This is a genomic window from Sphingobium sp. D43FB, assembly GCF_002312805.1.
Lineage (GTDB): Bacteria > Pseudomonadota > Alphaproteobacteria > Sphingomonadales > Sphingomonadaceae > Sphingobium.
This window is the reverse complement of record NZ_NMUA01000012.1, coordinates 112,190-154,641: the sequence shown is the minus strand read 5'-3', so window position 1 is coordinate 154,641 and position 42,452 is coordinate 112,190. Positions and strand designations below refer to the sequence as shown.

Annotated in this window: 32 protein-coding genes and 1 pseudogene (1 of these 33 cut by a window edge); 27 read left to right on the top strand and 6 right to left on the bottom strand. The window is 63.2% G+C overall.

The window, feature by feature from the left end:
- The 15 genes and pseudogenes from istB to SxD43FB_RS12425 form a co-directional block, all read left to right on the top strand.
- Window positions 1-645: IS21-like element helper ATPase IstB (istB, locus tag SxD43FB_RS12495; protein ID WP_096062456.1), on the top strand; the 645-nt coding region annotated here is incomplete at its 5' end.
- Between the two features lie 371 nt (window positions 646-1,016).
- Window positions 1,017-1,276, top strand: a pseudogene (locus tag SxD43FB_RS25905) (hypothetical protein); the annotation flags it as partial.
- Window positions 1,269-2,165 carry a LysR family transcriptional regulator gene (locus tag SxD43FB_RS12485; protein WP_096062455.1) on the top strand — a complete coding sequence of 299 codons (897 nt, stop codon included), beginning with the start codon at window positions 1,269-1,271 and terminating at the stop codon, window positions 2,163-2,165. The pseudogene SxD43FB_RS25905 and the gene SxD43FB_RS12485, both read left to right, overlap by 8 nt.
- Window positions 2,166-2,247: 82 nt before the next feature.
- Entirely contained in the window at window positions 2,248-3,483 is a 1,236-nt protein-coding gene (locus SxD43FB_RS12480; protein WP_096062454.1) for an amidohydrolase family protein, read from the top strand.
- A gap of 22 nt (window positions 3,484-3,505) precedes the next feature.
- Complete coding sequence (locus SxD43FB_RS12475) at window positions 3,506-5,008, top strand: bifunctional 3-(3-hydroxy-phenyl)propionate/3-hydroxycinnamic acid hydroxylase (protein ID WP_096062453.1); 1,503 nt, start codon at window positions 3,506-3,508, stop codon at window positions 5,006-5,008.
- Window positions 5,005-5,436: a heme-binding protein gene (locus SxD43FB_RS12470; protein ID WP_096062452.1), complete on the top strand. Its 432-nt coding sequence runs from the start codon at window positions 5,005-5,007 to the stop codon at window positions 5,434-5,436. The genes SxD43FB_RS12475 and SxD43FB_RS12470 overlap by 4 nt, the downstream gene beginning before the upstream one ends.
- Complete coding sequence (locus SxD43FB_RS12465) at window positions 5,433-6,341, top strand: VOC family protein (protein ID WP_096062451.1); 909 nt, start codon at window positions 5,433-5,435, stop codon at window positions 6,339-6,341. Before SxD43FB_RS12470 ends, SxD43FB_RS12465 begins: the two co-directional genes overlap by 4 nt.
- Window positions 6,341-7,171, top strand: a complete 831-nt coding sequence (locus SxD43FB_RS12460) for a fumarylacetoacetate hydrolase family protein (protein ID WP_096062450.1) — start codon at window positions 6,341-6,343, stop codon at window positions 7,169-7,171. Before SxD43FB_RS12465 ends, SxD43FB_RS12460 begins: the two co-directional genes overlap by 1 nt.
- A 43-nt stretch (window positions 7,172-7,214) precedes the next feature.
- On the top strand, window positions 7,215-9,311 hold the full coding sequence (locus SxD43FB_RS12455) for a TonB-dependent receptor (RefSeq protein ID WP_096062449.1): 2,097 nt from the start codon (window positions 7,215-7,217) through the stop codon (window positions 9,309-9,311).
- 77 nt (window positions 9,312-9,388) lie between these two features.
- A complete protein-coding gene (locus tag SxD43FB_RS12450; protein ID WP_096062448.1) occupies window positions 9,389-10,258 on the top strand; it encodes an alpha/beta hydrolase in 870 nt (289 codons plus the stop codon).
- Complete coding sequence (locus SxD43FB_RS12445) at window positions 10,258-11,574, top strand: family 1 glycosylhydrolase (RefSeq protein WP_096062447.1); 1,317 nt, start codon at window positions 10,258-10,260, stop codon at window positions 11,572-11,574. The genes SxD43FB_RS12450 and SxD43FB_RS12445 overlap by 1 nt, the downstream gene beginning before the upstream one ends.
- 6 nt (window positions 11,575-11,580) lie before the next feature.
- Window positions 11,581-12,012, top strand: a complete 432-nt coding sequence (locus tag SxD43FB_RS12440; protein WP_255245710.1) for a hypothetical protein — start codon at window positions 11,581-11,583, stop codon at window positions 12,010-12,012.
- Window positions 12,009-12,938 carry an alpha/beta hydrolase gene (locus SxD43FB_RS12435; protein ID WP_096062446.1) on the top strand — a complete coding sequence of 310 codons (930 nt, stop codon included), beginning with the start codon at window positions 12,009-12,011 and terminating at the stop codon, window positions 12,936-12,938. The genes SxD43FB_RS12440 and SxD43FB_RS12435 overlap by 4 nt, the downstream gene beginning before the upstream one ends.
- A gap of 17 nt (window positions 12,939-12,955) precedes the next feature.
- Window positions 12,956-16,303 carry a glycosyl hydrolase gene (locus SxD43FB_RS12430; RefSeq protein WP_096062445.1) on the top strand — a complete coding sequence of 1,116 codons (3,348 nt, stop codon included), beginning with the start codon at window positions 12,956-12,958 and terminating at the stop codon, window positions 16,301-16,303.
- A gap of 126 nt (window positions 16,304-16,429) precedes the next feature.
- The gene (locus SxD43FB_RS12425; protein ID WP_096062444.1) at window positions 16,430-17,233 is read left to right on the top strand and encodes a TetR/AcrR family transcriptional regulator; all 804 of its coding nucleotides are present in this window, start codon (window positions 16,430-16,432) and stop codon (window positions 17,231-17,233) included.
- Here the strand turns inward: SxD43FB_RS12425 and SxD43FB_RS12420 are convergent.
- Both SxD43FB_RS12420 and SxD43FB_RS12415 read right to left on the bottom strand, forming a co-directional pair.
- On the bottom strand, window positions 17,212-19,173 hold the full coding sequence (locus SxD43FB_RS12420) for a pyrroloquinoline quinone-dependent dehydrogenase (RefSeq protein ID WP_255245709.1): 1,962 nt from the start codon (window positions 19,171-19,173) through the stop codon (window positions 17,212-17,214). The genes SxD43FB_RS12425 and SxD43FB_RS12420 overlap by 22 nt on opposite strands.
- 49 nt (window positions 19,174-19,222) lie before the next feature.
- On the bottom strand, window positions 19,223-19,420 hold the full coding sequence (locus SxD43FB_RS12415) for a biotin/lipoyl-containing protein (RefSeq protein ID WP_255245708.1): 198 nt from the start codon (window positions 19,418-19,420) through the stop codon (window positions 19,223-19,225).
- A gap of 10 nt (window positions 19,421-19,430) precedes the next feature.
- On the opposite strand from SxD43FB_RS12415, the gene SxD43FB_RS12410 reads away from it, so the two are divergent.
- Window positions 19,431-20,579, top strand: coding sequence for a fatty acid--CoA ligase family protein (locus SxD43FB_RS12410; RefSeq protein ID WP_096062441.1), 1,149 nt, complete (start codon window positions 19,431-19,433; stop codon window positions 20,577-20,579).
- 7 nt (window positions 20,580-20,586) lie between these two features.
- Here SxD43FB_RS12410 and SxD43FB_RS12405 read toward each other — a convergent pair whose 3' ends face one another.
- On the bottom strand, window positions 20,587-21,234 hold the full coding sequence (locus SxD43FB_RS12405; RefSeq protein ID WP_096062440.1) for a response regulator transcription factor: 648 nt from the start codon (window positions 21,232-21,234) through the stop codon (window positions 20,587-20,589).
- A gap of 16 nt (window positions 21,235-21,250) precedes the next feature.
- Complete coding sequence (locus SxD43FB_RS12400; RefSeq protein ID WP_096062439.1) at window positions 21,251-24,196, bottom strand: sensor histidine kinase; 2,946 nt, start codon at window positions 24,194-24,196, stop codon at window positions 21,251-21,253.
- Between the two features lie 253 nt (window positions 24,197-24,449).
- On the opposite strand from SxD43FB_RS12400, the gene SxD43FB_RS12395 reads away from it, so the two are divergent.
- The 8 genes from SxD43FB_RS12395 to SxD43FB_RS12360 all read left to right on the top strand — a co-directional run bounded on the left by SxD43FB_RS12395 (window position 24,450) and on the right by SxD43FB_RS12360 (window position 34,838).
- Window positions 24,450-25,106: a hydrolase gene (locus SxD43FB_RS12395; protein ID WP_069064380.1), complete on the top strand. Its 657-nt coding sequence runs from the start codon at window positions 24,450-24,452 to the stop codon at window positions 25,104-25,106.
- A gap of 74 nt (window positions 25,107-25,180) precedes the next feature.
- Window positions 25,181-26,020: an alpha/beta hydrolase gene (locus SxD43FB_RS12390; protein WP_096062438.1), complete on the top strand. Its 840-nt coding sequence runs from the start codon at window positions 25,181-25,183 to the stop codon at window positions 26,018-26,020.
- A 23-nt stretch (window positions 26,021-26,043) separates the two neighbouring features.
- Window positions 26,044-26,292 (top strand): DUF1427 family protein, encoded by a 249-nt coding sequence (locus tag SxD43FB_RS12385; protein ID WP_096062437.1) that lies wholly within the window; start codon window positions 26,044-26,046, stop codon window positions 26,290-26,292.
- Window positions 26,289-28,214, top strand: a complete 1,926-nt coding sequence (locus SxD43FB_RS12380) for an amidohydrolase (RefSeq protein WP_096062436.1) — start codon at window positions 26,289-26,291, stop codon at window positions 28,212-28,214. The genes SxD43FB_RS12385 and SxD43FB_RS12380 overlap by 4 nt, the downstream gene beginning before the upstream one ends.
- Window positions 28,215-28,217: 3 nt before the next feature.
- Window positions 28,218-28,625: a DoxX family protein gene (locus SxD43FB_RS12375; RefSeq protein ID WP_096062435.1), complete on the top strand. Its 408-nt coding sequence runs from the start codon at window positions 28,218-28,220 to the stop codon at window positions 28,623-28,625.
- Window positions 28,622-30,193 carry an MFS transporter gene (locus tag SxD43FB_RS12370; RefSeq protein WP_096062434.1) on the top strand — a complete coding sequence of 524 codons (1,572 nt, stop codon included), beginning with the start codon at window positions 28,622-28,624 and terminating at the stop codon, window positions 30,191-30,193. Before SxD43FB_RS12375 ends, SxD43FB_RS12370 begins: the two co-directional genes overlap by 4 nt.
- Window positions 30,190-31,560 (top strand): alginate export family protein, encoded by a 1,371-nt coding sequence (locus tag SxD43FB_RS12365; protein WP_096062433.1) that lies wholly within the window; start codon window positions 30,190-30,192, stop codon window positions 31,558-31,560. Before SxD43FB_RS12370 ends, SxD43FB_RS12365 begins: the two co-directional genes overlap by 4 nt.
- A 359-nt stretch (window positions 31,561-31,919) precedes the next feature.
- A complete protein-coding gene (locus SxD43FB_RS12360; protein ID WP_096062472.1) occupies window positions 31,920-34,838 on the top strand; it encodes a TonB-dependent receptor in 2,919 nt (972 codons plus the stop codon).
- Between the two features lie 66 nt (window positions 34,839-34,904).
- Here SxD43FB_RS12360 and SxD43FB_RS12355 read toward each other — a convergent pair whose 3' ends face one another.
- Window positions 34,905-35,930 (bottom strand): LacI family DNA-binding transcriptional regulator, encoded by a 1,026-nt coding sequence (locus tag SxD43FB_RS12355; protein ID WP_255245707.1) that lies wholly within the window; start codon window positions 35,928-35,930, stop codon window positions 34,905-34,907.
- Between the two features lie 170 nt (window positions 35,931-36,100).
- Between SxD43FB_RS12355 and SxD43FB_RS12350 the strand changes: the two genes are divergently transcribed.
- Window positions 36,101-37,342, top strand: coding sequence for an MFS transporter (locus SxD43FB_RS12350; RefSeq protein WP_255245706.1), 1,242 nt, complete (start codon window positions 36,101-36,103; stop codon window positions 37,340-37,342).
- Complete coding sequence (locus SxD43FB_RS12345; protein WP_096062432.1) at window positions 37,339-38,949, top strand: glycoside hydrolase family 43 protein; 1,611 nt, start codon at window positions 37,339-37,341, stop codon at window positions 38,947-38,949. The genes SxD43FB_RS12350 and SxD43FB_RS12345 overlap by 4 nt, the downstream gene beginning before the upstream one ends.
- Window positions 38,950-39,000: 51 nt before the next feature.
- Here the strand turns inward: SxD43FB_RS12345 and SxD43FB_RS12340 are convergent, their stop codons facing one another.
- Complete coding sequence (locus tag SxD43FB_RS12340; protein ID WP_096062431.1) at window positions 39,001-42,231, bottom strand: glycoside hydrolase family 2 TIM barrel-domain containing protein; 3,231 nt, start codon at window positions 42,229-42,231, stop codon at window positions 39,001-39,003.
- Between the two features lie 213 nt (window positions 42,232-42,444).
- Here SxD43FB_RS12340 and SxD43FB_RS12335 point away from each other — a divergent pair, with 213 nt between their 5' ends.
- Window positions 42,445-42,452, top strand: partial view of a TonB-dependent siderophore receptor gene (locus tag SxD43FB_RS12335; protein WP_096062430.1) — the 5' end (the start) only. Its footprint extends 2,101 nt past the window's final position; only the first 8 of its 2,109 coding nucleotides appear in the window; its start codon is at window positions 42,445-42,447; its stop codon lies beyond the right edge, outside the window.

Here is a 42,452-nt window from a genome sequence, read left to right as displayed (position 1 = left end):
GATCGCTCCTCCCGGCGCATCCAGCGCCATCGCGACCAGTCCGGCTTGCCCGCAGGCAAGACCTTCGCCACCTTCGATTTCGACGCCGCCCCCGGCATCCGCAAACCGCACCTCTTGTCCCTCGCCGCCGGTGACGACTGGATCGAGAACGGCGGCAACCTGCTGCTGTTCGGCCAGAGCGGGACCGGCAAGACGCACGCAGTTGCCGCCATTGGCCATGCCCTCATCGACACGGGGCGGCGCGTCCTGTTCTGCTCCACCACCGACATGGTCCAGAAGCTCCAGTCCGCGCGCCGCGACCTCAGCCTGCCCGCCATGCTCGACAAGCTCGACAAGTTCGATCTCATCGTGCTCGACGATCTGTCCTACGTCCGCAAGGACCAGGTCGAGACCAGCGCCTTGTTCGAGCTCATCGCCCACCGCTACGAACGCCACTCGCTCGCCATTACCGCCAACCAGCCATTTTCGGCATGGGACAACGTCTTCCCTGATCCCGCCATGACTGTCGCCGCGATCGACCGCCTCGTGCACCACTCGACCATCATCGAGATGAACGGCGAAAGCTACCGCAAGCGTTCCGCCGTCGCCCGCATCAACGCCGACGATTACGACCCGCCCAATGGCGCCCCCGACCGGCCATCATAATTGTCGCTGGCTTCGCGCTCGGGAGCACCCTTGCTGGGGCAACGGGTAATTGTCGCCAGCGGCAATTACATGCCAACCATCCCATGCGCTTCAAACCCTCGCTTCCGGCCAGCGCCAGCGACAATTACCCAGCGTCGTAATTGTCGCTCGACGGTTGCTCCTCGCAACAGCAAATGGTAGCCAGAATTCACCAACCGGCGCGGCCACCTATCGGCCATCATAATTGACGCCGACCGGACTCCGTAATCGTCGCGCTACAGATTGTCGATCACTGCACCTACGCCTGGAATCAGCTCGTCGATCGGCCGTGGAAGATCATGTCCATCGGTCTCCGAGACTGGGCACACGGGTTCTGATCAATGAATCTTGGTATAATCTACCGGCGAGGACCTTGGCGCAGCTTCAAAGCAGTTGAATATGCCACACTTGAATGGTCGATTTGTCCAACCATCGCTCACTGCTGGAGCCCATCGGCAACATCCCGCCTGCCAAAGGCGAAGATAAATATTATGTTGCCGCGGACAACATCGATATGTCCAGCGTGACTCACAACCTTATGCCTCCGGCAGACCCTGCGCAATCAGGCTGGCCGACGAGGCGATGTTTGCAGGCATATTCAAAATATGATTGATCCTCGCGCTATCCGAACTTTCCTTGCGGTTGTCCGCAGCAATTCGATCAGCGGTGGGGCGCGATCGCTCAATATCTCGCAGCCGTCGGTTTCCAACGCGATCGCGCAGCTGGAACAGGCGCTGGGGGTGTCGCTCTTCGAGCGGTCGCGTAGCGGCATTCTGCTGACGGCGGAGGGGGAGGCGTTGCTACGCCGGGCAGAGTCAATCGACAGCCTATTGCGAGACGCTGAGGCAGAGGTGAAGCTGGCGAGCACGGGTGTGTTGGGGCCGTTGCGCGTCGGCGGCACGCCTGGCGCGCTGGTCAGTCTGCTGCCCGATGCAGTGCGATCGTTGGAGGCGCGGATCGGTCGATTTACCCTGCATGTAGTGGAACGGCCGGATCATGATCTGGCGGCAATGCTGCACCGGGGCGAGATCGAACTCGCCTTTGTCACCACCGGCATCGAGCAGCCACCAGAGGGTATAGAGGAACGCACATTTTCGCGCGATCCCTTTGCCCTTATCGTCGGGCGGCAGAACGATCATCTTCCGGCCAGGATATCGCTCAAGACAATGATGGCAACGCGCTGGGTTCTGCCCGAAGCGCGCGGCGCTTTCCGACGTCAGATCGATGCGCTGTTCATGGCGGCTGACATTCCAGTGCCGCAGGACATTATCCGGTGCGACTCCCTGCTTACGACCAAGGCGATCGTCCGTGGCAGCCAGCGCGTCACAATATTGCCGATGCAGGTCGCCTCGGCGGAACTGTCGATCGGCGTGCTGCGCGCGATCACGATTGAGGAAGCGGAATTTTCTCGCAGTATCGGCGTGCGCCGATTGGCGGCTGGCAGACTTTCACGCCTGGCGGCCGAGATGTTGGAAACGCTGATCCATAGCTCCAGCCTATGATGTAGGAAAAAATCATTATTTTTGTTCCTGATCAAAGTTGCCCATAGAGAGCGCAACAAGATTGGAATGCAGGAGAGACGGCATGCGACGGTTTATTCGCAATGTTCGCATATTTGACGGGCAAGGCACCGCGCCATTTGCCGGAGCCGTCCTGATCGAGCAGGATCGCATCGCCGCCGTGTTGCGTGATGAAGCGATGATCGCCGCCACGCCAGAAGATCAGGTGATCGACGGGCAAGGCGGCACGCTGATGCCGGGTATGGTGGATTCCCACACGCATTTGACCTGGGGCAGCTCGGTCGAGAAAATCTATCACCAGTTCATCCTGCCCGCCGACGAGTTGAAGGTTGCGGCATGGCGCAACGCGCGTGTATTGCTGGACCATGGGTTCACGAGCGCCTATTCGGCCGGCGCGCTGGGCGATAATATCGAACCGGAACTGGCCCGCGCCATCGCGGCGGGCGAAACGCCCGGCCCGCGCCTTGTCCCCTCCACGCTGGAACGCAGTCCGGAAGGCGAAGAGGGTGTCGAGACTGGCGATGTATTCAATGGCCGTGGTGCGCAGTCGATGCGGGATTTCGTCGCCTATTGCGCGGACCAGGGTGTCCAGTCGCTTAAGCTGGTAATTTCGGGTGAAGATGCGTTGAAACCCGGTTCGTCGGGGGACATCCTCTACACCGACGAAGAAATGAAGGCAGCGGGCGACGCCGCGAGAGACGCAGGCCTGTGGATTGCCACCCATGCTTATTCACCCCGCGCCATCCAACTTGCGCTCGAAGCAGGTGCGCGCATCCTCTATCATTGCTCTTTTGCCGACGACGCGGCGATCGACGCGATGGTCGCGCACAAGGACCAGATTTTCTACGCGCCCGGTCCCGGTGTTTCCGTCGCCGCGCTGGAAGCGACCCCGCCGCCGCACATCAATATGGCGTCGATGAAGGCGAGTGCGGCTGAGCGGTTGGAACTGGAAGCCAGGCTGGTGCCCGAACTTAAGCGGCGTGGTGTGCGCGTGCTGATCGGCGGTGATTATGGTTTTCCGTTCAACCCCAATGGCCGCAACGCCCGCGATCTGGAGCATTTCGTGACCCGCTTCGGCTTCACCCCGGCCGAGGCGCTGAGCGCCGCGACGATGCTGGGCGGTCAGTTGATGGGACTGGATGTTGGGCAAGTGAAGGCCGGCTATCTCGCCGACCTGCTGCTGATCGATGGCGATCCGACGCAGGATGTGGCGATCGTGCAGGATGCCAGCCGTATCAAAATGATCATGCAGGGCGGTAAAATGCACAAAGCGCCCGCGACCAAGCCGGTAACGGCCTGATACCGCTACAAGAAAGACAATCATGTTTGATGTTGCGATTATCGGCTGCGGGCCGGTAGGGGCCTTTGCGGCCAATTTACTGGGCAAGAGCGGCCTGTCGGTCCTGGTGATCGAGAAGGAAGCCAACCCCTATCCGCTGCCCCGTGCGGTGCATCTGGACCATGAGATGATGCGCCTGTTTCAGTCGGCGGGCGTGATAGACGCTGTGGCAGGCGACATGTGCGATACCGAAGGGCATCTCCACGTTGGCGCAGACCATGGCGTCATCAAATATATGGGCACGGTCGGCCGGGCGCGGCCGTTCAGCTGGTCCAACGACTATTTCTTCTACCAGCCCGAACTGGAGCAGCATCTGCGTGATGCGCTGGCGGCCCACGCCACGGTCGAACTGCGGCTAGGCGTAGGGTTCGAGGGACTCGAGCAGGACGCTGATGGCGTGACGCTGCAACTGTCGGGTGGCGATACAGCAAAGGCGCGCTATGTCATCGCCTGCGATGGATCGCGCAGCGCGGTGCGCAAGGCTCTGGATGTTCGCCTCGACGATCTGGATTTCGAAGAGCCCTGGCTGGTAGTGGACGCCGAAGTCGACGGCCCGGTCCGCTTCCCCGACCTGTGGGGCGTGCCCGAAGCGGCCGATCTGCAAAAGCTGTCAGTGATGATGTGCGACCCCAAGCGGCCGGCGACCATCGTGCCGGGGCGCGGCAATCATCGCCGCTGGGAATTCATGCTGCTGCCCGGCGAAAATGACCAGGCGATGATGGAACCGCATAATGTCGCTGCCCTTGTGGCACCCTACCTCTCCGGGGTGCCGCACCGGATCGTGCGCGCGGCGACCTATCGCTTTCATGGCCTGATCGCCGAGCGGTGGCGGCAGGGCGGCGTCTTTCTGGCGGGTGATGCCGCGCACCAGACGCCGCCCTTTTTTGGGCAGGGCATGTGTCATGGCCTGCGTGACGTGGCTAATCTGGCGTGGAAGCTGGCGGCGGTGGTGAAGGGCGATGCGCCCGATGCGCTGCTCGACACCTATCAGCCCGAACGCGACCCGCATGTACGCGCGGTGATCTCCGCCGCCGTCGGTGCCGGGCGTTATATCTGCGTGCTGGACCCACAGGCCGCCGCCGCCCGTGACGCGGAGATGCGCGAAGCGGCCAAAGTGACGCAGCAAGGCACCGCCGCCGACCTGATACCCCCCATTTCGACCGGCATCTTGGCGCTAGACACGGCAGGATCGGGCGAACGTTTCATTCAGCCGCGTGTGGGTAACCTGTTGCTGGACGATGTTACGGGCGGAGGCTGGCGGCTGTTCGCGCGGCACGCCGAGGCAGCACCTGAAGATGTGACTGTTGTGGCGCTCGATACGCTGGACGATGGCGGTGCGATCGCTGCCTGGCTCGATGCGCGCGGGGCCGATGCGCTGCTGCTGCGTCCCGACCATTATGTTTTCGGCACGGGTGAACCCGCGGACCTGATCGCGCTGCGCGACGCGCTGATCGCCGGAGCCGTTTCTCAGGAGATTGCAGCATGACCCTTACCCTTGCTCAGGCACAGACGATTATCGACACCGCCCTTGCGCAATCGCGCGGTGACAATGCGCCTGCGCTGGCCGTCGTCGTGCTGGATGCGGGCGCGCACCCGGTCGCCTTCGCGCGGCAGGATGGCGCGAGCCTGTTCCGCTTCGACATTGCCAGGGCCAAGGCGACGGGCGCGTTAGGCATGGGCGCTGACACGCGCGTCATTGCCGGGCGCGCTGCGAATAACCCGGCTTTCTTTCAGAGCGTGGTGGCCGTTACCGGCGGTCAACTGGCTCTGTCACCCGGCGGCGTCCTGATCCGTGAGTTGGAAGGCGCGGTGATTGGCGCCGTCGGGATCAGCGGCGACACCGGCGATTGCGACGAAGCCTGCGCCATTGCGGGCATATTGGCAGCCGGTCTGACCCATGGAGACGCCAAATGAAGTTGCGCAGCATCGAATTGTCGCTGCCCGGCGCGGCAGAGGCGGCGACGTTCCTGACCGACATCTGGGGCATGGCTCCAGCGTCAGTCGAAGGGGCCACGCATTATCTGCGCGGATCAGGCAGTTTCCCCTATCTGATCGCGCTGGCGGAATCGGTGGACTGCTATGTTCGCTCGACCACCTTCGTCTGCACCGCCGACCGGCTGGAGCAACTCAAGGCGTCGGTCAGCGCTGCGGGTCTGAACGCAGCGTCCGTCGTCTCGCACGATCCGGGCGGCGGTTATGGCATCATCGTCGAACTGGCCGAGGGCGAATTGCTGCGCTTTCTGGTCGATGCGCAGGAAGTCGCGCCGATCGAAGGCGCTGACCTGCCGGTCAAGCTGACGCATGTGGTGTTCAACAGCATCGACGCGGAAAGGACCGGCCATCTGGTCGAGGATGCGCTGGGCTTCCGCGTGTCGGACCGGACAAAGGGTATGGTGTTCGTGCGCTGCAATGACTCGCATCATTCGACAGCCTTCGCCCGTGCGGGTATTTCGAGCCTCAACCATATCGCGTTCGAGATGGAAGATCTGGACGCGGTGATGCGCGGCATCGGCCGCCTGCGCGATCAGGATATGGCCCCGGCATGGGGGCCGGGTCGCCATGGTCCGGGGGCAAATGTGTTTGCCTATTTCATCGCCCCCTTCGGTCCGGTGATCGAATTTTCGACGGCCGTGAACAAGGTGCCCGACGATTATCCGGTGGGCGCGCCCGAAGACTGGACCTGGCCTGCCAGGCGGATCGACCAGTGGGGCATTTCGACCAAGGATTTCGACGGCCTGCGCGCCGCCGAGGAGAAGTTCCGCCATCGCCGCGACTGGGAACCGCAGTCGCTGGACGTTCTGACTGAGGAAAATATCTAATGCGTTATGTCAGCTTCCGCCGTCCCGACGGCACCGCCAGCTTCGGCCGCATCGACGGCGAAACCATCGTCGAACTGGCAGGCGAGGCCGTGCCGAGCCTGAAGGCCGCACTGACCGATGGCAGCCTTGCGACGCTGGCCGATGGCGCGACCTTCGCCGTTGCCGATGTCGTGCCTCTGCCGGTCATTCCCGATCCTGCGAAGATATTGTGCGTCGGCCTCAACTATGCCGAGCATGTCAAGGAAACCGGTCGCGAGCAGAAGGCCCATCCCGCCATCTTCGTGCGCTATGCCGACAGTCTGGTTGCTGACGGCCAGCCGATGGTGAAGCCGACCGTGACCGAGCGTTTCGATTATGAAGGCGAACTCGCCGTCGTGATCGGCAAGCCTTGCCACAAGATCACCGCTGCCGACGCCATGGCCTACGTTGCGGGCTACAGCGCATTCAACGACGGTTCCGCGCGCGATTGGCAGCGCCACAATATCCAGTTCACGCCGGGCAAGACCTTCCCCGGTACCGGAGGATTTGGTCCTGCGCTGGTGACGGCGGATGAGATTGACGACCTGGGCGCGCTCCGCGTGCAGACGCGGCTCAATGGCGAACTGGTGCAGGATCAGGCGATTGCCGACATGATCTGGGATATTCCCACGGTTATCGAATATATCAGCGCTTTCACGCCGCTCGCCCCCGGCGATGTAATCGCCACCGGCACGCCCGGAGGCGTCGGCGATAAGCGCACCCCGCCATTGTACATGAACGCCGGCGACAAGGTGGAAGTGTCGATCGGCACCATCGGCACGCTGACGAACCGGATCATCGACGAAGCATAATCAACCAATAAACGACCCAATGATAAGAAGGGGAGGAGTTACCATGCGTAAGTTCAACATCACCATCGCGGCACTCGCCAGCGCGAGCGCCATCGCGCTGACCGCGCCGGCCATAGCGCAGGATGCCGCGCCGCAGGCGGCGGCAGAAGATGCCAATTCCGACATCATCGTCACCGCTCAGCGGCGGCAGGAAAAGGTAACGGAAGTGCCCATTTCCATCACCGTCGCCAGCCAGGCGCAGTTGGAACGGCAGCAGGTCAACAACCTCAACGACCTGAACCGTATTGCCCCCGCATTGGAAATTCAGTCTGCTCCGGCCCAGAATACTGGCGGTGGCGGTTCCATTCGTGGCATCGGCACGCAAAGCTTTTCACCCGGTGCGGTCGCGTCGGTCGGCGTCGTGGTCGATCAGGTGAGCCAGGGCAACGCCAACATCTCCGATCTGTTCGATGTGTCGCGCATCGAAGTGTTGAAGGGGCCGCAAGGCACGTTGTTTGGCCTGACCACCTCGGCCGGCGTCATCAACGTGCCGGTCAGCACCACCAGCGCGCTGCGCGTGTCGGGTATGGCCAACTTGCGTCAGGGCGTGAACCGCAATGCGACAACGGGCGACTGGAACGACGTTAACCGCTACGCCGTGCGTGGCCGCTATCTGTGGAACGTCACCGATGATTTGACTTTCAACCTGCTGGGTGACTGGTCGAAGGGTTCTGCCGAAAATGGCGGCGACTTCTTCACCTTCCTGTCGAACACCCCGGCCAACACTGCATTGCTCAATAGCTGCGGGATTACGCCTGGCGAGGGGAATCAGGATTTCTGCATCGGCAATGGACTTCGCAGCCGGAACGAGAGCTGGGGTGGATCCGCGCAGCTGGAATATGATGCTGGACCGCTGACACTGACGTCCATTACCGCGTATCGCAAGTCGGAGACCAGCACAGCCACTGGGGGCAGCATCTACCGTGCCGACCCCTTGGCATCGACACTGCGCAGCGGGCCTACGGCAAGCAATATCCGCTTGTTTACGCAGGAATTCCGCGCGTCATCCCCCAGTAATTCGATGTTTGAATATACCGTGGGCGCTTTTTATTCGAACCAGAAGACGGTGCAGCAGCCTGAGCGCTTCACCATTTCGGTCCGTTTGCCCAATGGTGTCGTGATCCGTCCGGTGGATTCGCCTGGCGCGCTCAACGAAATCACCGATGAATCGCTGGCTGTGTTCGGCCAGGGGACGTTGCACGCGACGGACAGCCTGCGGGTGATCTTGGGCGGTCGCTATACGGGCGGTCGCCTGTCGCTGGATCGCACCGATGCGGGCAACGGGGCCAAGAGCTTCCAAATCCTGAATGTCGATCGCGTATCGTGGCGCACAGGCCTGCAATATGACGTCGCCCCGTCGTTGATGGCTTATGCAACCGCGTCGCGCGGATTCAAGGGCGGTCAGATCGCGGTGCCGACCGCGCCGTTGCTGCCCTACGTCGTGCAGCCCGAAGTGCCGATGTCCTATGAAGGCGGCGTAAAGGCGACCCTGTTTGGCGGCGCGGTGCTGGACTTCAGCCTGTTCTACAGCAAGATCAAGAACTTCCAGGCGCAGGAATGTATCGTCAATCCCATCACGGCTCAGCTGGTTTGCGCACAAACCAACATTGACGGGGTCAAGACGCGGGGTGCGGAAATCAATCTGTTCGGTCGCATTTCGGACCGTCTGTCGTTGAACACCGGCTTCATTTATACCAAGGCGACCTATCCGGGCGGTTTCATCGGTAATGATGGCTCGAATATCGGCGGCAAGCAGCTTGCCTATTCGCCGCGCTACAAATTCACCCTGTCGGGCGAATATGAGCAGCCACTGACGTCCGGCCTTAACGGCTTCCTGGCAGCGGACACGATCTGGAAATCACGCATCCGCTACCAGAATACGTCGCGCACCGAAGAAACCTTCCGCCCGCACTGGACGGTCGGCGGACGTGTGGGCGTGCGTAGCGAAGATGAACGCTATTCGGCGGGCCTGTTCGTGCGCAATCTGTTCAACGTCAACGAACCTTCTCTGCTGCAAAGCAATTTCGGTTCGGGCCTCGGCGTGATCTACGGACCGCAGTCCTTCCGTCAGGTTGGCCTGCAACTCGACGCAAAGTTCTGATGCAAAGGGGGGCATGGCGACGCATTGGACGTCGGCATGCCCTGTTCGTTTGAACCGGTGCGGCTAGGATAGAGCGTATGAGCGACATCAGACATGCAATAGCAGCCATGCGGACAGGCCTTGGCCCTGAAGTCTTGGTGCAATGCCGCGCGCTGTTCGACGCTGAACAGTCCGCCCTTCAGGCGGCTGTTCCGGTCACGCAGGGCGACATCGCCTATGGTCCGCACGAGCGGCACCGGCTGGATATCTACGCGCCGGTGGACATCATCGGCCCCGCGCCGGTATTGGTCTTTGTTCACGGTGGAGGGTTCCTGAAAGGCAATAAGGGCGGAGCCGATGCCTGGCCCAACGCCAATGTCGGGCGGATGGCGGCGCAGGCGGGGTTTGCCGGCGTGGTCATCAACTACCGCCTAGCCCCCGACCATATGTGGCCCGCAGGCGCACAGGATGTTGCGGCAGTGGTAGCCTGGCTGAAAGCCAATGCTGCGCAGCATGGCGGCGATCCGGACCGGATCGTGCTGGCGGGAACATCCGCCGGGGCGGTGCATGTCGCGGGCTATCTGAAGCTGATGGGGGACGCGGACATTTGCGGCGCGGTGCTGCTGTCGGGCCTCTATGGCTATACCCCGCTGGATCAGCGCGATCTGGCTTATTATGGCGACGCGGCGCTCTATGCCGACCGGATGCCAATGGACGCAGTAGCCGCGACGACGCTGCCGCTGCTGATCGCCTGCGCGCAATATGACCCGCCACGCTTTCAGGCGGAGTTCGTCGGGCTGATGCAGGATCGTCTGGCGCGGCACGGCGCGTTGCCGCGCGCGGTGATCATGACCGGGCATAATCATTACACGATGCCGATGCACCTTGGCACCGCCGACCGGCGGCTGGCCGACGAGATATGCGCCTTCGTGCGCGACATAAGCAATGGAATAGGGGAGATGATGTGATGCTTGATCGCAGGACGATGCTGGCGGCCGGAATGGCCGCGGCAGGCACATTGGCCGCGCCAGCGATTGCCGCGCGCAAGGCAGCGGCCAATCCGGCCTTCCCCAAGGATTTTCTATGGGGCGTAGCCACCGCGCCGCATCAGATTGAGGGCAATAATGTCGCCAGCGACCTCTGGTTTCTGGAAAATCAGCAGCCCACCATTTTCGCTGAACCCTCGCGCGACGCCTGCAACAGCTTCGCGCTGTGGGAAACTGACCTCGACATCGTCAAGAGTCTGAGCCTTACCTGCTATCGCTTTGGCATCGAATGGGCGCGGATCGAGCCGGAAAAGGGCTTGTTCAGCCAGGCGATGCTGGACCATTACAAGGCACTGATCGAGGGTTGCCGCGCGCGCGGGCTGGCCCCAGTGGTGACGATGAGCCACTTCACCGCGCCACGCTGGTTCAGTGCGCAGGGTGGCTGGACCAACCCGGAAAGCGCGGAATTGTTTGCGCGCTATTGCGACCGGGCGATGCGGGTGCTGGGCGCGGGCATCCATAGCGTCATCACCTTCAATGAACCCAATATCCTCTTGCTGCTGAAACCCATGTTGCCGCCGCAGGTGTGGGACATCCAGAAATTGACGCTGGAAACGGCGGCCAAGCGGTTGGGTGTGCCGAAATTCGTATCCGCCAATGTCGCCGGGGTGGAGGATCTGCCCGCGTTGCAAAAGGGGATGCTCGTCGCGCACAAGGCTGGCAAGGCCGCGATCAAGGCGGTGCGCCCGGACCTACCCGTCGGTTTTTCGCTGGCAATGATGGACGATCAGGCCGTGGGCAAGAACAGCATCCGCGACGCGATGCGGCAGGAACTCTATGGCGCATGGCTCGAAGTCGCCAAGACCGACGATTTCCTGGGCGTGCAAAATTATGAGCGCGCGCTGTGGACGGACAAGGATCGGCTGCCCGCCCCCAAGGGGTCGGTGGTCAACTGGGGCGGCACCGAAGTCTGGGCGCCGTCACTGGCGGGTGCCGTGCGCTATGCCCATCAGGCGACCGGGGCGCCGATCCTGGTATCCGAACATGGCGTCGGCACGACCGACGACAGCGTGCGTCAGGCCTTCATTCCAGCCGCACTCGCCGACCTGAAAAAAGTGATGGACGATGGCGTCCCGGTGCAGGGCTATTGCCACTGGTCGCTGCTCGACAATTTCGAATGGATTTTCGGTTATAAACCCAAATTCGGCCTGCACAGCGTCGATCCGGTGACGTTCGCACGGACGGCCAAGCCGAGCGCGGCGGTCTATGGCGCGATCGCGCGTCGCAACGCCCTGTAAGCGCGCATGATGGCAACTGCCAAGCTCTCGATCCGGCGCGAGGCAGGCGTTAGTTTCGCGATCAATGCGGCGCTGAGCCTTGCTTTCTTTCTGGCTGTGTTCGGCATAGCGGTTCGTCCGCTAGGATGGGCCGCGCCCGACGCACTGGGGCTGGACTTCATACCGCAAAGCATCGCGGTGTCGCTCATGAGCGCGCTGGTCCCCGCATTGATCGCGCGCAGGCGATTGTCGCTGGCGGTGCCGGTCCGGGCGATCGTGTTGCGGGCGTTCGGTTGTGCGCTGGCTGGCGGTGCCTTGGGCGCCGGGCTTGCCCTCGCGACGACGCAGGCGGACCTTCCCGCCATAGAATGGGGTGCGGCGCTGGGCCTGAAGCTACTATATGGCGGATCGCTCGGCGCGTCGATAACAAGCATGATATTACAGAGGATGACCCGATGAAATCGCTTTCCCTGGCTGTGGTGCTGGCCATCGCAACCCCTGCCGTGGCGCAGCCCGACATCAAGATGACCAGCGTGCCAGCGCCCGACCAGAGCGCGGCGATCCCGCTCTATCCTGACCAGCCGACGGTCAAGGCGGGACAGGATGAGCAATGGTCGCGGATGCAGGTGACGATCGGCACCAATGCCATGGACAATGTCATGGTCCGCAACGTCGTGCGCCCGACCATCACCCCCTATCTGCCCGATCCGGCCAAGGCGACCGGCGCAGCGGTCATCGTTGCGCCGGGCGGTGCATTCCTGTCGCTGTCGATGACAGGCGAAGGAAGCGACGTTGCACGCTGGCTGGCCGATCATGGGGTCGCTGCTTTCGTCCTCAAATATCGGCTCAATGAAACGCCCCGCGATGACCGGGCGTTTCTGGCCATGATGGGCGCGCGTTTCGCTGACGCGGCCAAGCCCGGCGCGGTCCGCACGATCGAAGAACCGCGCGCGACGCAGGATGCGCTTAAGGCGCTGATGATCGTGCGCAGCCGCGCAACGACCTATGGCATTGATCCGGCCCGCACCGGGATGATCGGCTTTTCGGCGGGGGCGATGACGACGCTGAACGCCACGTTGGAGGGTAAGGGCGATCAGCGGCCCGCCTTCATCGGCTATATCTACGGCCCGATGACAGATGTCGCCGTGCCCGCCGACGCGCCACCGATGTTCAGCGCCATCGCCATGGACGATGGCCTGTTCAAACGGCAGGGCTTTGCCATCGTCGAAGCATGGCGCGAGGCGGGCAGCTCGGTCGAACTCCATGCCTATGAGCGGGGCGATCATGGCTTTGGCGCGGGCAAGCCCGGCACCACCACCATGGGCCTGATGCCGCAATTTTATGCCTGGATGGAGGCACGCGGCCTCCTGTTCAAGCGCCCCTGACTGCAAGGATTGTGCCCATGCCCAAAACCGTTCGCCTTGCGGCCCTGCTGGCTTGCGTCGCCTTTGCCTCGCCATCGCTGGCCGACGATCTGGCCGATGGCTTCGTCAACCCGCCCCAGTCGGCGCGCCCGCGCGTCTGGTGGCACTGGATGAACGGCAACGTGACGAAGGACGGGATCGACAAGGATCTCGACTGGATGGCGCGCATGGGCATTGGCGGGGTCCAGAATTTCGACGCCAATCTGATGACCCCGCAAATCGTACCCGACCGGCTGACCTATATGACGGACGGATGGAAGGATGCGTTCCGCCATGCGGTAAAGACCGCTGACGCCAAGGGACTGGAATTCGCCATCGCTGCATCGCCTGGCTGGAGCGAGACGGGCGGACCATGGGTGGAGCCGCAAGACGGTATGAAGAAGCTGGTCTGGGCGGAGGCCGATTTGCGCGGTGGTGCGCGGTTTGCGGGCCCGTTGCCCTTGCCGCCTTCGGTCATCGGCACGTTTCAAAGTGCCCGGTCCCATGAAGCCCAGGATGGCTTCCTCGCAAAAGGCAAGCCGATCGAGCCGCTCTATCGCGATGCGAAACTGCTGGCCTATCCCATGGCAGCGGCATCGCTACCGCGCCCAGCCGCGATGCAGGGCGATGGCAGGGCAGTTGCGCTCGACGCGCTGACTGACGCGGATATGGAAAGCACGGTTGCGCTGTCGGTCGGCTCCGATGCACAAGCGGGCACGCTGATATTGGATTATGGCAGACCCGTCACGGTGCGCGCTGCGACCCTCTACATTCCCAACGCGAAGCCACCCTTTCGTGATCCGCTGTATCAACCGGTGCTGGAAGTTGAGCAGGACGGCCGATGGCATCGACTGGGCGATTTCCCGTTGGGGGAAGCCAGCACGACGATCGGCTTCGACGCCGTCACCGCGCGCCGTTTCCGCTTGATCCTCAGCCTCAACACCGGCCCCAAAACGCCTGCCCTGGATGAAGGCGCGCCCGGCGCGATTAAGATCGATATCTTCGCTCAGGAGAAGACGCCGACCTTGGCGATCGGCGATTTCCGCCTGCATGGGGAAGCGAAACTGGACCGGTTCGAGGCGAAGGCGGGCTACACCATCCTGCCCGATTATGGCGTGTTGAAGCCAGTGGGCAATGGCGACGCGATCGATCCAACCAAGTTGGTCGACTTGACCGACAAGCTGCGCGCCGATGGCACGCTCGACTGGACCGCGCCAAAGGGAGAGGATTGGCGGATCGTGCGGATGGGTTGGTCGCTGACCGGCAAGACCAATCACCCTGCCACGCCCGAAGCCACGGGGCTGGAGGTCGACAAATATGATGCCGACGCCGTGCGCCGCTATCTGGAAACTTATCTTGGCATGTATCGCGACACGGTGGGCGCAGAATGGATCGGCAAGAAGGGCATCCGCGCGCTGCTCACCGATAGTATCGAGGTGGGCGCAGCGAACTGGACGCCACGCATGGTCGAGGAATTTCAGGCACGGCGCGGCTATGACCCGGTGCCGTTCCTGCCCGCGCTAACCGGCGCAATCATGGGATCAACCGCTAAGAGCGACGCCTTTCTCCATGATTTTCGTCAGACGCTGGCCGATCTGATGGCCGACGCTCATTACGGCACGGCGGCCAAGGTCGCGCACGAACATGGCCTGACTGTCTATGGTGAGGCGCTGGAAAATGGTCGCCCGGTGCTGGGCGACGACTTGGCGATGCGCTCATATGCCGACGTACCGATGGCGGCCATGTGGACCTTCAACCGCGGCGGCAAGCCTCGCCCGACGCTGATCGGCGATATGAAGGGCGCGGCCTCGGTCGCCCATGTTTATGGCCAGAATATCGTGTCGGCCGAAAGCATGACATCGGCCTTTGCGCCCTGGGCGTTCGCGCCTTCGGATCTCAAGCGCGTCATCGATCTGGAATTCGTGTCGGGGATCAACCGGCCGATCGTCCACACCTCCGTCCATCAGCCGGTGGATGACAAGGTGCCGGGCCTCAGCCTCATGATCTTCGGTCAATATTTCAACCGGCATGAAAGCTGGGCAGAGATGGCCAAGCCCTGGGTCGATTATATGGCGCGTACCGGATATCTGCTACAGCAGGGCCGCGACAGCGCGGATATCGCCTATTTCTATGGCGAGGATCAGCCGATCACCTCGCTGTTCGAACATGGCGTGCCGGGCGACCTGCCGACGCGCTACGCCTATGACTTCGTCAATGCCGACATATTGGCAAAGCAGCTGACCGTCGAAAATGGCGAACTGGTCGCCAGAAGCGGCGCGCGCTATCGCGCCTTGTATCTGGGCTCGTCGAGTAAGGTGATGACCATACCCACATTGCGTCGGATCGCTGCGCTGGTCGATGACGGCGCGACGGTGATTGGCATGGCACCGCAGCGCGCGCCGGGGCTGTTGGACGACGCTTCAGCGTTCAAGGCACTGGCGGACCGGCTGTGGAGCGGGTCGCTGAACGCCAAGGGGCGCGTGATCGCCAATACCGATGTCGAAGCGGCATTGGCAGGAATCGGTCTCGGCCCTGACTTTCATGTGACGGCTGGCGCAACGGACGCCGACTATCGGTTCGTTCATCGCAAACTTGCCGATGGCGACCTCTATTTCGTCAACAACCGCACCGACAAGGCAGCCCGGATAGAAGCGAGATTCCGCGTGACGGGACGGCAGCCAGAAATCTGGCGCGCGATCGACGGTAGTGCTGCGCCCATTGCGTACAGAATTGATGGCAGTGAAACCGTGATCCCGCTTGACGTGGACGCAGAGGACGCCTTCTTCATCCTGTTCCGCAAGCCAACCAAGAATAGGGCGATGAGCCTGCCTACCAAAATCCAGCTTAGGATCGCGACGCTCGACCGTCCCTGGAGCGTCAGCTTCCAGCCCGGTCGCGGTGCCCCGGAACGGCTTGAAATGAGAACCCTCGCACCATTGGAAACAAACCATGATGAGGGTGTCAAATATTTTTCGGGCGTTGCCACGTACCAGACAGGGTTCACCTTGCCCAAAGGCGTGCAATCTGGCGCGCCGCTGTGGCTCGACCTCGGCAAAGTCGGCGATGTGGCGGAGGTCCGGGTCAACGGACAGGTGGCTGGTACCGTCTGGCTCGCACCGTATCGCATCGACATCGGCAAGTTGATCAAGGCGGGTGAAAACCGTTTGGAAGTGAAGGTGGCCAATCTTTGGGTCAATCGGCTCATTGGCGACCAACAGCCTGGCGCGCGGAAGGTGACTTTTACCGCAGCACCCACCTACATGCCCGACGCACCGCTGCGGCTCTCGGGTCTGGCCGGACCCGTTACGCTATCGACCGAGGCAGTTGTCGTCCCAAGTTTGCAATGAGAGCTTGGCGTTGGGCGATAGCCTCGCGGAATAGAATTGAGATTTCGCCCGTGTGGCTGCGGTATCGCTACCGCGCAATTTTGTAAGTTGAATGCGCCCGGCCTGCCGCGTAGGGTCGTTACGAGAATGGCAGACAATTCCAAATCGAACATCACGGCCGGGCAACTCGAAAATCCGATTGCCGCGATTGAAGTAGCGCCAAAGCGTCGCCGGAAATATACCAGCGCCATCATGACTGAGCGGCGCCAGCGCATCATTGACTGCGCGCACCGTATTCTGGGGGAGGGGGGTACGACGGGCCTGACCATCGACCGTCTAAGCCGGGAAGCAGAGGTCGCACCTAGAACGCTTTACAGGCTGTTCGACGACAAGGAGGGCGTCATTCTGGCAACCGTGTCAGACCGGGTGCGCGAGGTCCGTGCCTCCATCGCCCGCCGCCAGCGCGATTATACCATAGACGTCGTTTTCGATGAACTCGACTGGATGGTGTCGGAAATGCAGCGCGATGCGGAATATGCGCGGGTCGTGATCGGTTTCTATTTTTCCATGGAGCCGCGTGTCGATGCGATCCGCGAATTACGATCCGTGGCGTATAACCGCTTTCGCAACTGGATGGACCGCGAAATACGGCAAGGGCATACGCGCGACGATCTCGACCTCGAACGCATCGCACAAGAATTCGTAGCGACCGAATTTCTGGTCTATCATCGCTGGGCGGTGGGCGCCGTCGATGAAGATCACTGCCGTCTCGAACTCCATGCCAATTTTCTCAAGACCGCCACTCTCGTCCTGATCGATCCTGTTCGTAGCAGCTATGTCGCCATGCTGGCGGACAAGCAGATGTCATTGGGACTGAGCGACATCGGATCGCGCGCGTCTACCAACCGCGCGCAACGCGACGAAGGCGATCATTTCATCGGCAAGGCGTAGGCCACTATTTCATCCGATCGCTTGGTTTGAAACCACATATGCTGGCCCGACGCGACGACCACGAATTGCCGCCCGCCCGCCATATAGCTCATCGGTGTCGTCTGGCTGCCACCGGGTAGGGCGTCGCGCCATAATTCCTTCCCCGTGGCCATTTCGATCGCCCGCAGATAGCCGTCCATGGTTGCGGCGATGAACAGGACGCCGCCCTTCGTTGCGATCGGCCCACCGATATTGGGCGTGCCCAAGGAGAGATCGAAGGGCAGCGGTACGGCGACCTTGTCGTTGATGGTGCCCAGCGGCACGTCCCAAAGCGTGCGGCCCGATCGCAGGTCGATCGCGGTCAGTCCGCCCCATGGTGGCTTCGTACAGGGGGCGCCCAACGGCGACAGCAACCATTCGCGCTTCACTTCATAAGGGGTGCCCGCCATCGGGGACACGTCTTCGGTCGCCGAGAGCTTGACGGTCCCACCGGCGCCCGGCGCGCGCCGACGCAACCGGATGACGGAAGCGATGCGGCTGGAATTGATATAGTAAATTTGCCGCGCAGGATCGATCGCACCCGCCCCCCAGTTCGCGCCACCCGAAGCGGCGGGGTAGGTGATCGTCCCGCGTTCGCTGATCGGGGTAAACAGCCCTTCGCTGCGATAGCGGGCGATGAGGTCGCGACATTTCCCGCGGTCCCAGGCGGTAAAACCCCATGCGTCCTCCGGCTTTACGGATTGCGGTACGATCGGCTTGGGCAATCTTGGTCGCGGCTGCGTCGGTGACAGCCACTCGCCCGGCATTCCGCCTTGCGGCACCGGCACTTCGTCGATGGGAAATAGCGGCGCACCGGTTCGACGGTCGAGGATGAAGACATAGCCTTGCTTGGTGGGCTGGACCAGTGCCGGGACCGCGCGACTATCGCGCTGGATGTCGACAAGGGTCGGTTGAGCGGGCGTATCATAATCCCAGATATCATGATGGATCAGCTGGCGCGCCCAGACGAGCGCACCGGTTCGGGCATTCAACGCCACGACGCTGTTGGCATGCCGGTTGTCACCCGGACGCTGGCCACCATAATAGTCGGGCGATGCACTGGACGTGGGCAGGAAGACCAGCCCGCGCTGCGTATCGGCAGATATGACCGACCAGACATTGGCGGCACCGGTTTTCAGGCGACTATCGCCCATCCAGTCGCGATCGCTGCCACCCGTCTGGGGAATAGGGTCGAATGTCCAGAGCGGTTGCCCCGTCCGAACATCGTAGGCGCGAATGATGCCGCGCGGGGCGCTGGCGCGGACATTGTCCAGAATAGACGTGCCGACCACGATGCTGCCTGCCGCGATCGCCGCCGGCGCGGCCAGCTTGACCTCGCTAGGATGATGGAGTGGCCCCGGATCGATCCGCACCGTACCGTTCTGGCCAAATCCTGGGCAGATCCGCCCAGTGCGGGCATCCAGCGCGATCAGGCGCATGTCGACTGTGGCTAGGATGATGCGCTCGGCGCACAGCGCGCCCGATGCCGCTTCGGGATCGCGCCATTGCGATACGCCACGACAGATATATTGATCGGGCAGCTTGAAATTCGGGTCGATCTTGGGATCGAATGTCCACTTCTCCCGTCCCGTGGCCGGATCAAGCGCGATGACGCGGGAAAAGGGGGTGCATGTCACCAGCGAACCCGCGGCCAGTATCGGCGTGGTCTCGCTGGTGCTGTTGGCCAGTATCGCCTCCGGGCGACGCGACAGTTCGCCCGTCGAATAGCGCCAGGCGACCTGGAGATGGCCGACATTGCCCGGTACGATCTGCGCCGCTTCCGTGTAGCGCGTGCCGGCCGCTGTAGCCCCCCATTGTGCCCAGGCGGTCTGGGCGGGCAGGCGGGTAGGAATGAACAAAGGCGGCAACGGCGGATGCGCAATGCGCCACCACAGGCCCGCGCCTGCAAGGGCGAGGAGCAAGATAAGGCCGCCAATGGCCAACCGCCGTTTGCGCCATGTCCTTGGCATGTCAGACCAAGATCGTCGCGATGTGGCTGCGGACATCGGCGGATTCACCTTCCGCCACCAGAATATCGGTCAGGGTTCCCGAACCGGGCGACGGCACTTCGACGGTTGTCTTGGCTGCTTCCACTTCGACCAAGGGTTCGCCTGCCTCGACCTTGTCGCCGACACCCTTGAGCCATCGGACGATTTCGGCATCCTGCATTCCCATCCCGATGAGCGGCAGCGAAGCGCTGGCGCTGGGTGCCGATGTCCCCGAACAAGCGGTCGATGATGCGATCGACGCGGTAGACGCCGATGATGTAGCGATGATTCTCTATACATCGGGCACCACCGCCACGCCCAAGGGCGCGATGATTGCCCACCGGGCGCAGGTCGGCAACAGCCGCAATCTAGGCAAGCGCTATCAGGTTACCGAACGCGACAAGGTCTGGTCGCCGCTCCCCATATTCCACATCGCGGGCATTCTGCCGATGACGATGATCCTTGATCTGGGCGGTGCCTATATGACCGTGCCCTATTTCGATGCGGGCGTGGCGCTCGAAATGCTGGGCCGGGAAAAGGCGACGATCGCCTATCCCAGCTTCGTCACGATCATGCAGGATCTGATAACCCATCCGACATTCGGGGACACCGACCTGTCGAGCCTGCGGATCATGAATTCCAATTTCGCGGTACAACCCGCCTGGATCAAGGATGCGGTGACCGCGGCGATGCCGCACACGATTCAGGTCGGCACCTATGGCCTGACCGAAGGCGCCGGGACGGTCTCGACCAGCAGGCTGGACAATAGTTTCGAACAGCGCACCGGCCGATGCGGCGAAGTGCTGGACGAATGGGAAATGCGCATCATCGACGTCGAAAGCGGGCGGGATTGCGCGCCGGGCGAGCATGGCGAGATCGTGATACGCGGTCCCAACATGCTCAAGGGCTATTACAACGCCCCGGAAAAAACGGCGGAAGTCATGCGTGATGGCTGGTTCCACACCGGCGATATCGGGTCGATGGATGCAGACGGGCAGGTGATGTTCCGCGGCCGGACCAAGGATATGCTGAAGGTCGGCGGCGAAAATGTCGCGGCCGCGGAAATCGAGGCGATGCTGCAGAGCCACCCCGCGGTGAAGCTGGCGCAGGTCGTGGGCATACCCGACGACCGCTATAGCGAAGTGCCCGCCGCATTCGTCGAACTGGTCGATGGCAGCCAGACGACCACGCAGGAACTGATCGATCATTGCAAGGGCAAGGTCGCGAGCTTCAAAGTGCCGCGCCATGTCCGCATTGTCGATCAATGGCCGATGTCGACGTCCAAGATTCAGAAATTCCGCCTGCAAAAGGCACTTGTCGCGGAATTGGGTTTGGCGTGAAGCCCGATCAGCTGAAATAGCCGCGGCGGACGGCGACCGTTACCGCATGGGTGCGGTCGTCCACGCCCAGCTTCTCGAATATCGATTTGAGGTGCGACTTGACGGTCTCGATCGAGACCGACAATTGCCAGGCGATCTGCTTGTTCGGCTGCCCTTCGGCGACGAGGCGCAGGACATCGACTTCGCGGTTGGTCAACCGATCCTGCGGGTCGTGCAGCGCCAATTGCTGTGCAACGGCGGGCGAAATCACCCGGCGGTGCGCATGCACGGCGCGCACGGTATCGACCAGTTCCTTGCGCAGGCAGGATTTGAGCAGATAGCCGGCTGCGCCCGCCTGCAGCGCGCGATGCGCCTGCACGTCGCCCGGATAGGTGGTCAGGATGAGGACGGTGGCATCGGCCCGCGCGGCGCGGATCGCCTGCAGCGCCTCTATGCCATCCATCTGGGGCATCTGAATGTCCATCAGCACGACATCGGGGCGAAGGTCGCGGAACAGGGCCAATGCTTCGACCCCGTCTTCGGCCTCGCCGACGATGACCATGTCGTCTTGCCTGGCCAGCGTGGCGCAAATCCCCTCGCGCACCATCGGGTGATCATCGACGACCAGCAGACGGATCGGCCTGTCGCGCTCGGATGCGTCGTTCACACCGCTCATGCCTGCCCACCTGCCGCTATCGCTTTCTGCTGCTCCCATATACCATGGCAGCGGGCACTGTCACGGTCACTTCGGTTCCGCCCTCGCGCCGTCTTTCGATGCGGAAATGGCCGCCGATCCGGGCGGCCCGCTCGCGCATACCCGCTATGCCGAAATGGCCCTGCCGTCCCTCCTTGGCCATATGTGGCGGGATGCCGATGCCATCGTCGGTGATGCGCAAGGTCAGGCCGGTGCTGCGATACTGGATTTCGGCGACCATCGCGGAGGCATGGGCATGGCGGGCCGCGTTGAACAGGACTTCGGCCGCGATGCTGGCGAGCTCGTCCCAGGCCACCGCATCGATCGGCCGGACCGTGCCGGAAGAGCGTATCGTGATCGCGATCGCCGTCCCCGCCAACTGATGCCCGGCAATCTCGCGTAGCGCCGCTTCGGGATCTTCCAGGCCCTCCGTCCGGCGCAGGTCGCTCAATCGGTCCCGCCCTTCGGCGATCACATCATCGGCGCGGTCCATCGCTTCCTCCAACTGCCCGCGCGCCGGATGCCCCGCAGGCAAGCCATCGGCCGCGAGTTGAAAGCGCAGCATCAGCGCCTGGATCGATTGCAGCAGCGTGTCGTGGATATCGCGCGCGACGCGCTCCCGCTCGCGCAGCCGATCAAGCAGGCGCGAGCGGATTTCGCGCGCCAGAAAGCGCAGCCGGATGCGATAGGCCACCCACAGCAAGGCCAGGCCCAGCGCCATGCAGAGCAGCTTGAAGGTCCAGCTTTGCAGGAAGGTCGGTGGAATAGTGATCGCAAGTGTCTGGCCACGGCGGTTCCAGACGCCATCGGCACTGACCGCGATCACCTGGAACCGGTAGCGTCCCGGTCCCAAATTGGTATAGGTCGCCTCGCGCCGTCCGCCCGCCGCCGTCCACCCGCCGCTCTGACCTTCGAGGCGATAAAAGGCCCGGTTACGGCTGGGCACGGCGAGGCTGTTGACAGCAAAGCCGATCCGAACCGTGTGCGTGCCTGCTGGCAGCGTCAGGCTGGCGGGGGGATCGCGCCGCACCAGCGATCCGGCTGCAATGCTGCGGATGCTGACCGGGGGCGACAGCGGACTACGGACCGCATCGGCCGGATCGACCAGAAGCGGGCCAGCGCGCGTCGCGAAGATAAGGCGGCCATCGCCGGTCGCGGCAACCTGCGGCGTGCGGAAGCTGATTGCCTGGCCGCGCGTCGCATAGCCATCATGGCTGTCGAACAGGCGATGGGGCAGGGCGGTCGTGGGCGCCGCAAAGCCCCGCGCCAGATCGCGGACAGCGACCCGGACAATGCCGAGGCGTACCAGGAACCAGGCGGCACCGTCCCTGCCCAGCGCCATGCCGCGCACGCCGACGAGCCAAGGATTGTTCTTCGCCTCGATACGCTGCACCCGGCTACCGGCGATGCGTGCTATGCCCTTTGCGCCACTGGCATAGACGCCATCCTGGCTTGTCCACAGCGCGGCTAGCGCGCCGATGGCGAGCGGAGGGCCAGGTACGCCGCGGCTGGTGACGGCATCCAGCTTCAGCAGGTCGGCATGGCCTGTATTGACCAGCACCCCGCTGCCATCGGGATCGGCGACGATGTCCAGCGCGCCGCCACCCTCAAGGTCGGCGGCGGCCCGCTGCCAGCGTGCCTTCGCGCCGACCCAGAGCACGCCCGCGCCATCGATCCACAGCCGTCCACGCCGGTCCTGCGCGCAACTGGTCGGGGCGACGGGGTCTGATGGCAGGGCGAAGCTGGTCGATGGACCCGTGGCGTCATAGCGCGTCATGGACTTGCCATGGGCGATCCATATGCCGCCGTCCGAAGCGGGGCAAAGCGTTGCGACGCGACCCAGGCCATCGGCGATGCGCCGCGCGGGGCCGCCGGGTGCGAGGGCATAAAGAGCCTGGCTTCCCGCGACGAAGACCGTGCCGTCACTGGCGCGGGCCAGTTTCAGGCCATCCTGCACATCGGGCGGGATGGCCGACAGACGGGCTATGGCGGCGGGTCGATAGCGATCCAGCCCGACATCGGTCGCTACCCAGATGCTGCCTTCGCGATCGGTGAAGGCATCGATCGTGGCATCGGATGAGAGCATGCGGCCGACCTCCAGCCGCTCGACACCCGTGCCCGTCGCCGGATCGAGCCGGAACAGTCCGACGCCGCGCGTCGTGCCCCAGATGCCGCCGCGCCGGTCGAAGGCCAGGGTAGGGACGGCGGCACCGGCGACTGGCGGGAACAGGCGCGGGCGGACGGGCGGAGCGCCTTTGGCATCGCGGATCATGTGGGTGGCATTGCGATCCGAAATCCATAGCGCCCCATCGGGCGCGCGGGCGAGCATGGTGAAGCCGATGCGGTCGGCCTCTGTCTGAAACCGGGCGGCACCGGGCAACAGCCGGGCGAGCGTGCCATCCGCGCGGCTGTTGCCCAGCGTCACCCAAAGGCTGCCATCCGCTGTCGAGGCTATCGCCGCAATCTCGCCCGGTGGCAGGTTCAAGCGCCGGTCCATGACCTGCCAATTATCATTACGATAACGAAATAACCTGTCCCCCTGGCCGCCCCAGGACGCCCACAGGGCACCGTCGGCGGTCTGGGCGAATTTCAGGATAGAGGGCGGAGGCGCCGGCATGGACAGGGCGTGCAAGCGACCGGCGCGATAGACGGCCGCGCCCGCATTTTGATTGAAGCCCACCCATAAGCGGCCATCCCGATCGGCAAAGACAGAGGTCGGGATGGCATGGGCGAAACGCGCCTCGCGCGGGGCCGGTATGGATTCGAAGCTCAACCCATCGAAGCGGAAGACGCCCTCGGCCGACGCGATCCACAGATAGCCGTCCGGCGTCTGGGCGATGCCGACGACATTGCTGGGCGCGCCTTGTTCGGGCGTCCAGCTGCTATGCTTGAATCCCTCTATGCCCGCGGCGGCGAGTGGCGTCGCCACCAGCGCTGCTACCATCAGCAACCATGACCTGATATGGCGCAAAGATAGTCCCCCTGATGCGCGTTGCCGCAACCTATCGGATGGGGTCGGGCGTGACCATAGCGCGCGCTCCCCCAAATGGGGGAGCCGCCTATCCCCCTTGCCAGTGTGGGGGCCAGCGGGCTTCGGGTGTAATCATTGCCCCTGCCGATCGTCACCGTGACGATCGCCTTGCAGGAAGCGCCTATTGCTGCCCCCCATTCCTGTCCTCGTCGAAAGGATATTGTCCATGCCTACCGCAACCGCCACACCGGCAACCGCCTTGCTGTCGCCATCCGATCATGCGCTCGTGCTGATCGATTTCCAGTCGCAAATGGCCTTCGCCACCAAGTCGATCGCGCCCGAACTGCTGCGCAACAATGCCGCGCTGGTTGCCAGTTCCGCAGCCGGGTTCAACGTCCCCACCATATTGACCACGGTTGCCGAAAAGAGCTTTTCCGGCCCGATGTTCACCGAGATCACCGATCCCTTTCCAGGCCAGGCAATGCTCGATCGGACATCGATGAACACATGGGAGGATGCCGCCGTGATCGAAGAGATCAACCGCATCGGGAAGGGCCGGATCGTCCTGGCGGGCCTGTGGACCAGCGTCTGCATCGTCGGCCCGGCCCTGTCCGCACTGGAACAGGGATTTGAAGTCTATGTCATTACCGACGCGTGCGGCGACATTTCCGAAGAAGCGCATGAGCGTGCCGTCGCGCGGATGATCCAGGCGGGCGCTCGCCCGATTACGGCGCTGCAATATCTGCTCGAACTCCAGCGCGACTGGGCACGGGGCGAAACCTATGACCTCACCACCGGCATCGCCCGCAAATGGGGCGGTGGCTACGGCATCGGCATCACCTATGCCAAGACCATGTTCGGCGCGTCCGAAGGCGGTCACTGATCCCGGCACCCTGACCGGATCACACTCGATCCGGTCAGGGCCTTAAACCCAATTTCTTCCACCGGAGATTTCCCATGAGCAGTTTCATCACCACCACGGACGGCGTCGATATCTTCTACAAGGACTGGGGCAGCAAGGATGCCCAGCCGATCATGTTCCACCATGGCTGGCCGCTCTCGTCGGACGACTGGGACGCGCAAATGCTATTCTTCCTGGCCAAGGGCTATCGCGTCGTCGCGCATGACCGTCGCGGCCATGGACGCTCCGCCCAGGTCGATTTCGGTCATGACATGGCGCATTATGCCGCCGACGCGGCGGCGGTCGCGGATCATCTCGACCTGCGCAACGCCGTCCATATCGGCCATTCGACCGGCGGCGGCGAAGTGGCGGCCTATGTCGCGCGCCACGGCCTGCCCAATGGGCGCGTTGCCAAGGCGGTGCTGGTGAGCGCCGTGCCACCGATCATGCTGGCGACCGATCGCTATCCCGGTGGCCTGCCGATCGCGACGTTCGACGGGTTCCGCGAAGCGCTCGCTGCCAACCGCGCGCAGTTTTTCCGCGATGTCGCGGCCGGGCCTTTCTACGGCTTCAATCGCGACGGGGCGACCATCCTGCCCGCCGTGATCGACAATTGGTGGCGGCAGGGGATGATGGGCAGCGCGCTCGCCCATTATGCAGGCATCAAGGCCTTTTCCGAAACCGACCAGACCGATGACCTCAAGGCGATCACCGTGCCGACGCTCGTCCTGCATGGCGATGATGACCAGATCGTGCCGTATGAAAATGCGGCCGTGCTGCAGGCGCAATTGCTGCCCGACGCGACGCTCAAACTTTACGAAGGCTATCCGCACGGGATGCTGACGGTGAATGCCGACGTGCTGAACGCCGACATGCTCGCCTTCATCCAGGCCTGACTCAGGAACGGGAGAACGACCCCATGAAAGCCTATTGTCTTGCGCTGGGTGCCGGGCTGCTGGTCGGTATCGTCTACAGCCTCTTGGGTGTCCGTTCTCCCGCCCCGCCGCTCATCGCGCTGGTCGGGCTGGCGGGGATATTGGTGGGGGAGCAGTTGATCCCCATCGCCCAGCGCCTCGCCAGCCTGCCCGAACTGACCCGCTTCGTCGCCACGGACTGCGCCCATCATGTGCTGGGCAAATTGCCTGCCAATTCAGGGCGCGACGCATGATCACTCGCCGCCAGGCGCTCGCCAGCGCCGCCTCCACTGCCCTTGTGACCGCCACGGAGAGCTTCGCCATGACCGCCAAAGACATGATCCTGATCAATGCGAAGGTGACGACGCTGGATCGCGAAAATCCGGTGGCGGAAGCGGTCGCCATTCGCGACGGCAAGTTCCTGGCGGTGGGCCGCGAACAGGATGTCCGCGCCGCCGCCGGGCCGGGCGCCACCGTCATCGATGCGCAGGGCCGCCGCCTGATCCCCGGCCTGATCGACAGCCATATTCACGTCATCCGGGGTGGCCTCAATTATAATATGGAATTGCGCTGGGAAGGCGTGCCGAGCCTGTCCGAAGCCATGGCGATGCTCAAACGGCAGGCTGAAAATACGCCGCCACCGCAATGGGTGCGCGTGGTCGGCGGCTTTACCGAACATCAGTTCGCCGAAAAACGCCTGCCCACCATATCGGAGATCAATGCGGCCGCGCCCGACACGCCCGTTTTCATCCTGCATCTCTATGACCGCGCGCTGCTGAACGCGGCAGCGCTGCGCGCCGTGGGCTATACCAGGGACACGCCCAATCCGCCGGGTGGCGAGATTGTCCGCGATGCGCAGGGCAACCCGACCGGCCTGCTGCTGGCTCAGCCCAATGCGACGATCCTCTATGCGACGCTGGCCAAGGGACCGAAGCTGCCGCCCGACTATCAACTCAACAGCACGAAGCATTTCATGCGTGAGCTGAATTCGCTCGGCGTCACCAGCGTCATCGACGCGGGCGGGGGATCGCAAAACTACCCGGACGATTATGCGATCGTTGAGAAGCTGCATCAGGATGGCGAACTAACGCTGCGCATTGCCTATAATCTCTTCACCCAAAAGCCCAAGGAAGAGCTGAAGGATTTCGCGAGCTGGTCGACTCAGATCAAGCCGGGCGATGGCGACGACAGCTATCGCCACAATGGCGCGGGCGAGATGCTGGTCTATTCCGCCGCCGATTTCGAAGATTTCCGTGTCGCCCGCCCCGATATGGCGCCGGAGATGGAGGGCGACCTGGAGCCGGTCATTCGCCTGCTCGCCGAGCGCCGCTGGCCCTGGCGGTTGCATGCGACCTATGACCAGACGATCGGCCGCGCGCTCGATGTGTTCGAGAAGGTGAACAAGGATATTCTGCTCACCGGCCTCAACTGGTTCTTCGACCATGCCGAAACGATCAGCGACCGGAATATCGATCGGGTCGCGGCCTTGGGTGGCGGCATCGCGGTGCAGCATCGCATGGCCTTCCAGGGCGAATATTTCGTCGAACGCTATGGTGCCAAGGCGGCAGAAGCGACGCCGCCGATCGCCAAGATGATGGCGGCGGGCATTCCGGTCGGCGCCGGCACGGACGCGACCCGCGTCGCGAGCTACAACCCCTGGGTATCGCTTAGCTGGCTGGTGACGTCGAAGACGGTCGGGGGCTTGCGGCTCTATCCCGTCCGCAACCGGCTCGACCGCGAAACCGCGCTGCGGCTGTGGACGGAAAGGAACACATGGTTCTCGAACGAGGTCGGCAAGAAAGGGCAGATCAAGGCCGGGCAATTGGCCGATCTCGCCTTGCTGTCGGACGATTATTTCAGCGTGCCGGAAGATGACATCGCCTTGCTGCGATCTGTGCTGACGGTGCTGGGTGGTAGAATCGTCTATGGCGAAGGAGAGTTCGGCCCACTCGCGCCAACCGCACCCAAGGCTATGCCCGACTGGTCGCCGGTCGCGACCTTCGGCGGCCATTATCGCCGTGACGACATGGCGGCTAAGCTGGCCTCGGCCTGCGGATGCGCATCTGGCTGCGCCGTCCATGGCCATGACCATGCCGCTGCCCTTGGCGCGCAAGTGCCCGCCGCTGACGTCCAGAGCTTCTGGGGCGCGGTCGGCTGCGGCTGCTGGGCGGTTTGAGCCATGGCCCCGCGCCCCATCGCCGCCCTGCTGGCCGATCGCCGTTTCGCGACCGGCGCGGCCATTCTGCTGACCCTGCCTTATTGGACCAGCGGCATCGCCAAGCTGATCGACTGGAACGGCGCGCTGGCCGAAGCCGCGCATTTCGGATTGCAGCCCCCGGCCGGGGTGGCGGCGCTGACGATCCTGGTTCAGATCGGCGCATCGCTGCTGATCATCACCGGGCGGCAGGCGTGGCTTGGGGCCGGTGCGCTCGGCCTGTTCACGGCTTTGGCGACGGGAATCGCGCACCCCTTCTGGCAGATGGCCGATCCGATCGCGCGCTTTCATGAGCGCGTGACCTTCTTGGAGCATATCGGCCTGATCGGCGGGCTGATGATGGCCGCGATCCTGCGTGAGCGCGGCCAATGACCGCCGCGGACGACAAGCCGCTCGCGAGTCCTGTCTTTCGCGCGCTGTGGATCGCGACGATCGTGTCGAACATCGGCACATGGATGCATGATGTCGGCGCGGGCTGGCTCATGACGTCGCTGTCCACCGACCCGCTGATGGTGGCGCTCGTCCAGGCGGCTACGACCCTGCCCATGTTTCTCTTCGCGCTCCCCGCTGGAGCGCTCGCCGATATCGTGGACCGACGCAAGCTGCTGATCGGCGCACAACTGTTCGGTTTGGTCGCGACCAGCATCCTCGCGATCGCGACTGGGAGCGGGCTCACGACGCCATGGGTGCTGCTGACGCTGACCGCCGCGATTGCTGTTGGGGCGGCGCTGTCGGCCCCGACCTTTCAGGCGATCGTGCCCGAACTGGTGCCTGGCCCCGCCTTGCAACAGGCAGTCGCGCTCAACAGCCTGGGCGTCAACATCGCCCGCGCGATCGGCCCGGCCCTGGGCGGCCTCATTATCGCCATCGCCGGAAGCGCCGCTGTCTTTGCGCTCAATGCGGTATCGGTGCTGGGCGTCATCATCGTCATGCTCCGCTGGCGGCGGGAGGGTGCGACGCGACATCTGCCCGCCGAACATTTTGTCGGCGCGATGCGGGCCGGCCTGCGCTACGCCCTGCGCGCCCCGGAATTGCAGGTCGTGCTGATCCGCTCGATCGGCTTCTTCCTGTTCGCCAGCGGCCTATGGGCGCTGCTGCCGATTGTCGCGCGGCGCGACCTCGCGCTGGGGCCAGCGGGCTATGGCGGGCTGCTGGCCTTCATGGGGCTGGGCGCGGTCGCCGGGGCGATCCTGATGCCCCGCTTGCGCGCACGTCTGGGGGCCAATCGCACGACAGTCGCGGCGTCAGTGCTGCTGGCCGCCGCGATGGCGGGTCTTTCCTGGTCGAGCAATTTCCTGGTGGCAGCGATGGCGGTAGGGGCGGGCGGCTTCGCATGGATCGCGATGATGGCCGCGCTGAACGGCGGGGCGCAGGCCCGGTCGCCGGGCTGGGTGAAGGCGCGCGCGCTGGCCATCTATCTGCTGGTTTTTCAGGGGTCGATGACCGCTGGCGCCATGATGTGGGGCGCAATCGCCGGGCAGATCGGCGCTCCGGCGACCCTGATGCTGGCGGCGACGGCGCTGGTCCTCGCGTCGCTGCTGCTGGCGTGGCGCTATCCGCTCGACAGCGCGGCCCGGTTCGACCTTGCGCCCTCGCTCCACTGGCCCGCGCCCATGATCGAAGCGGTGATCGAGCAGGATCGCGGTCCCGTGCTGGTGACGATCGAATATCGGATCGACCCGGCCCTGGTCCCCGACTTTTTCGCCGCGATGCAGGACATGCGCCGCATCCGTCGCCGCGATGGCGCGATCCATTGGGGCGTCTATGAGGATGTCGCGCAGCCCGGCCGGGTGCTGGAAACCTTCACCGTCGAAAGCTGGCTCGAACATCTGCGCCAGCATGAGCGCGTGACCAATGCCGACCGGGTGCAGCAGGACGCGGTGCGGGCGTTTCAGGTGGATGCCGTACTGCCCTTGGTCCGCCATCTCGTCGCGCGATGATCCGGGCGCTGCTGCTGGCGGCTTCGATCGGCCTGCCGTCGGTTGCCGAGGCGCAAGTCGCGCAGACCAACCTGCGCTATGACGAGGATTGGTCGCAGCTGCGCGGAACCCCCGACCGCCGCGCCGACTGGTGGGCGCGGTTGAAGGACCGGCCGCTGGATGAAGACGGCCGTTTCACGCTGACATTGGGCGCGGAGGCGCGAGTCTGCTATGAGGGCTTTGCCGACAATCTTTGGGGCACGCCGCCCGCCCCGGACGATGGCTATCTCTGGTTGCGCGTCATGCCGCTGGCCGACCTACATGCCGGCCCCGCGCGTATCTTTGTCCAGGGGATTGGCGGCTATGCCAGAGGCGTGGGGGCGGGGGCTGGACCGGCGGATGAAACGGGCCTGGACCTGCTTCAGGGCTTTGCCGATATCCAGCTACCCATCGGCGATCGAGCGTCGCTGACGCTGCGCGCTGGGCGCGAATTGATTGCGCTTGGATCGGAGCGGCTGGTCGGTTTGCGCTATGGCCCCAACATCCCGCAGCCTTTCGACGGCGTCCGGCTGATGTTGGAGCGGGGCAACAGCCGGATCGAGGCCTTCCATGGAAAGCCCATGGCGGTGCAGTCCGGCAATTTTGATGACCGCCGTTCGCCGACCAAACAGCTTGACGGCTTTTATGTCACCACACCCATGGCGACAGGCGTGAAAGTCGATCTTTACGCCCTCCGTTACAGCGCCGCCGCCGCCCGCTATGCCGGTATGATCGCGCGCGAGCGACGGCAAACTTATGGCGTCAGGCTGTTCGGCACTCATGCGGCACTGGGTTGGAACTGGGAAGCGATGCTCCAGCGTGGTCGGTTCGGCTCGCAGTCCATCAAAGCCTGGTCGATTGCGACCGAAACCAGCTATGCGTTTGCCGACACGCCGCTCAAGCCCCGCCTTCGTCTGCGCGCCAATGCCGCCAGTGGCGACAATGACCCGAAGGATGACCGGCTGGGCACGTTCAACGCGCTGTTTCCCAAGGGCAAATATTTCGGCGAACTGACGCCCATCGGCCCGCGCAATATCCTCAACCTGCATCCCAGCATCGATGTCGACCTGGGCCGGGGCTTGACGGCCGAACTGGCGGTAATCGCCTATTGGCGCTTCAGTCGCGGGGACGGCATTTATGATGTCCCCGGCCAATTGATCCGCGCCGCAGGGCAGGGGGCATCCCGGCACATCGGCAATCAGGTCGAACTATCGGCCAACTGGCAGGCCAGCACGATCCTGTCCGTCTCCGCTTCCGCATCGCTGTTCCGCGCGGGCGACTTCCTGCGCCAGACCGGCCCCGCCCGCCCCATCCGCATGGTGGGGACGGAAATCCTGTTCCGCTTCTAAAAACGGGCCCGAAAAATCCTGTTTTTCAACAGCCTGTGGCTCTTCCCATGTCTGCCTGCGACGCCGTTGTCGGTCGACTGAAGCGAAATGGCCGACATAAATGTCAGTGGTCTACCATAAGATTGTTGACAGCTTCGGGCCGTCACAATAAATCGGGTTAACGTTACCATTCCGATTTTCGGCAGGCCGGATGATCTGACTGTTCCAGCTGTTCGGCACGCGAATGCAGGCTTAGGGTGATTTCGCGGGTTCAGTTATAAATATCCAATAAATACAAAGACTGGGAGATGGACATGATACGGAAGACGACGGCACAATATCGGCTGAAATGGCGGCGCGCCTATGTGGCTACCGGCTCTATGATAGCGATAGCATCGAATCTGGCCCTGCCATCCGTGGCGCTGGCGCAGCAGGCTCCGCAGCCCGCCGCCACGCAATCGGAAGCGCCGCAATCGGCACCGGCCGCGCCCGCCCCGACGAACCAGGATATCGTGGTCACCGGATCGCGGATCACGTCCAACGGCTTCAATGCGCCCACGCCCACCACCATGATCGGCACCGAGCAGATCGAGGCCAATGCGCAGCCCAATATCTTCACCACCATCGCCCAATTGCCTTCGCTGCAAGGGTCGACCGGCTCCACGGTCAACACGTTCAGCACGTCGAGCGGTCAGCAGGGGCTGTCCTCCTTCTCGCTGCGCGGCCTGGGGCCGATCCGCACCCTGACGCTCTTGGATAGCCAGCGCGTCGTCGGTGCCAATGTCACAGGCGTTCCCGATGTCAGCCTCTTTCCGCAACTGCTCATCAAGCAGGTCGATGTCGTCAATGGCGGCGCTTCGGCCTCCTATGGCTCCGACGCCGTGGGCGGGGTCGTGAATTTCATCACGGACACGCGCTTTGAAGGGTTCAAGGGCAACGTCCAGGGCGGCGTGTCCACCTATGGCGATAATGAGCAATATCTCGTCCAGTTGGCGGCGGGCAAAAGCTTTCTCGACGGTCGTCTGCGCGCCGTGGTCAGCGCCGAATATGGTGATGAGGCTGGTGTCGGCGGCGGCGATTTCGGCATCGGGCTGGCCGGTGGCCGCGACTGGTTCAAGCAAACCACGCTGATCAATCGCAACGCGCTCAACGACGGATCGCCCCAATATCTGCTGCTCGATAATGCGCAGCCCTATAATTATACCAAATATGGCCTGATCACCGCGGGGCCGTTGCAGGGCATCGCCTTCGACCAGGCGGGCAATCCGTTCCAGTTCCAATATGGTTCCAACGGCACGCCGTCCGGCAACGCATCGGGTGCGGTCAATGGCTGTTATCCCGGCTTCTGCATCGGCGGCGATCTGTCGGGCAATGTCGATGCCGGTCGATCGCTGCAATCGAGCATCAAGCGGCTCAATACCTACGGCCGCCTGGGCTTCGAATTTGCCCCCGACAATGAAATTTACGGGACCGTCAATATTGCGCAGGTGAAAACAAACAACCAGCCGGTTGGGGGTATGAACCGGCCCAACCTGACGATCGAATGCAGCAACCCGTTCGTGCCAGCATCGGTGCAGCAGGCGTGCGCCACGGCGGGCATCACCAATTTCGCCTATGGCACCAGCAATGCGGCGCTGGGCAATACGCAGGTCTATACCGACCGCCGTCAATATCGCTTCGTCGCGGGCGCGAAGGGTCGCGTGCCGGTTGCCGGGTCGGACTGGACCTATGATGCCTATTATCAGCATGGCACCAATTATACCGACGTCGATGTCACCAACATCATGCTGTCCCGCCGCTTCAACCAGGCGATTCAGGCGGTGACGCTGAACGGCGCGATCGTCTGTGCCGATCCGGTCGCCAGAGCCAATGGCTGCGTGCCCCTCAACATCCTTGGCGGCGCACCGCCATCGGCCGCTGCCCTGTCCTACATCATGCCCGAAAACGGTCCCTATCAGCGGACCCGCCAGACGCAGGATGTGGTCAGCCTCAATTTCTCCGGCTCGCCCTTCGATCTTTGGGCAGGACCACTTTCGGTCGCGTTCGGCGCGGAATATCGCCATGAATATTATAAGGTCACGGCCGACCCCTATGGCGCAGGCGTATCGGAACTGTCGCCCAATAATAGCGAATATCCCGCAGATCCCGCGCTGTTGACCGATGGCAACAACTGGTATGCGGGCAATTACAAGAATGGCCAGGGTGCCTACAGCGTCAAGGAAGCCTTTGTCGAAGTCGACCTTCCGCTGTTCGACAGCAGTTCCGTCGGTCGTGCCAATATCAATGCCGCAGCACGCGTGACGGACTATAGCACGTCGGGAACGGTGTGGGCCTGGAAGGTCGGCGGCACCTGGGACCTGCCGATCGAGGGGCTGCGTCTGCGCGGTGTCGCCTCGCGCGATGTGCGTGCGCCCAACCTGTCGGAATTGTTCGCAGCGCCCGTCACCACCACCTTGCCCAATTTCTTCGATCCCTTCCGCAACGTCAACGTGCTCGCCATTCAGAACCAGATCGGTAACACCGACCTGACCCCGGAAATCGCGCGCAACACGACCTTTGGCGTGGCGCTGGCCAATGCCCCCTGGTTGCCCGGCGTCAGCCTGTCGGTGGATTATTACAAGATCAACCTGACCGACGTGATTTCCAGCCTGGGCGCTGGCGACATCGTCAATCTCTGCTTCCGCGAAATCCTGCCTGACGCCTGCAATGCGTTCAATCTGAACAACCAGAACGGGCCGAACTTCATCAATGTCCAGGCCTTCAACCTGGCGTCGATCAAGACCGAGGGCATCGATATCGAAGCCAGCTATGTGTGGCAGCGGCCACTGGGGCTGGACGGCACATTGACGCTGCGCGCGCTGGCGACCCATATCCGCAAATTCGTGACCGACAATGGTCTGTTCGGTTCGGTTCCGTTGGACTCGGCGGGCGCGAACTTGGGCAATACGCCCGACTGGAAATGGCTGGCGATCCAGACCTATGCCACCGACACCTTCTCCCTCTATGTTCAGGAACGCTGGTTTTCCGACGGCGTGTTGGGCAAGCAATATGTCGAATGTCAGCCCGGCAGCTGCCCGGCGTCGACCAACAATAATCCGACGATCGACAATAATTTCATGCCCGGTGCCTTCTACATGGACATAGGCGGCACCTATAATCTGACGCCTGCGATCACCGCCTATGCCAAGGTCGACAATCTGTTCGATCGTGACCCGGCACGCTCGCCCTATTTCGCCAATCCTGCTCTCTATGATGTCGTGGGCCGCATGTATCGTGCCGGTGTGCGCTTCAAATTCTGACCTTTACCGATACGGTCGGCGGTGCGACCTCCCCCTGCACCCGCCGATCGAAACGGCCGCCATCGTCTATCCCGCGATGGCGGCCGTCGATTGCCGCTCGATAAGCTGATGGCCCAACAGGCATTTGGGATGGCGCACCTTGCGCGAGGTGCTGATTTCCTGGGTCAAAAGGCGCAACGCTTCGGCCGCCAGTTCGCGCACGGGCTGGCGGATCGTCGTGAGCGGCGGCCACAGCGTCACCGCGGCGGTGGTATCGTCAAAGCCGACAACGGTCAGGTCTTCGGGCACGGACAGGTGGCGGCGGTGGGCGACGGAGACGACGGCCGCGGCCATGTCGTCGTTGCTCGCGAAGATGGCGGTCGGCGGATGGTCGATATCCAGCAACTGCTCGCCCGCCAGCAAGCCGGACGTATAGGAGAAGTCTCCCTGGACCAATATCGTCTCAATACCCCCGGCTTCATGCACGGCGGCATCGAATCCTGCCAGCCGGTCTTCGCTGGCGGACTGGCCAGGATTGCCGATGATGAAGCCGATGCGACGATGGCCAAGGCCGATCAGATGTTTGGTCATGTCATAGGCCGCCGCCCGATCGTCGATCCGCACGCAGATCGCATCGCGCGCATAGCCACCCACCACCGCCATCGGCAATTGCGCCAGGTGGATGGGGTCGCGCACCACGCGCGATTCCCCCAGCGGGGGCGCGATAATGATGCCGCCAACGCCCGATCCGATCAGGCGGTGGATCGCTTCGGGCGGCGGCGGGCGACCATCCTGCCCGCCCAGCAGCGTCAGTTGTGCGCCCATGACCGACGCTTCCTCGAACACGCCGATCAGGAAATCATGCATGAAAGCGGCGCTCGGATTGGAATAGATCACGCCGATCCGCACTTCGCGCGACGTCACCAGCGCGCGGGCCGCGACATTGGGCGTATAGTTCAGCTCCGCAATGGCGGCGTTGACCGCCAGACGGGTTTCGGCGCGCACCTTGCCATTGCCGTTGATAACGCGCGACACGGTCATCGCGGACACGCCTGCACGCTTGGCGACATCGACCACGGTCGCGCTGCGCTGCTGAGGATGGGGAGGCTTCAAGATCATCCTTTCGAACCAATCGCACCATTTCTAGCGAGATGGCAGGCCCGTCAAGACAAAGACGATGGCGTCGATCAGGGCGGATGCGAGGCATCCTGCACATTAGCGCTTGCCGCGTCCGGCCGCCTTCGCCTACATCGCTATGATAACGTTAACGCAGGACATGTCTGTTGACCTATTTCCGGCATATCCGTTGGACCATCATCGGTCTGTTCGCGATCGCGATGACCATCAATTATCTCACGCGCAGCGTCCTGGGGGTGGCCGCCCCTACGATCATGGGTGAACAGGGCATCACGTCCGAACAATATTCCTGGATCACCGGCGCATTCCAGATCGGCATCATGTTTCAGCCGGTCGCAGGCTATGTCCTCGACATTGCGGGCCTGCGCTACGGCTTCACCTTCTTCGTGCTGATCTGGTCGCTCATCACCATGGCGCATGGACTGGTGCAGGGCTGGCTCGGCTTTCTCGCGCTCCGCGGCGCGCTCGGCCTGGTCGAAGGCGGCGCGCAGCCCGCCGGCATGAAGGTCGTGTCCCAATGGTTCCCCGCCCGCGAGCGCGGGACCGCAGGGGGATTGTACCAGATCGGCGCATCACTGGGTGCCGTCGCCGCGCCGCCGCTGGTGGCCTGGGCGGTTCTCACCCATAGCTGGCGCGCGGCCTTCTTCGTCGCTGGCGGCCTCGGTCTCGTCTGGCTCATCCTGTGGCTATTCTGGTATCAGACGCCTGCACGGCACCGGGCCATCACCGCGGAAGAACGCACCAAGATCCTCGATGGCCAGGAAGCGGAGCTGCAGCAGAAGCGCAAGCGCCCGGACCTGCGCACGATGCTGCGCCGTCGCGATATGTGGGGCATCGCGCTCCCGCGCTTTCTCGCCGATCCGGTCTGGGGGATGCTCTCGCTCTGGATGCCGCTCTATCTGGTGCAGGTGCGCAATTTCGATATTCAGCAGATTGCGATCTTCGCCTGGCTGCCCTTCCTCGCCGCCGACCTTGGCTGTCTTGCGGGGCCGGCCTTGGTCGCCTGGCTCCAGCGGCGCGGCGTCCATCTGATCGACGCGCGGCGGGGCGCCTTCACCATCGGCGCGGTGCTGATGTGTTCGATGATGTTCGTCGGCGTCGTGCAAAGCCCGGTTGCGGCTATCGCCCTGCTCTGTGTCGCGGGCTTTGCCCATCAAACCCTGTCGGTCACCGTCATCACCATGTCGGCCGACCTGTTCCCGCAGGATGAGGTGGCGACGGCCACCGGCATCGCGGGCACGGCGGCCAATCTGGGTGTGCTGATCTTCACCCTGCTGCTGGGCAGTTGGGTCGACCAGGTCGGCTATGGCCCCTTCTTCATTCTCCTTGGGCTGCTGGACCTTGTCGGCGCCGCGATACTTTGGACCTTGGTGCGAAAACCGGTATGATCTCGATTACCAATCCTATCCTGCGGGGCTTCAATCCCGATCCCTCGATCGTGCGGGTCGGCGACGACTATTATGTCGCCACGTCGACCTTCGAATGGTATCCGGGCGTGCAGATCCACCATTCCCGTGACCTCGCCAATTGGCAGCTTGTCGCCCGGCCGCTGCGCCGCCCGGCCCAGCTCGACATGCGGGGCAATCCCGATTCCTGCGGGGTGTGGGCACCGGATCTGAGCTATGCCGATGGCCGGTTCCACCTGACCTATACCGACGTCAAACGCTATGGCCGCACCACCCGATCCGACCGGACGGACGTATCGCTGCGGGACTTCCATAATTATTGGGTGTGGTGCGACCGTATCGATGGCGAATGGTCCGATCCCGTCCATGTGAACAGCAGCGGCTTCGATCCCGCGCTCTTCCACGACGATGATGGCCGCAGCTGGCTGCTCAACATGCTGTGGGATCATCGCCCCGGCCACAAACGCTTCGCCGGGATCGTCATTCAGCAAATGTCCCTCAAAACCGGCCGCCTTCTGGGCGAGCGGCATAATATCTTCGCTGGCAGCCCGCTGGGCTTTACCGAAGGGCCGCATCTCTACAAGCGCGACGGCTATTATCATATATTGGTGGCCGAGGGCGGGACGGAGCGCAATCATGCCGTGGTGATGGCGCGGTCGCGGTCGCTCTTCGGCCCCTATGACCTGCATCCCGATGGGCCGGTGCTGACGGCGCGCGATCAGCCCGACGGGCTGCTCGCCCGTGCTGGCCATGGCGACCTGGTGGAAACGCCGAACGGCGATCCCTGGCTCGTCTATCTGTGCGGCCGCCCGCTGCCCGCGTCCGATCGCTGCATATTGGGCCGGGAAACCGCGATTCAGCCGATGCGCTGGGGCGAGGATGGCTGGCTGCGCACCATCGACGGGTCGGGCCGCCCGATGGCGTCGGTCGGAAACGTGAGCGTCGCGCGCAATCTGACCGATGAACGCGCGGATTTCGACGATCCGACTTTGCCACCCGCGTTCCAATGGCTGCGCACGCCTTACCCTGACCACATCTTCTCGCTAACCGATCGGCCGGGCCATCTGCGTCTGTTCGGGCGCGAGTCCGTGGGCAGCCATTTCACCCAGGCGCTGGTCGCGCGACGCCAGTCCGAATGGCGCTTCAGCGCGGAAACGCTGGTCGACTTCGATCCCGCCAATTTCCAGCAGTCGGCCGGTCTGATCCATTATTATAACAGCACGAAATTCCACTATCTGCACATCACCGCCGACGATGTGGGGCAACCGGTGATCCAGATATTGTCGGTCGTGCCCGACGAGGCCCGCCCCAGTGTCACCTCACCCGCCATCCCGATCGCGCGCGGCCCTGTCTGCCTGCGGCTGGACGTGGATCATGAAACAATGCGCTTCTCTTACCGCATGGCCGATGAAGAGGCTTGGCACGAAGTTCCCGGCGATTGGGACGCGAGCATCCTGTCCGATGAAGCGACCTTGCCCTATTTGCCCAACTTCACCGGCACCTTCGTCGGCATGGCCTGTCAGGACATGGCGGGCACAGGGGCCGTCGCCGACTTCGACTATTTCCATTATATCGAGCGGGACGGCTGACGCGAAATAAAATGGGGGCGCGCTACCGACAGGCAGCGCCCCCCCTTTGCGTTAGAAGCGGATCGGCATGTCCGTCGCGGCGGCGGGCAGCGCGCCTCTCGTCGCCACCCCCTCTGCATCGACCGACAGCGTAAAGCCATAGCGGTGCGGCGTCAGCGGAATGCGATATGGCTCCAACGGTCGGCCAAGCGCGCTCCAGCTATCAGTGCCACCGACCCCGCTTTGCACCTTGTCGATCAGCAGCGTGACGTTGCCATGTGGCTTGATATCGCTGCTGCGCCAGGTGCCGGGCGGACGCCGCGCCAGGTCATCATAGGGAAAGGCCAGTATATTGGCGGACAGCGGCTCCATGCCCTTCACGGTCAGGGATGGCATGGTCGCGCCGCTAACCTTCATCCATCGCACCCCGACCTTATTCCCGCTTTCCTGCGGCCGCATATAATCATGGTGCTGATCGGCGATCGCGCCGGTCCAGCGGCCCAGCGCCGCGCCGGTCTGGCGGTCGGCATAGCTTTCATGCGGCCCCTTGCCATACCATTCGACGCTCTTGAACGACGGCGGCATGCTATAGACAAGGCCGATGCGGAGCGGATCGGGCAGATCCGTCTGCAACGGCGTGAACTGCGCCTCCACCGCCACCTGACCATCGCCGCGCAGGACATAGCGGTTTTCGAACCGCGCCACGCCATCGCCGACGTTGAACCGGACGCTGACGGCGACGGCGCATTTGTCCGCTTGGTCCACCGTCACCGCTTCGACGACGCGCTTCTCCGAAGCCGTCTTCCACATCGCATGGGTGCGCGGGACGCCGGTGCCGATGTCATTGTCGATCAGCGCGCGATAGAAATGCGGCGCGCCGCCCGACAGAATATTGCGGCCCTCCTTGCGATAGGCGATCAGCCCGGTCGCGCGGTCGATCGTCAGCTCAGACCCCGCCGCCGCCAGGACGATATTGGCCTGATCATCGGCGACGCTGACCGGCCCGCCACCATCCGACGCTTGCGCCATCACGGCACCCGGCACGACGAACTGGTCCCAGGCGACCAGATGCCCGGCCGGAACCAGCGGCACTGCCCCGCCACGCGCGCGCGCGGTCAACGTCACGACATATTCGCGGCCCGCCTTGCGGGTCTGTGGCAAGGCAGCGGTAATTGCGGCCTCCGATCGCGCGGCGACAGCGGGGGAGGGGATAGCGCCACGCGCCACCTCGATCCCGTCTTCCAGCAAGATCCAGCCCAGATCGAAATCGGCCAGGCTGCGGAAATCATGGCGATTGATCACCGTGAACCGCCCGCTGCCCAGGTCATCGGCGCGGAAGGCGATCGGCTGATAGACTTTATGCAGTTCGAACAGATGCGGATTGGGCGTGCGGTCGGGCTGGATCAACCCGTCGCCAAATTCGATGTCGCCCCCCGGATTGGGACCATAGATCCCGCCGGTGCCCCAGAACGGCTCACCCGTCTCGTCGCGCGCGTGCATCGACTGGTCCACCCAATCCCACACGAAACCACCCTGCAATTTGCGATGGGCGTAGATGGCCTCCCAATAGTCGGCCATATTGCCCCCGCTATTGCCCTGCATATGGGCATATTCGCACTGGATCAGCGGCTGGGTGAAACGCGGATCGCGGGCATAGGCGATCGTCTGGTCGACGCTATAATACATCGGCGCAAAGATATCGGCATAGGCATTGGGCTTCGGCTCGCTCAGCGTGCCCCAGCCCAGATAGTTGATCAGTCGCGTCGGGTCGCGTCGCCGCGCTTCCGCCGCCGCCTTTTCGAACGCTGGGCCGATGCCCGCCTCATTGCCCAGCGACCAGAAGATGATCGACGGATGATTCTTGTCCCGCTCGATCATGTTGACCACGCGCGAGACATGGGCCGCGTCCCAGGCCGGATCATAGCCGATCTGATAGCGTTTGCGCTCGGCTTCGCCCTTCCATCCCATCTCCATATAGGCATGGGATTCGATATTCGCCTCGTCCATGACATAGAGGCCATATTCATCGGCCAGGTCATACCAGCGCGGGTCGTTGGGATAATGCGACGTGCGTACCGCGTTGACATTGTTGCGCTTCATCATCTCCATGTCGCGCCGCATCGACGCCATCGAAATGACGTGGAACGTGTCCGGGTCATGCTCGTGCCGGTTAACGCCGCGGATCATGATCGGGCGGCCATTGACCATCAATTGCCCATCGCGGATCGCGACATCGCGGAAACCGATGCGCTGGGCGGTCGCCTGCACCACCGCACCCTTGTCGTCCAACAGTTCCAGCAGCAGCGTGTAGAGATTGGGCGTTTCGGCCGACCAGGCGCGCACCCCCGGCAGCCGGTCGGCAACGCGCACCGTCTGTTCGGCCGTGCCCGACACGACCGCGACCGTTCGGCGCGACAAGGTCTGCTCGCCATCCATCACCGTCGCCCGCATGGTCATCGGCCCGCTGCCGGGCAGCACCTTCGCCACCACTTCCAGCGTCCCGTCGCGCCAATCCTGCGTCAGTCCGGCCCGCACCGCGAAATCGCGAATGCGCGTCTTCGGTGCCGCCATCAGGAACATTTCGCGCTCGATCCCCGACACGCGCCAGAAATCCTGATCCTCCAGATAGGAACCGTCCGACCAGCGATAGATGCGGATCGCGATGCTGTTCTTGCCGGGACGCAGGAAGCGCGAAACGTTGAATTCGGACGGCAGCTTGCTGTCCTCGCTATAGCCGACCTGCTGTCCGTTGACCCAGACATAATAGGCCGAACCCGCAGCGCCGATGTGCAATATCACATCCTCGCCCGCCCAGTTCGGCGGCACATCGACATCGCGGCGATACGACCCCACCGGATTGCGATCATGCGGGATCAGCGGCCGGTTCGCGGGGAAGGGGTAGGTGATATTATTGTAGCGTGCCTGGTCATAGCCTTCCGCCTGCCAGTCGGCCGGCACGCTTATGCTCTTCCATCCCGACGCATCAAAATCATCGCGGAAGAAATCCGACGGTGCCCCATCGACATTGGGCGAGAAATGAAACTGCCACTGGCCATTGAGCGACAGGAAACGGCGCGATGCCGTGCGATCCCCCGCCAGTGCGCGCGCGCTGTCTTCGAACGGAAAGCCGGTGGCGCGCGCAGGCTCCTTGCCGCGTTCAAAGACCGCCGGATTTTCCCAGTCGGGACGGCTATTGTCGATTTGCGGGGTCAGCGGAACGGCGGGCCGACTCTGCGCGCCAACCGGCGCTGCCATCAATAGGGGAGTGAGACCCGTCAACCAGGTTGCAGCTTTTCTCTTCATAGGCTCCCTCCATCATACGGCATCTGTTCCGATGCGTGGTAACGCTCACATAGCAGGCGCATAGCCCGCTTGCCAGCATCGCTTGCCTATGTCTGTGTGCCCAAGACCGGCATATCGCGATAGGGCAAAAGAGACTTGCGAATGATAGTGGTTCGCATTAGTAGCGGCCCGACAGGGTGATCCTACGCCCGCTATTTGCATAAAAGGGATTTTATGAAGGC

What these genes read in the sequence shown, in the direction of transcription:
- SxD43FB_RS12485 (WP_096062455.1), top strand. Translation starts at nt 1,269, where the DNA reads ATGATTGATCCTCGCGCTATCCGAACTTTCCTTGCGGTTGTCCGCAGC.
- SxD43FB_RS12480 (WP_096062454.1), top strand. Translation starts at nt 2,248, where the DNA reads ATGCGACGGTTTATTCGCAATGTTCGCATATTTGACGGGCAAGGCACC.
- SxD43FB_RS12475 (WP_096062453.1), top strand. Translation starts at nt 3,506, where the DNA reads ATGTTTGATGTTGCGATTATCGGCTGCGGGCCGGTAGGGGCCTTTGCG.
- SxD43FB_RS12470 (WP_096062452.1), top strand. Translation starts at nt 5,005, where the DNA reads ATGACCCTTACCCTTGCTCAGGCACAGACGATTATCGACACCGCCCTT.
- SxD43FB_RS12465 (WP_096062451.1), top strand. Translation starts at nt 5,433, where the DNA reads ATGAAGTTGCGCAGCATCGAATTGTCGCTGCCCGGCGCGGCAGAGGCG.
- SxD43FB_RS12460 (WP_096062450.1), top strand. Translation starts at nt 6,341, where the DNA reads ATGCGTTATGTCAGCTTCCGCCGTCCCGACGGCACCGCCAGCTTCGGC.
- SxD43FB_RS12455 (WP_096062449.1), top strand. Translation starts at nt 7,215, where the DNA reads ATGCGTAAGTTCAACATCACCATCGCGGCACTCGCCAGCGCGAGCGCC.
- SxD43FB_RS12450 (WP_096062448.1), top strand. Translation starts at nt 9,389, where the DNA reads ATGAGCGACATCAGACATGCAATAGCAGCCATGCGGACAGGCCTTGGC.
- SxD43FB_RS12445 (WP_096062447.1), top strand. Translation starts at nt 10,258, where the DNA reads ATGCTTGATCGCAGGACGATGCTGGCGGCCGGAATGGCCGCGGCAGGC.
- SxD43FB_RS12440 (WP_255245710.1), top strand. Translation starts at nt 11,581, where the DNA reads ATGATGGCAACTGCCAAGCTCTCGATCCGGCGCGAGGCAGGCGTTAGT.
- SxD43FB_RS12435 (WP_096062446.1), top strand. Translation starts at nt 12,009, where the DNA reads ATGAAATCGCTTTCCCTGGCTGTGGTGCTGGCCATCGCAACCCCTGCC.
- SxD43FB_RS12430 (WP_096062445.1), top strand. Translation starts at nt 12,956, where the DNA reads ATGCCCAAAACCGTTCGCCTTGCGGCCCTGCTGGCTTGCGTCGCCTTT.
- SxD43FB_RS12425 (WP_096062444.1), top strand. Translation starts at nt 16,430, where the DNA reads ATGGCAGACAATTCCAAATCGAACATCACGGCCGGGCAACTCGAAAAT.
- SxD43FB_RS12415 (WP_255245708.1), bottom strand. Translation starts at nt 19,420, where the DNA reads ATGCAGGATGCCGAAATCGTCCGATGGCTCAAGGGTGTCGGCGACAAG.
- SxD43FB_RS12410 (WP_096062441.1), top strand. Translation starts at nt 19,431, where the DNA reads ATGAGCGGCAGCGAAGCGCTGGCGCTGGGTGCCGATGTCCCCGAACAA.
- SxD43FB_RS12405 (WP_096062440.1), bottom strand. Translation starts at nt 21,234, where the DNA reads ATGAGCGGTGTGAACGACGCATCCGAGCGCGACAGGCCGATCCGTCTG.
- SxD43FB_RS12400 (WP_096062439.1), bottom strand. Translation starts at nt 24,196, where the DNA reads ATGGTAGCAGCGCTGGTGGCGACGCCACTCGCCGCCGCGGGCATAGAG.
- SxD43FB_RS12395 (WP_069064380.1), top strand. Translation starts at nt 24,450, where the DNA reads ATGCCTACCGCAACCGCCACACCGGCAACCGCCTTGCTGTCGCCATCC.
- SxD43FB_RS12390 (WP_096062438.1), top strand. Translation starts at nt 25,181, where the DNA reads ATGAGCAGTTTCATCACCACCACGGACGGCGTCGATATCTTCTACAAG.
- SxD43FB_RS12385 (WP_096062437.1), top strand. Translation starts at nt 26,044, where the DNA reads ATGAAAGCCTATTGTCTTGCGCTGGGTGCCGGGCTGCTGGTCGGTATC.
- SxD43FB_RS12380 (WP_096062436.1), top strand. Translation starts at nt 26,289, where the DNA reads ATGATCACTCGCCGCCAGGCGCTCGCCAGCGCCGCCTCCACTGCCCTT.
- SxD43FB_RS12375 (WP_096062435.1), top strand. Translation starts at nt 28,218, where the DNA reads ATGGCCCCGCGCCCCATCGCCGCCCTGCTGGCCGATCGCCGTTTCGCG.
- SxD43FB_RS12370 (WP_096062434.1), top strand. Translation starts at nt 28,622, where the DNA reads ATGACCGCCGCGGACGACAAGCCGCTCGCGAGTCCTGTCTTTCGCGCG.
- SxD43FB_RS12365 (WP_096062433.1), top strand. Translation starts at nt 30,190, where the DNA reads ATGATCCGGGCGCTGCTGCTGGCGGCTTCGATCGGCCTGCCGTCGGTT.
- SxD43FB_RS12360 (WP_096062472.1), top strand. Translation starts at nt 31,920, where the DNA reads ATGATAGCGATAGCATCGAATCTGGCCCTGCCATCCGTGGCGCTGGCG.
- SxD43FB_RS12345 (WP_096062432.1), top strand. Translation starts at nt 37,339, where the DNA reads ATGATCTCGATTACCAATCCTATCCTGCGGGGCTTCAATCCCGATCCC.
- SxD43FB_RS12340 (WP_096062431.1), bottom strand. Translation starts at nt 42,231, where the DNA reads ATGAAGAGAAAAGCTGCAACCTGGTTGACGGGTCTCACTCCCCTATTG.